This window comes from Pontitalea aquivivens (genome assembly GCF_046507575.1).
GTDB lineage: Bacteria > Pseudomonadota > Alphaproteobacteria > Rhodobacterales > Rhodobacteraceae > Pontitalea > Pontitalea aquivivens.
The window spans coordinates 1-57,671 of record NZ_JBKFEY010000008.1 but is presented as its reverse complement, the minus strand read 5'-3'; the positions used below and the strand labels follow the sequence as shown (position 1 = coordinate 57,671).

At 66.4% G+C, this 57,671-nt stretch carries 46 protein-coding genes, 1 pseudogene and 1 other annotated feature (1 of these 48 running past the window's edge); of the genes and pseudogenes, 29 read left to right on the top strand and 18 right to left on the bottom strand.

What is annotated here, in order from left to right; translation table 11 throughout:
* The 6 genes from ACK8OU_RS10990 to ACK8OU_RS10965 form a co-directional block, all read right to left on the bottom strand.
* Positions 1-445, bottom strand: partial view of a baeRF12 domain-containing protein gene (locus ACK8OU_RS10990; protein ID WP_410303469.1) — the 5' portion only. Its footprint begins 5 nt before the window's first position; the window shows 445 of its 450 coding nt (coding positions 1-445); it begins with the start codon at positions 443-445; its stop codon lies beyond the left edge, outside the window.
* A gap of 134 nt (positions 446-579) precedes the next feature.
* Positions 580-1,179, bottom strand: coding sequence for a superoxide dismutase (locus tag ACK8OU_RS10985; RefSeq protein ID WP_410303468.1), 600 nt, complete (start codon positions 1,177-1,179; stop codon positions 580-582).
* A gap of 80 nt (positions 1,180-1,259) precedes the next feature.
* Positions 1,260-1,817, bottom strand: coding sequence for a sarcosine oxidase subunit gamma (locus tag ACK8OU_RS10980; RefSeq protein ID WP_410303467.1), 558 nt, complete (start codon positions 1,815-1,817; stop codon positions 1,260-1,262).
* Complete coding sequence (locus tag ACK8OU_RS10975) at positions 1,810-4,767, bottom strand: sarcosine oxidase subunit alpha family protein (protein ID WP_410303466.1); 2,958 nt, start codon at positions 4,765-4,767, stop codon at positions 1,810-1,812. Before ACK8OU_RS10975 ends, ACK8OU_RS10980 begins: the two co-directional genes overlap by 8 nt.
* Positions 4,764-5,087, bottom strand: a complete 324-nt coding sequence (locus ACK8OU_RS10970) for a sarcosine oxidase subunit delta (RefSeq protein ID WP_410303465.1) — start codon at positions 5,085-5,087, stop codon at positions 4,764-4,766. The genes ACK8OU_RS10975 and ACK8OU_RS10970 overlap by 4 nt, the downstream gene beginning before the upstream one ends.
* A gap of 92 nt (positions 5,088-5,179) precedes the next feature.
* Positions 5,180-6,433: a sarcosine oxidase subunit beta family protein gene (locus ACK8OU_RS10965; RefSeq protein ID WP_410303464.1), complete on the bottom strand. Its 1,254-nt coding sequence runs from the start codon at positions 6,431-6,433 to the stop codon at positions 5,180-5,182.
* 253 nt (positions 6,434-6,686) lie between these two features.
* Here ACK8OU_RS10965 and ccmI point away from each other — a divergent pair, with 253 nt between their 5' ends.
* Genes ccmI through ACK8OU_RS10950 form a run of 3 tightly spaced genes read left to right on the top strand, consistent with a single transcriptional unit; the run spans position 6,687 to position 8,907 of the window.
* Complete coding sequence (gene ccmI, locus ACK8OU_RS10960; RefSeq protein WP_410303463.1) at positions 6,687-8,198, top strand: c-type cytochrome biogenesis protein CcmI; 1,512 nt, start codon at positions 6,687-6,689, stop codon at positions 8,196-8,198.
* Positions 8,195-8,668: a Holliday junction resolvase RuvX gene (gene ruvX, locus ACK8OU_RS10955; protein ID WP_410303462.1), complete on the top strand. Its 474-nt coding sequence runs from the start codon at positions 8,195-8,197 to the stop codon at positions 8,666-8,668. The genes ccmI and ruvX overlap by 4 nt, the downstream gene beginning before the upstream one ends.
* Positions 8,665-8,907 (top strand): DUF1289 domain-containing protein, encoded by a 243-nt coding sequence (locus ACK8OU_RS10950; protein WP_410303461.1) that lies wholly within the window; start codon positions 8,665-8,667, stop codon positions 8,905-8,907. The genes ruvX and ACK8OU_RS10950 overlap by 4 nt, the downstream gene beginning before the upstream one ends.
* A gap of 163 nt (positions 8,908-9,070) precedes the next feature.
* On the opposite strand, the gene ACK8OU_RS10945 is transcribed toward ACK8OU_RS10950, so the two are convergent.
* Together ACK8OU_RS10945 and ACK8OU_RS10940 are read right to left on the bottom strand one after the other, a co-directional pair.
* Positions 9,071-10,189: an ABC transporter ATP-binding protein gene (locus tag ACK8OU_RS10945; protein ID WP_410303460.1), complete on the bottom strand. Its 1,119-nt coding sequence runs from the start codon at positions 10,187-10,189 to the stop codon at positions 9,071-9,073.
* Positions 10,190-10,276: 87 nt separating this feature from the next.
* Positions 10,277-11,056: an SDR family oxidoreductase gene (locus ACK8OU_RS10940; protein WP_410303459.1), complete on the bottom strand. Its 780-nt coding sequence runs from the start codon at positions 11,054-11,056 to the stop codon at positions 10,277-10,279.
* Positions 11,057-11,222: 166 nt separating this feature from the next.
* Between ACK8OU_RS10940 and ACK8OU_RS10935 the strand changes: the two genes are divergently transcribed.
* The 3 genes from ACK8OU_RS10935 to ACK8OU_RS10925 all read left to right on the top strand — a co-directional run bounded on the left by ACK8OU_RS10935 (position 11,223) and on the right by ACK8OU_RS10925 (position 14,757).
* A complete protein-coding gene (locus ACK8OU_RS10935; RefSeq protein ID WP_410303458.1) occupies positions 11,223-12,248 on the top strand; it encodes a Hint domain-containing protein in 1,026 nt (341 codons plus the stop codon).
* A gap of 182 nt (positions 12,249-12,430) precedes the next feature.
* Entirely contained in the window at positions 12,431-14,026 is a 1,596-nt protein-coding gene (locus ACK8OU_RS10930) for a peptide chain release factor 3 (RefSeq protein WP_410303457.1), read from the top strand.
* 104 nt (positions 14,027-14,130) lie between these two features.
* Entirely contained in the window at positions 14,131-14,757 is a 627-nt protein-coding gene (locus tag ACK8OU_RS10925) for a DUF6778 family protein (RefSeq protein WP_410303456.1), read from the top strand.
* Positions 14,758-15,048: 291 nt separating this feature from the next.
* On the opposite strand, the gene ACK8OU_RS10920 is transcribed toward ACK8OU_RS10925, so the two are convergent.
* Positions 15,049-16,236, bottom strand: a complete 1,188-nt coding sequence (locus tag ACK8OU_RS10920) for a deoxyguanosinetriphosphate triphosphohydrolase (RefSeq protein ID WP_410303455.1) — start codon at positions 16,234-16,236, stop codon at positions 15,049-15,051.
* 74 nt (positions 16,237-16,310) lie between these two features.
* Between ACK8OU_RS10920 and ACK8OU_RS10915 the strand changes: the two genes are divergently transcribed.
* Together ACK8OU_RS10915 and xth are read left to right on the top strand one after the other, a co-directional pair.
* On the top strand, positions 16,311-16,643 hold the full coding sequence (locus ACK8OU_RS10915) for a HesB/IscA family protein (protein WP_410303454.1): 333 nt from the start codon (positions 16,311-16,313) through the stop codon (positions 16,641-16,643).
* Between the two features lie 136 nt (positions 16,644-16,779).
* Positions 16,780-17,559, top strand: a complete 780-nt coding sequence (gene xth / locus ACK8OU_RS10910) for an exodeoxyribonuclease III (protein WP_410303453.1) — start codon at positions 16,780-16,782, stop codon at positions 17,557-17,559.
* Between the two features lie 27 nt (positions 17,560-17,586).
* Here xth and ACK8OU_RS10905 read toward each other — a convergent pair whose 3' ends face one another.
* Positions 17,587-18,072 carry a hypothetical protein gene (locus ACK8OU_RS10905; RefSeq protein WP_410303452.1) on the bottom strand — a complete coding sequence of 162 codons (486 nt, stop codon included), beginning with the start codon at positions 18,070-18,072 and terminating at the stop codon, positions 17,587-17,589.
* Positions 18,073-18,229: 157 nt separating this feature from the next.
* Here ACK8OU_RS10905 and moaA point away from each other — a divergent pair, with 157 nt between their 5' ends.
* Complete coding sequence (gene moaA / locus ACK8OU_RS10900) at positions 18,230-19,246, top strand: GTP 3',8-cyclase MoaA (protein ID WP_410303451.1); 1,017 nt, start codon at positions 18,230-18,232, stop codon at positions 19,244-19,246.
* 79 nt (positions 19,247-19,325) lie between these two features.
* Positions 19,326-19,733, top strand: a complete 408-nt coding sequence (locus ACK8OU_RS10895) for a universal stress protein (protein WP_410303450.1) — start codon at positions 19,326-19,328, stop codon at positions 19,731-19,733.
* 89 nt (positions 19,734-19,822) lie between these two features.
* Here the strand turns inward: ACK8OU_RS10895 and ACK8OU_RS10890 are convergent, their stop codons facing one another.
* Positions 19,823-20,989, bottom strand: a complete 1,167-nt coding sequence (locus ACK8OU_RS10890) for a M20 aminoacylase family protein (RefSeq protein ID WP_410303449.1) — start codon at positions 20,987-20,989, stop codon at positions 19,823-19,825.
* 392 nt (positions 20,990-21,381) lie between these two features.
* Between ACK8OU_RS10890 and ACK8OU_RS10885 the strand changes: the two genes are divergently transcribed.
* The 8 genes from ACK8OU_RS10885 (at position 21,382) to ACK8OU_RS10850 (ending at position 31,578) form a co-directional block, all read left to right on the top strand.
* The gene (locus ACK8OU_RS10885) at positions 21,382-22,386 is read left to right on the top strand and encodes an ABC transporter ATP-binding protein (protein WP_410303448.1); all 1,005 of its coding nucleotides are present in this window, start codon (positions 21,382-21,384) and stop codon (positions 22,384-22,386) included.
* The gene (locus tag ACK8OU_RS10880) at positions 22,379-23,482 is read left to right on the top strand and encodes an ABC transporter ATP-binding protein (RefSeq protein WP_410303447.1); all 1,104 of its coding nucleotides are present in this window, start codon (positions 22,379-22,381) and stop codon (positions 23,480-23,482) included. Before ACK8OU_RS10885 ends, ACK8OU_RS10880 begins: the two co-directional genes overlap by 8 nt.
* Position 23,483: 1 nt before the next feature.
* Positions 23,484-25,187, top strand: coding sequence for a peptide ABC transporter substrate-binding protein (locus ACK8OU_RS10875; RefSeq protein WP_410303446.1), 1,704 nt, complete (start codon positions 23,484-23,486; stop codon positions 25,185-25,187).
* 73 nt (positions 25,188-25,260) lie between these two features.
* Entirely contained in the window at positions 25,261-26,268 is a 1,008-nt protein-coding gene (locus ACK8OU_RS10870; RefSeq protein ID WP_410303445.1) for an ABC transporter permease, read from the top strand.
* Entirely contained in the window at positions 26,261-27,175 is a 915-nt protein-coding gene (locus ACK8OU_RS10865; RefSeq protein WP_410303444.1) for an ABC transporter permease, read from the top strand. Before ACK8OU_RS10870 ends, ACK8OU_RS10865 begins: the two co-directional genes overlap by 8 nt.
* Positions 27,176-27,223: 48 nt before the next feature.
* Positions 27,224-27,958 (top strand): ABC transporter ATP-binding protein, encoded by a 735-nt coding sequence (locus ACK8OU_RS10860; RefSeq protein ID WP_410303443.1) that lies wholly within the window; start codon positions 27,224-27,226, stop codon positions 27,956-27,958.
* Positions 27,958-30,321: an ABC transporter permease gene (locus ACK8OU_RS10855; RefSeq protein ID WP_410303442.1), complete on the top strand. Its 2,364-nt coding sequence runs from the start codon at positions 27,958-27,960 to the stop codon at positions 30,319-30,321. Before ACK8OU_RS10860 ends, ACK8OU_RS10855 begins: the two co-directional genes overlap by 1 nt.
* 18 nt (positions 30,322-30,339) lie before the next feature.
* The gene (locus ACK8OU_RS10850; RefSeq protein ID WP_410303441.1) at positions 30,340-31,578 is read left to right on the top strand and encodes an efflux RND transporter periplasmic adaptor subunit; all 1,239 of its coding nucleotides are present in this window, start codon (positions 30,340-30,342) and stop codon (positions 31,576-31,578) included.
* A 142-nt stretch (positions 31,579-31,720) separates the two neighbouring features.
* Here the strand turns inward: ACK8OU_RS10850 and ACK8OU_RS10845 are convergent, their stop codons facing one another.
* On the bottom strand, positions 31,721-33,979 hold the full coding sequence (locus ACK8OU_RS10845) for a choice-of-anchor F family protein (RefSeq protein WP_410303440.1): 2,259 nt from the start codon (positions 33,977-33,979) through the stop codon (positions 31,721-31,723).
* A gap of 366 nt (positions 33,980-34,345) precedes the next feature.
* Between ACK8OU_RS10845 and ACK8OU_RS10840 the strand changes: the two genes are divergently transcribed.
* Genes ACK8OU_RS10840 through ACK8OU_RS10830 form a run of 3 tightly spaced genes read left to right on the top strand, consistent with a single transcriptional unit; the run spans position 34,346 to position 37,160 of the window.
* On the top strand, positions 34,346-34,813 hold the full coding sequence (locus ACK8OU_RS10840) for a putative pterin-binding protein (RefSeq protein WP_410303439.1): 468 nt from the start codon (positions 34,346-34,348) through the stop codon (positions 34,811-34,813).
* A complete protein-coding gene (locus ACK8OU_RS10835; RefSeq protein ID WP_410303438.1) occupies positions 34,810-36,150 on the top strand; it encodes a sensor histidine kinase in 1,341 nt (446 codons plus the stop codon). Before ACK8OU_RS10840 ends, ACK8OU_RS10835 begins: the two co-directional genes overlap by 4 nt.
* Entirely contained in the window at positions 36,147-37,160 is a 1,014-nt protein-coding gene (locus ACK8OU_RS10830) for a response regulator (RefSeq protein ID WP_410303437.1), read from the top strand. The genes ACK8OU_RS10835 and ACK8OU_RS10830 overlap by 4 nt, the downstream gene beginning before the upstream one ends.
* A gap of 284 nt (positions 37,161-37,444) precedes the next feature.
* Here ACK8OU_RS10830 and ACK8OU_RS10825 read toward each other — a convergent pair whose 3' ends face one another.
* Complete coding sequence (locus ACK8OU_RS10825; protein WP_410303436.1) at positions 37,445-37,891, bottom strand: Fur family transcriptional regulator; 447 nt, start codon at positions 37,889-37,891, stop codon at positions 37,445-37,447.
* A gap of 127 nt (positions 37,892-38,018) precedes the next feature.
* On the opposite strand from ACK8OU_RS10825, the gene ACK8OU_RS10820 reads away from it, so the two are divergent.
* The 4 genes from ACK8OU_RS10820 to ACK8OU_RS10805 are packed head-to-tail and all read left to right on the top strand — an operon-like array spanning position 38,019 to position 41,510.
* Complete coding sequence (locus ACK8OU_RS10820) at positions 38,019-38,915, top strand: metal ABC transporter substrate-binding protein (RefSeq protein ID WP_410303435.1); 897 nt, start codon at positions 38,019-38,021, stop codon at positions 38,913-38,915.
* Positions 38,912-39,784 (top strand): manganese/iron ABC transporter ATP-binding protein, encoded by an 873-nt coding sequence (locus tag ACK8OU_RS10815; protein ID WP_410303434.1) that lies wholly within the window; start codon positions 38,912-38,914, stop codon positions 39,782-39,784. The genes ACK8OU_RS10820 and ACK8OU_RS10815 overlap by 4 nt, the downstream gene beginning before the upstream one ends.
* A complete protein-coding gene (locus tag ACK8OU_RS10810; protein WP_410303433.1) occupies positions 39,781-40,674 on the top strand; it encodes a metal ABC transporter permease in 894 nt (297 codons plus the stop codon). The genes ACK8OU_RS10815 and ACK8OU_RS10810 overlap by 4 nt, the downstream gene beginning before the upstream one ends.
* Positions 40,671-41,510, top strand: a complete 840-nt coding sequence (locus ACK8OU_RS10805) for a metal ABC transporter permease (RefSeq protein ID WP_410303431.1) — start codon at positions 40,671-40,673, stop codon at positions 41,508-41,510. Before ACK8OU_RS10810 ends, ACK8OU_RS10805 begins: the two co-directional genes overlap by 4 nt.
* Here ACK8OU_RS10805 and ACK8OU_RS10800 read toward each other — a convergent pair.
* The 4 genes from ACK8OU_RS10800 to ACK8OU_RS10785 all read right to left on the bottom strand — a co-directional run bounded on the left by ACK8OU_RS10800 (position 41,507) and on the right by ACK8OU_RS10785 (position 45,952).
* The gene (locus ACK8OU_RS10800) at positions 41,507-42,730 is read right to left on the bottom strand and encodes a LysR family transcriptional regulator (protein WP_410303429.1); all 1,224 of its coding nucleotides are present in this window, start codon (positions 42,728-42,730) and stop codon (positions 41,507-41,509) included. The genes ACK8OU_RS10805 and ACK8OU_RS10800 overlap by 4 nt on opposite strands.
* A gap of 116 nt (positions 42,731-42,846) precedes the next feature.
* A complete protein-coding gene (locus tag ACK8OU_RS10795; RefSeq protein ID WP_410303428.1) occupies positions 42,847-43,899 on the bottom strand; it encodes an Ldh family oxidoreductase in 1,053 nt (350 codons plus the stop codon).
* A gap of 162 nt (positions 43,900-44,061) precedes the next feature.
* Positions 44,062-44,643 carry a DoxX family protein gene (locus ACK8OU_RS10790; protein ID WP_410303426.1) on the bottom strand — a complete coding sequence of 194 codons (582 nt, stop codon included), beginning with the start codon at positions 44,641-44,643 and terminating at the stop codon, positions 44,062-44,064.
* A gap of 334 nt (positions 44,644-44,977) precedes the next feature.
* Positions 44,978-45,952 carry a glutathione S-transferase family protein gene (locus ACK8OU_RS10785; RefSeq protein ID WP_410303424.1) on the bottom strand — a complete coding sequence of 325 codons (975 nt, stop codon included), beginning with the start codon at positions 45,950-45,952 and terminating at the stop codon, positions 44,978-44,980.
* Between the two features lie 266 nt (positions 45,953-46,218).
* Between ACK8OU_RS10785 and ACK8OU_RS10780 the strand changes: the two genes are divergently transcribed.
* The 4 genes from ACK8OU_RS10780 to ACK8OU_RS10765 all read left to right on the top strand — a co-directional run bounded on the left by ACK8OU_RS10780 (position 46,219) and on the right by ACK8OU_RS10765 (position 50,412).
* Positions 46,219-47,127 (top strand): pirin family protein, encoded by a 909-nt coding sequence (locus tag ACK8OU_RS10780; RefSeq protein WP_410303423.1) that lies wholly within the window; start codon positions 46,219-46,221, stop codon positions 47,125-47,127.
* Positions 47,128-47,226: 99 nt separating this feature from the next.
* Positions 47,227-47,284 (top strand) — a sequence feature (sul1 is cis-regulatory element that is thought to sense ions involved in sulfur or methionine metabolism; They are found in Alphaproteobacteria).
* A 67-nt stretch (positions 47,285-47,351) separates the two neighbouring features.
* The gene (locus tag ACK8OU_RS10775; RefSeq protein ID WP_410303422.1) at positions 47,352-48,842 is read left to right on the top strand and encodes a SulP family inorganic anion transporter; all 1,491 of its coding nucleotides are present in this window, start codon (positions 47,352-47,354) and stop codon (positions 48,840-48,842) included.
* Between the two features lie 13 nt (positions 48,843-48,855).
* The gene (locus ACK8OU_RS10770) at positions 48,856-49,719 is read left to right on the top strand and encodes a universal stress protein (protein WP_410303420.1); all 864 of its coding nucleotides are present in this window, start codon (positions 48,856-48,858) and stop codon (positions 49,717-49,719) included.
* A gap of 147 nt (positions 49,720-49,866) precedes the next feature.
* Positions 49,867-50,412, top strand: a complete 546-nt coding sequence (locus ACK8OU_RS10765) for a flavin reductase family protein (RefSeq protein WP_410303419.1) — start codon at positions 49,867-49,869, stop codon at positions 50,410-50,412.
* A 317-nt stretch (positions 50,413-50,729) separates the two neighbouring features.
* On the opposite strand, the pseudogene ACK8OU_RS10760 reads toward ACK8OU_RS10765, so the two are convergent.
* A pseudogene (locus tag ACK8OU_RS10760) lies at positions 50,730-57,671 on the bottom strand (hypothetical protein); the annotation flags it as partial.

The window sequence follows — 57,671 nt, the reverse complement described above, 5'->3', positions numbered from 1 at the left end:
TCCCGTCAAGTTCCGCCGCGACGATCTCGGCGATCTTCGGGACGGGATGGTTGGTCAGGGTCTTGTGGACCTCGGCCAGGACATGGCGCGCCAGTCCCTCATCCATCTCATCGCGCAGCGCGCCCAGAACCTGCGGCGGGGCGACCAGCACGACCTTGTCGAACTTGCCCCGGCGCAGCCGGTCACGCAGCATGTCGACCAGATCGCCCGCAAAACGTTCGGCCGTCAGCCGCGCGTAATCAGGCATTTCCATCGCCGATCGCCGCGCCTCGCCCTGTGCCGCCTCATGCACGCGCCCGGGCCGGTCCGAGGCGATGATCACCGGGTCCGCCTCATCACGGGCGATCATGGCCAGCCTGGGCGCGCCCGGTACGCCGGTATTTTCCAGCACCAGCGCCTTTTCCCCGTCCGCCACAACGACCCAGGCCCCCTTGGGAAGCAACATCTCGGATTCTCCTTTCGGTTTGAACGAATCTGTTTCAGTCTGACACAAGAAAGCCTGCGTGCCATGACAGAATGTGGCACAAAAAAACCCGCCGGTTCGCACCGGCGGGTTCAATCAGGCGATTGGCGCAGGGATCACAGGCGCGAGGCCACGTTTTCCCAGTTCACCAGCTTTTCCAGGAAGTTGGTCAGATAGGCCGGGCGCTTGTTGCGGAAATCGATGTAGTAGGAATGTTCCCATACGTCACACCCCAGCAGCGCGGTCTGACCAAAGCACAGCGGGTTCACGCCGTTTTCGGTCTTGGTGACCTTCAGGCTGCCGTCCGTGTCCTTGACCAGCCAGCACCAGCCCGAGCCGAACTGGCCCGCGCCCGCGGCGGCGAAGTCTTCCTTGAATTTCTCGACCGTGCCGAACGACTCGACCAGGGCCTTTTCAAGCGCGCCCGGCATCTTGTCGCCCTTGGGGCCCATCATTTCCCAGAACTGCACATGGTTCCAGTGCTGGCTGGCATTGTTGAAGATACCGTTCTGCGCCACCGCGCCGGCCTGATAGGTGCCGCGGATGATGTCCTCCAGCGACTTGTTTTCCCATTCGGTGCCCGCGATCAGCTTGTTGCCGTTGTCGACATAGGCCTTGTGGTGCAGGTCGTGGTGATATTCCAGCGTCTCGCGCGACATTCCAAGACCGGCCAGCGCGTCATGGGCATAGGGAAGATCGGGAAGTTCGAAAGCCATTTCACTGTTCCTTCTGCAAGGGTTCCTGTTCCAATGCCTATAGAAGGGCGGGGGGGCCCAAGGTCAAGGGCAAGCGGCGATCAGCCGGGAAAGAGTTCCGATCCCGGCCGTGCGGAATGTTCAAGGATGCCCATGACATAGCCGGCGACCGACCGGAAGCAGATCACCGAGACCTCATCCCCCCCCGACCGCCACAGCGCCGCGGCCACCTGGGCCGCGCGGGTGCGGCGCACCTCATCCGGGGCAAGGGTGGCGAAATCGACCGGGCAGAGCTTCATCAGCACCTGATCGGCCCTGGCGCCGGAAACCCGGAACATCGCCCGGGCATCCGACACGTCGCTGATCAGCGCATGATCCTTGGCCAGCGCCTTTTCCAGCGCCGCCACCGTATCGGCCGCCTGCGCATAGGGCACCAGCACCAGCAGTTCATCAGGCGACATCCACAGCGCGGCATGATCGCCCCCGGTCACGATGCGCCGCTGCGCCGGAACGGAAAGGCCCAGGCCTTTCATCCCCTTGGCAAGCGCCTTTGATGCAAGGTCGCAGCGGATGGTGATCATCCCCTGCAAGCCCGCCTCGGCCACGCGGGCAAAACCCCCAAAGCTGCGGCCATTCAGGGCGCTGACGGCGTCAGACATTCGGCTTCTCCCCTTCCTTGTCGTAAAAGACCGGATCGACGATCCGCGCCTGCACCACCTTGTCAGCCCCCACCGGGAAATCCAGCACCTCGCCCATCCGGGCCGGGCCGCGATGGACCAGCCCCATGGCAATGCCCTTGTTCAGCGTGGGCGAGAAATAGGTCGACGTGACCCGCCCCTGCACATTGCGCTGGCCATTGGGATTGTGCCCCGGCGCCACCGCATGGACGCCATCGGGCAGGACCGATCCGTCCAGCGTTTCCAGCCCCACCAGCTGCCAGCGGTCGGGGCTGGCCATGTGGCTGCGTTCCTGCGCGCGCTTGCCGATATAATCGGCCTTCTTTTTGGAAATTGCCCAGCCAAGGCCCAGGTCCTGCGGGATCACCGTGCCGTCGGTTTCATCCCCGATCATGATAAAGCCCTTTTCGGCGCGCATCACATGCAGCGCCTCGGTCCCGTAGGGCATGACGCCCAGATCGGCCCCGAGCTCCAGCAGCCGGGTCCAGAAGGCCATGCCTTCGGACGCCGGCACCGCGATTTCATAGGACAATTCCCCCGAAAAGCTGATGCGGAACACCCGCGCCCGGACCCCGCCCAGCGTGCCCTCGGCCCAGGTCATGAAGGGCAGCGCCTCTTTCGACACATCCATCCCGCCCAGGCGTTCCAGAAGCTTGCGGGCGTTCGGGCCGACGACAGCGACCTGTGCGAACTGTTCGGTCAGGTTGGCGGTATAGACCTTCCAGTCCCACCATTCGCACTGCAGCCAGTCCTCCATATGGGCATGGATGCGGTCCGCCCCGCCCGAGGTGGTGTGGCACAGCCAGCTGTCCTCGGACAGGCGCACCACGACCCCGTCATCCATCAGGAAGCCGTTTTCGTTGCACATCAGCCCATAGCGGCATTTGCCGACCGGCAGGGTGGACATCAGGTTGGTATACATCATGTCGAGGAAGCGGCCCGCGTCCGGCCCCCTGACCACGATCTTGCCCAGCGTCGAGGCATCCAGCAATCCGACCGCGTTGCGGGTGTTGCGGATTTCGCGGCGAACCGCGTCCTGCATGCCCTCGCCCGTGCGCAGGTAGCAATAGGGCCGGCGCCACAGGCCCACGGGTTCCCAATGCGCGCCGTGGGTGGCGTGCCAGTCATGCATCGGGGTGCGGCGCAGCGGCTGAAAGATTTCGCCCCGCGCCTCGCCGGCGATGGCGCCGAAGCTGATCGGTTCATAGGGCGGGCGGAAGGTGGTGGTGCCGGTCGCCGGGATCGGCTGGCCCAATGCATCAGAAAGCACCGCCAGGCCGTTGATGTTGCTTAGCTTGCCCTGATCTGTGGCCATGCCCAGCGTGGTGTAGCGTTTGGTATGTTCGACCGAGGTATACCCCTCGCGCGCGGCCAGCTGCACGTCGGATACCTTCACATCGTTCTGGTAATCCAGGAAAGCCTTGAAGCGCAGCGCATCGGGCGCGCCCTGCGGCATCACCCAGACCGGGGCGATCGGACCCTCGGCGGGGGCCTGCGCCGCAGGGCCATCGGCATCGGCCAGCACCTCCGCCAGGGTCAGCGCGCCATTGGCCGCACCCGCGGCCCGCACCATCGGCTGGCCCTGATCGCCGGTCGGCGGGCGGGCGGGATCGGGGCGGAAACAGGCCCGCGCCTCATCCCAGATCAGCTTGCCGCCGCAATGCGACCACAGATGCACCACCGGCGACCAGCCGCCCGACATGGCCACGCAGTCACAGGCGATATCCTCCAGCGCCGCGCCCTCGCCCGCCTGCGCGCAGATCTGCACGCCGGTCACCCGTTTGGTGCCCTTCACCCTGGCGATGCCGCGGCCTTCCAGCACGCGGATGCCACGGGCGCGGGCCTCTTGCACCAGATCACCGGTCGCCAGGGCGCGCGCATCGACGATCGCCGCCACGATCAGGCCCGCGTCGAGCAGCGCAAGGGCGGTGCGATAGGCGTCGTCATTGTTGGTCACGATCACCGTGCGGTCGCCGGGGCTGACGGCCCAGTTGACCAGGTAATCGCGCACCGCCGAGGCCAGCATCACGCCCGGAACATCATTGCCCGCGAAGGCCAGCGGGCGTTCGATCGCGCCGCTGGCCGAGATGATTTCCCCCGCCCGGATGCGCCACAGCCGGTGGCGCGGGCGGCCATCGCCCGGGGCGTGATCGGCCACGCGCTCATAGCCCAGCACATAGCCATGGTCATGCACGCCCGCCACCATACAGCGATTGTGCAAGGTAACATTTTTCATTGATTCAAGGGCTTGCAAGGCGACCTTGACCCAATCCGCAACGGGCTGGCCATCCACCGTGCCGCCATCGACCGGGGCGCGCCCCCCCCAGTGCGGGGTCTGTTCCAGCACCATCACCCGCTTGCCCGCGCGTGCCGCCTGCAACGCCGCCGCAAGACCAGCCACGCCCCCGCCCGCGACCAGAACGTCGCAGAAGGCATAGGCCTGTTCATAGCGGTCCACGTCACGATCGACGGGGGCCTTGCCAAGCCCGGCCGAGCGGCGGATCACCGGCTCGAACAGATGTTTCCAGGCGACGCGGGGAAACATGAAGGTCTTGTAGTAGAAACCCGCCGGCAGGAAGCGATAGGCCCAGTTGTTCACCACGCCCACGTCGAAATCGAGGCTGGGCCAGTGGTTCTGGCTGGCGGCATCGGCGCCCTCGAACAGTTCGGTCGTGGTGGCGCGCTGGTCGGGTTCGAACCGCGCCCCGGCGCCAAGGCCCAGCAGGGCGTTCGGTTCCTCGACCCCGCTGGCGACGATGCCGCGCGGGCGGTGGTACTTGAAGGACCGGCCCACCAGCATCTGATCGGCGCCCAGCAGCGCCGAGGCCAGCGTGTCGCCGGCAAAGCCGCGCAGGCGCTTGCCGTTGAAGGTGAAGGCCAGCGGTTTGGTGCGGTCGATCAGACGGCCGCCACGGGACAGTCGGGTGCTCACTTGTAGCCCTCCCAATCGGGGCGCCTGGACTTGATGGCGGCGAGGATATCGGCGGGCGGCGCCGGGGTCTGGGCGGGATAGGTGCCAAAGACCTCAAGCGTGGCGGTGCAGCGCGCGGCCAGAAACCACTTGCCGCAGCCATAGGCATGGCGCCAGCGTTCGAAATGCACGCCCCTGGGATTTTTCCGGGCGAAGAGGTAGGATTCGAAATCCTCGTCCGAGGATCCGGGGCCGAAACGCCTGAGATGCGCCTCGCCGCCGGGGGCGAGTTCGGTTTCCTCGGCCTTCACGCCGCAACAGGGGCAGGTCAGGGTCAGCATGGCAATCCGCCTTTCGGATGACGAGGCCGGGGGCGCCGCCCCCGGACCCCCGGAGTATTTCGACCAAGAAGAAGCGGCATCGGTGTTCTTCCTTAGTGGGCGACGCCGGCGGCGACGGATTCGTCGATGAACCGGCCTTCGCGGAAACGGTTGAGGCCGAAATCGGCGGCCAGCGGCCCGGGCTGGCCGCGCGCGACCAGATCGGCCATCGCCCAGCCAGAGCCCGGGATCGCCTTGAACCCGCCGGTGCCCCAGCCGCAGTTGACGAAGATGTTCCCGACCGGGGTGGAGGACAGGATCGGCGAGCGGTCGCCGGTCATGTCGACGATGCCGCCCCATTGCCGCAGCATCTTGAGCCGCGAGATCATCGGGAAGGTCTCGATCAGGGCGCGGACGGTTTCCTCGATATGCTGCCAAGAGCCGCGCTGGGTGTAGTTGTTGAACCCGTCGGTGCCGCCGCCGATCACCATTTCGCCCTTGTCGGATTGCGACATGTAGCCATGCACGGTGTTGGCCATGACCACGACATCCATGCAGGGCTTGATCGGTTCGGAAACAAGCGCCTGCAGGGCCATCGATTCAATCGGCAGGCGGAAGCCCGCCATTTCGGCCAGCACCGAGGAATGGCCGGCGACGACGATGGCCAGCTTGTCGCAATCGATCGCGCCCCTGGTGGTGTCGATGCCCTGCACCTGGCCGCCCGCGGTGCGGATGCCGGTCACCTCGCATTGCTGGATGATGTCCATGCCCATGGCCGAACAGGCCCGCGCATAGCCCCAGGCGACGGCGTCATGGCGCGCGGTGCCGCCACGCGCCTGATAGAGCGCGCCCAGCACCGGGTAGCGGGGACCGTCGATGTTGATGATCGGCACCAGGTCCCTGACGCGTTCGGGGCCGATCCATTCGGTTTCGACGCCTTGCAGGGTGTTGGCATGGACGGTGCGCTTGTAGCCGCGCACCTCATGTTCGGTCTGCGCCAGCATCAGAAGGCCGCGGGGGCTGAACATCACGTTGTAGTTCAGATCCTGGCTGAGGTCTTCGTAAAGCGAACGGGCCTTTTCATACAGCGCCGCCGAAGGATCCTGCAGGTAGTTCGAGCGGATGATGGTGGTGTTGCGCCCGGTGTTCCCACCGCCCAGCCAGCCCTTTTCGACGACCGCGATGTTGCGGATGCCGTGGTTCCTGCCCAGGTAATAGGCCGTGGCCAGCCCATGGCCGCCCGCCCCCACCACGATCACGTCATAGCGTTTCTTCGGCTCGGGCGAGGTCCAGGCGCGTTCCCATCCGGAATGGAAACGCATCGCCTCGCGCGCGACGGCGAACAGGGAATAGCGTCTCTGGGCCATGCGGCGCTCCTGCTGGGGCCCGGGCGGGCCCGGGCGGGTGGTCTTGCCGGGCGCGCGAATCCCCGCGCCCGCCCGGCGCTTGCATCATTGATGGACCCGGGCGGGGGCCAATTTCCAGCCCCCGGACGGCATTTGCCCCCCAGATTTCGTCAAAAAATCCGTCCACGCCCTGCGACATGGCGCTCCATCCCGCGGCATTGGGCTTTTTCCCGCGGCGCAAGCGGCCTAAATGGGTGCAGCACAAGGAGACGCCATGCTGTTCTGGATCATCACCGCCGCGCTTGCCGCATTGATCGCGCTGTTGCTGGGGCTTGCGCTCTGGCGGGGGCGCAGCGGGGCCGAACCCTCGGCCGCCTATGACCTGCGGGTCTATCGCGACCAGTTGCGCGATGTGGAACGCGATCTGGCGCGCGGCGTGCTGGCGCGCGATGAGGCAGAGCGGCTGCGGCTGGAAATCTCGCGCCGGGTGCTGGAGGCGGACCGCGCCGTCCAGGCCGGGCAGGTGGCGGCGCGTGCGTCCCGGGGGCTGACGCTGACGGCGGCGCTGGCGGCGGCGGTGGTGCTGGGCGGGTCGTTCTGGCTCTATCAGCGGCTGGGCGCGCCGGGCTATCCCGACCTGCCGCTGGCGCTGCGCATCGACATGGCGCAAGAGCTTTACGACAACCGCCCCACGCAGGACGCGGCCGAGCAGACCGCCACGGCCGCGCGCGGCCCCCTGCCCGAACCCGACCCGCAGTTCAACACCCTGATGGAACGGCTGCGCGCGGTCGTCGCGCAGCGCCCCAATGATCTGGAAGGTCTGGCGCTGCTGGCCCGCAATGAGGCGAACATGGGCAATTACCGCGCCGCATGGGAAGCGCAGCGGCGGCTGGTCGCGCTGAAGGGGGATGCGGCGAGCGCCGAGGATCATGCCCGGCTGGCCGAGCTGATGGTGGTCGCCGCCGGTGGCGTCGTCACCGCCGAGGCCGAGGGCGCGCTGGGCCGCGCGCTGGCGCTTGACCCGGGCGACGGGCTTGCGCGCTATTACGTCGGGCTGATGATGGCGCAGAACGGGCGCGGCGACCGCGCCTTCCGGATCTGGGATGGGCTGCTGCGCGAAAGCACGGCGGATGCGCCATGGGTGCCGCAGATCCTGGCCAATATCCCCGCGCTGGCCTGGCTTGCGGGTGAGGCCGACTATACCCCGCCCGCCCCGCGCGCCGGCGCGGCGCTGGATCTGGCCGGCGCCCTGCAATTGCCGCCCGATGCGCGCGAAGCCGCGCTGCGCCCGGGCCTTGAGGCGCTGAACGCGCGGCTGGCGCAACAGGGCGGGACGGCGCAGGACTGGGCGCAGCTTCTGGCGGCCCTGCGCCTGCTGGACGACGGGGCGCGCGCCGATGCCGTTCTGGGCGAGGCCGAAACCCTGTTCGCCCAGCGCCCCGAGGATCTGGCGCTGATCCGCGCCGCCAATGCCGGCACCCCGCCCGGCCCCGCGCTGCCCGCCCTGCCCGGGCCCGGCGCGGCCGAGATGCAGGCGGCCAGCGCGATGACCGAGGCCGAGCGGCAAGAGATGATCCAGGGCATGGTCGCGGGGCTGGAAGACCGCCTGCTGGCCGAAGGTGGCAACGCGGGGGAATGGGCGCGGCTGATCTCATCGCTGGGAATTCTGGGCGAAACGGCCCGCGCGCGCGCCGCATTGGCCGCGGCCAGTGCCGCGTTGGCCGCCGATCCGGCCGCGTTGGAACAGATCCGCGCCGCCGCCCGGGCCGCGGGGCTGGACGAGTGATCTGCACCTCGATTGAGGATTTCGCCGCCGCCCTGCCCCGCACCGGGGCCGTCGCGGGGCTTGATCTGGGCACCAGGACGATCGGCGTGGCGGTGTCGGATGGGCTGCGCAGCGTTGCCTCGCCCCTGACCACGATCCGGCGCGAGAAATTCACGCTCGATGCGCAGGCGCTGCTGAAGATCGTGGCCGAACGCGACATCCGGGGCCTGATCCTTGGCCTGCCGATGAACATGGACGGCAGCGAAGGCCCGCGCTGCCAGTCGACCCGCGCCTTCGCGCGCAATCTGGAAAAGCTCACCCCGCTGCCGATCGGATTCTGGGATGAACGGCTGTCGACCGTTGCCGCCGAACGCGCGATGCTCGAGGCGGATATGTCCCGAAAACGTCGCGCCGAGGTGATCGACCATGTCGCCGCCGGGTTTATCCTGCAAGGCGCCCTGGACCGTCTGGCTTATATGGGACAGCGATGACCGACACGACCGACAGCCTCTGGACCCGGCCCGAAATCGAAAGCCCCTGCGTCAGGCTATGCGCGGTGCATCCGGTCGAGCGAATCTGCGTGGGATGCTTCCGCACGATCGAGGAAATCGGCCGCTGGGGCAGCATGTCGCCACAGACCCGGCGCCGGATCATGGACGAATTGCCCGGTCGCGCCCCCCGCCTGCAGCGGCGACGGGGTGGCCATGCCGGCCGGGTCGGGACCGGGTAACGCGGAACGGGGGCTCTGCCCCCGCGCGCGTGCCGCGCGTCCCCCGGGATATTTTCGCAAAGCCGAAAATGCAAGCTGCGGCCCGGGCGCGATCTGTCCTTCGGCTTTGTCCAAATATCCCGGGGGTGAATTGGCGCACAGCGCCAAGAGGGGGCAGCGCCCCCTATGTGCGCGGGAACACGAAACAGCGGTCGCGACGGATCATCAGCCACATCGGCGTGCCGGCTTTCGGCAGAAAGACATTCGGCACGGTCGTCTTCAGCACCGATCCGTCGAAATCCATCACGAATTCCACAAGGCTTTCGCGCCCCATGAAACGTGCGCGTTGCACCACCCCGCGGGCAGGCGTTCCATCCTGTGGTGTCGGGTTCGGACCGCGCCCGGCGCGGTCGAAATCGATTTTCAGGTGCTGCGGGCGGATCACGATGTCGACCGGTGTGCCATCGGGGTGGCCCGGGGTCAGGAATTCACCAAACGGGGTCCGGGTCAGCGCGCCCCGGACTGTGGCCGGGATCACGTTGATATCCGAAAAGAAGGCCGCCGCCGCGCGGTCGATGGGGGCGTTGTAGAGGTTGTAGGGTGCGCCGCGCTGCACGATACGCCCGCCGCGCATCAGCAGGATCTGGTCGGCCATGCGCATCGCCTCATGCGGTTCATGCGTCACCAGCAGGACCGCGGTGCCTTCCTCTTTCAACAGCGCCAGCGTTTCATCGCGGATGCCGTCGCGCAGCCGCTCATCCAGCCCCGAGAAGGGTTCGTCCATCAACAGGATGCGCGGCCGCGGCGCCAGGGCGCGCGCCAGCGCCACGCGCTGCTGTTCGCCCCCCGACAGCGCATGGGGAAAGCTGTCGATGTGGCGCGACAGATGCACCCGGGCCAGCAACTCCTCGACCCGGGTGCGTTTCCCGGCCCGGGGGCCGGTCAGCCCGAAAGCCACGTTGTCGGCCACCGACAGATGCGGGAACAGCGCGAAATCCTGAAACATCAGCCCGATCGCGCGCCGTTCCGGCGGGACGCGGAAGACCGTATCGCAGACCAGATTGCCATCGACGAAGATGCGCCCTTCGTCCTGCATGTCGACGCCCGCGATCAGGCGCAGCGTGGTCGATTTGCCGCAGCCAGACGGGCCCAGCAGGCAGGTCACCTGCCCCGCCGGGATCGAGAACGAGACGTCATCGACAACGGTCTGCCCGCCGAAGCGGCGCACCAGCCCCTGCACTTCAAGGCGCGGCGCCTCGGGCATGGGGCGGGGGCCTGCGGCGGGACGGGGGGGCTGGGTCATCGATATTCCGATTGGAACGGTCAGGTTACGTTCGGGATAGCAGGCCCGGCCGGGCTGTGCAAGCACCGGCCCCCGCGGCGGCCGATCCTAAATCGTGAGATTGGTGGCCCCGCCATCGGCCAGGATGTTCTGCCCCACGATAAAGCCCGCATGCGCCGAACACAGGAAGGCACAGGTGGCGCCGAATTCGGCCGCCGTGCCATAGCGGCGCGCGGGGATCGTCGCGGCGCGGCGCGCGGCGGCTTCTTCCAGCGTGAGGCCCTGGTCCCTGGCCACCCCGCCATCCAGCGCGATCGCGCGGTCGGTGGCGTGGATGCCGGGCAGCAGGTTGTTGATCGTCACGCCATGCCGGGCGACCTGGCGCGCGGTGCCCGCGACAAATCCCGTCAGCCCCGCCCGGGCCGAATTGGACAGCCCCAGCTGCGGGATCGGCGCGCGCACCGATTGCGAGGTGATGTTGACCACCCGCCCCCAGCCCTGCGCGATCATGCCCGGCAGGCAGGCCTGCATCAGCGCGATCGGGGTCAGCATGTTGGCATCCAGCGCCGCGATGAAATCGTCGCGCGACCAATCCGACCACAGGCCGGGCGGGGGCCCGCCTGCGTTGGTGACAAGGATATCCACCCCGCCCGCCGCGGCCAGCACCTCGGCGCGGCCCGATTCGGTGGTGATGTCGGCCGCGATCGCGGTGACCGGCACGCCATGGGCCTGGCGGATCGCTTCGGCCGTTGCTTCCAGCGCGGGCGTGCCCCGGGCGTTCAGAACCAGTTCCACCCCGGCCGCCGCCAGCGCCTCGGCGCAGCCGCGCCCCAGCCCCTTCGACCCCGCGCAGACCAGCGCACGCTTGCCCCTGATGCCAAGATCCATCCTGATGCTCCCCTGCAAATGTTCCGCCCCTGCCTAGCACCGGCGCGCGGCGGACAAAAGATCGTGATGGCGCGTATCGGGCGTGCGGTGCTTGACGCACGGGGCGGTAATCGGATTTACCGGGCAGAAGAATGTTCCCCAAGCCCCTTGCAGAAGGCCGCAGCCGATGTCGCCCGCCCCGCCCGCGCGCCCAGACAGCCCGCCGCCCGCGCGCCGGGTGCATGTCTTCGAGGCGGCGGATTTCCGCGTGACCTCGGGGGCCAATCACGGCGATCCGGTCGGCCCGCCCCCCGAATGCGAGGCGGGCGATGTCTATCAGCTGGACCGCGAGGCGCGCCCGCGCCGGATGTTGCTGGCCGCCGATGGCGCACCGGGGGGCGTGCAGGTGGTGGCGCCGGGGTCAGAGCTGGGCCGTGCAGGCGACCGGATCGAGCTGGTCGCGCGCCATGTGATGATGGCCCCCGATGGCGACGGGGTGGATATCCTGCTGTTGCGCAACACCGGCAGCGGGCGGCTGTGCATCCTGCCGATGTCGCCCATCGCGCCGCGCATGGATTACACGCTGATCGAAACCGACAACGCGCCGCGCGATGTGCGGCTGGCCGATCTGGTCTGTGTGGCCTTCACCACGGGCACGATGATCACGCTGGCGGGCGGCGCACGGCGCCCGATCGAAAGCCTGCGGCCGGGCGATGCGATCCTGACGCGCGATCACGGCGCGCAGCCGCTGCGGCTTGTGGCGCGGGCGACATTGCGGGCGCTGGGGTCCTTTGCCCCGGTGGTGATTTCGGCCGGCACGCTGGGCAATGAGGGCGATCTGATCGTCAGCCCGCATCACCGCATCTTTCTGTACCGGCGCGGCAAACAGCGCATCGGCCGCACCGCCGAGGTTCTGGTGCAGGCCAAGCATCTGGTCGATGACGGCAAGGTCTGGCGGCGCGAAGGCGGCTATGTCGATTATCACGCGCTGGTCTTTGACCGGCATGAGATCATCTATGCCGAAGGCATCCCCTGCGAAAGCCTGATGGTGACCGAGGCGACGCTGGGCCTGTTGCCCGGCGATCTGACAGCGGAAATCCGCAGCCGCCTGCCGGGGCTGAACCACAAGCCGCATTTCAGCACCGAGGCCGGGCGCGAGACGCTGGCGCGCGTGGGGCTGGACACGCTGTTTCGCCGCCGCGCGGGGGACTGAGGGGCGCGCGCGGGCGGTGACCCGGGCGGGGGGCTGTCTGCCCCCCGGGCCGCAGCCCGCCCCCGTGCCGGGGGCCGGCCACGTCCCCCCCCGAGGATATTTTCGCAAAGCCGAAGCAGGCAGGCGCGGCTTTGGCGATCTGGGCGATTGCGCGGGCGGCGGGGGCGCGCTAAAGGGCGCGCATGAGCAACAGACCCGATCTTCCCGCCGAAATCGCCCGCCGCCGGACCTTTGCGATCATCGCGCACCCGGATGCCGGGAAAACCACGCTGACCGAAAAGTTCCTGCTGTTCGGCGGCGCGATCCAGATGGCGGGCCAGGTGCGCGCCAAGGGCGAGGCGCGGCGCACGCGGTCGGACTTCATGAAGATGGAGCAGGACCGCGGGATTTCGGTTTCCGCCTCGGCGATGTCGTTCGACTATCGCGCGTTCCGCTTCAATCTGGTGGATACGCCCGGCCACTCGGATTTTTCCGAAGATACCTACCGCACGCTGACGGCCGTTGATGCGGCGATCATGGTGATCGACGGTGCCAAGGGGGTGGAAAGCCAGACCCGCAAGCTGTTCGAGGTATGCCGGCTGCGCGACCTGCCGATCCTGACCTTTTGCAACAAGATGGACCGCGAGGCGCGCGACACCTTCGAGATCATCGACGAGATCCAGGAAAACCTGGCCATCGACGTGGCCCCCGCCAGCTGGCCGATCGGGATGGGCCGCGATTTCCTGGGCTGCTATGACATCCTGCACGACCGGCTGGAGCTGATCGACCGGGCCGACCGCAACCGGGTGGCGGAGTCGATCAAGATCGACGGCCTGGACGACCCGAAGCTGGCCGAACATGTCCCTGCCGGGCAGCTGGAAAAGCTGCGCGAGGAACTGGAGATGGCGCGCGAATTGCTGCCCGCCTTCGACCGCCAGGCCTTTCTTGAGGGGCACATGACGCCGATCTGGTTCGGATCCGCGATCAATTCCTTTGGCGTCAGGGAGCTGATGGACGGCATCGGCGAATACGGGCCGCAACCGCAGGTGCAGAAGGCGGCCGAGCGCGACGTGGCGCCCGAGGAAAAGCCCGTCACCGGCTTTGTCTTCAAGGTGCAGGCCAACATGGACCCCAAGCACCGCGACCGGGTGGCCTTTGTGCGCATGGTTTCGGGGCATTTCACGCGCGGGATGAAGCTGTTGCATGTGCGCAGCAAAAAGCCGATGGCGGTGACGAACCCGGTGCTGTTCCTGGCCGCCGACCGCGAGCTGGCCGAAGAGGCCTGGGCGGGCGACATCATCGGCATTCCGAACCACGGGCAACTGCGCATTGGCGATGCGCTGACCGAGGGTGAGGCGCTGCGCTTTACCGGCATCCCCAGTTTTGCGCCCGAACTGCTGCAATCGGTCCGGTCCACCGACCCGATGAAGGGCAAGCATCTGGAAAAGGCGCTGATGCAATTCGCCGAGGAAGGTGCCGCCAAGGTGTTCAAGCCGATGATCGGATCGGGCTTTGTCGTAGGTGTGGTGGGCGCGCTGCAGTTCGAGGTGCTGGCCAGCCGGATCGGTATCGAATATGGCATTCCGGTGCGGTTCGAGCCGTCGCAGTTCACCTCGGCGCGCTGGGTGCAGGGCGATTGCGCGGCAGTCGAACGGATGGTGCAGGCCAACAAGCAGCACATTTCGACCGACCATGACGGCGATATCGTGTTCCTGACGCGGTTGCAGTGGGACATCGACCGCGTGATCCGCGATTATCCCGGCATCGCGCTGAACGCGACCAAGGAAATGATGCAATAACCGGGGCTGACGGGGGAATTGCCCCGAAGTCAACCTGAAAGAAGTGGATTTTCACAAGCTTCTTCGCTAAAGGACCGCCAGTTCCTGTAATTTGAGAGGTTTGTATGAGTGGCAATTTCAGTCGGCGTGCCGTGATTGGTCTGGGACTGGGCGCGCTTGCGGTGTTGGCGGGGTGCGGCAGCGCCTGGATGACCAGCTATGAACCGGTCGGGGCTTCGGCAAAGGACTGGCGGCTGGCCGGGGTGGATGTGACCGTTCCCGAAACGCTGTCGGTTTCCGAAGACAACACGGTCTATGTGCCCAAGGCAGACATCGTCTGGCAGGGTGAACCCTTTGGCGACCGGCGCGCGCAGGTCGCGCGGCTGCTGCGTGAGGGGATCACGCACGGCGCAGCCGGGCTGAACGGCAAGCAGCGCGTCCGCTTCCGCGTGACGCTGCAGACGTTCCATGCGCTGAACGAAAAATCGCGCCGCTCGGCGCCCGCCGGCACGGGTGTCTATGATATCCGCTACACGATCGAGGTGGTCGATGCGCGCAACGGTGCGGTGATCGTGCCCGCGCAGGCGGTTGCGGCCGATTTCCCGGGACAGACCGGCACCGCCGCCACCCAGATGGAAGCACGCGGCATCACCCAGCGCGTTCAGGTAGTTGGCCATCTGGCGGCCACCACCGCGGGCTGGTTGGGCCTTGGGCCAGACAACCGCACCAGCTTTGCACGCATCGGCGGCTGAGACATGCGGTCGGGCGGCGGGATGACCGCCCGCCCGGGGCGCGCGCGATGGGCGACCGGGTGCCTGCCCGCGCCGCCGTGCAGCGCGATGCGGAAATACCGGAATAGGGGCCGGTGCAGCGCAAGGCCCGTCCCGGCGCGTGACCGGGGCAAGGACGGGGCAAGGACGGGGCCGGGCCCAGGATCGGGCGGCGCGGTGTCCCCTGGCGGATCTGGCGCCTTCGCCGGTTGGGGGCCCGGCGTTGTTCACGATCCCGGGCAATCCGTTACGGAACAAACCGGCCCGGGGCGGTCAGGCCTCGGGGCTGATCAGGCGGTGATATTCCTGGATCGCGAACCGGTCGGTCATGCCGGCGACATAGTCCAGCACGACCCGGGCCAGTTCGGTCCGGCCGATCCCTTGCGCGCGGGCGACCTCGGGCTGCCAATCCTCGGGCAGCAGGTCGGGTTCGTCCAGAAACAGCGGGAACAGCGCGTTGACCATCGCCGTGACACGGCGCCGTTCAACCACGACCGAGGGCGCGCGATACATCCGCGTGAACAAAAAGCCCTTGATCGCCTTGAGGTTCTGATAGAGCGGCTTGGAAAAGCGGATGATCGGCCCCTCCATCGCGCGGATGTCATCCACGCTTTGCGGTTGCAGGCTTTCCAGCCGGTTCTGCGCCACGGCGATCACATCCTCGACCATCACGCCAAAGATGCGGCGCAACGCCTCATGCCGGCGGCGCATCGGATCAAGGCCCGGGTGCAGGCGATCCACCTCGGCGAAACAGGGGCCGATGGTGGGCAATTCCATCAGGTCGGTCTCGGTGAACAGGCCGGCGCGCAACCCGTCGTGCAGATCGTGGTGGTTATAGGCGACATCATCGGCCACGGCGGCCACCTGCGCCTCGGCGCTGGCGTTGGTGGTCAGTTCCAGATCCCATTGCGCGTCGAATTCGGCCAGCGCATAAGGCAGGCTGGCACGGTCCGGTACGGTATGTGACCCGCCGCCCCCCCCGATGACCGGCCCATTATGCTTGGCGATGCCTTCAAGCGTTTCCCAGGTCAGGTTCAGCCCGTCAAAGCCTGCGTAGTGCTTTTCCAGCCGGGTGACGATGCGGATCGCCTGGGCATTGTGATCGAACCCGCCAAAGGGCGCCATCAGCGCGGCCAGCGCATCTTCGCCGGTATGGCCGAAGGGCGGATGGCCAAGGTCATGGGCCAGCGCCACCGCCTCGGCCAGGTCGGTGTTCAGGCCCAGGGCACCGGCGATGGTGCGCGCGACCTGCGCCACCTCGATCGTGTGGGTCAGACGGGTGCGGTAGTAATCGCCTTCGTGTTCGACAAAGACCTGCGTCTTGTGTTTCAGCCGCCGGAAGGCGCTGGAATGGATGATCCGGTCCCGGTCACGCTGAAACGGCGAACGGAAGGTGGACATGCTTTCGGCATGCAGTCGCCCCCGGCTGGCTGCGGGATGGCAGGCATAAGGTTGCAGCACGATCCGGCCCCTCGTCTTGTCGCGTCTTTTGCGTCATCCTATATCGCAGCAAGAGGTAAAGAACAGGTGCGAAGATGCTGAACATTCCCCCGAAAGTGACGCCCCGTGCCTTTGCCCGGCTGGCCGAGATCAATGCCGGCGCGGCCACCCCCCGCGCGTTGCGGGTCGCGGTCGAGGGCGGCGGGTGTTCGGGGTTCCAATACGACCTGCAGCTGGAGGATACCCCGGCCCAGGGCGATCTGGTGCTGGAAGGCGGCGGTGAACGGGTGCTGATCGACCCGATATCGTTGCCGTTTCTGGAAAATGCGGTGATCGATTTCACCGATGAGCTGATCGGCGCGCGCTTTGTGGTGCAAAATCCCAATGCCACGTCATCCTGCGGCTGCGGGATTTCTTTTTCGATGTGACGGGCGGGTCCGCCGGCCGCTGCGGCGCCTGCGGGCCGGGCGCTTGCCGCGATTGATGCGCAGAGATCGCGGGCGGGCGCGCTTGGCAAGGCCTGCGCTGCGTCCTAGAAAGGCCCCACGCCGCAGGGAGAGCTGCATGAAAATCGCCACCTTCAACATCAACGGGATCAAGGCGCGCCTTGAGGCCCTGCCCGCCTGGCTGGCCGAGGCCCGCCCCGATGTCGCCCTGCTGCAGGAAATCAAGTCGGTGGATGAGGCTTTCCCGCGGGAAATCTTTGAGGACATGGGCTATCGCGTGGAAACCCATGGCCAGAAAAGTTTCAACGGGGTGGCGATCCTGTCGCGCCTGCCGCTGGAGGATGTGACCCGCGGCCTGCCCGGTGATGACGCCGACGACCAGGCCCGCTGGATCGAGGCCACGGTGATCGGGGACCGCGCGATCCGCGTGGCGGGGCTGTATCTGCCCAATGGCAACCCCGCGCCGGGGCCGAAATATGACTATAAACTGGCCTGGATGGACCGTATGCGCGCCCATGCCGCCGCCCTTCTGGCCACCGAAGATCCGGTGGTTCTGGCGGGCGATTACAACGTCATCCCCCAGGATGAGGATGCCGCCCGCCCCGACGCCTGGCGCGAAGATGCGCTGGCGCTGCCGCAAAGCCGGGCCGCGTTCCGGCGCATTGTGAACCTTGGCTTCACCGATGCCTTCCGTGCCCGGGTGCAGGGGCCGGGGCATTACAGTTTCTGGGATTATCAGGCCGGTGCCTGGCAGCGCAACAACGGCATCCGCATCGACCATCTGCTGCTGTCGCCCCAGGCGGCCGATCTGTTGCGCGACGCGGGCATCGACCGCGAGGTGCGGGCCGGTGACAAGCCATCCGACCACGTCCCGGTCTGGATAGATCTTGACGCCTGATCCGCGGCCCCGGCCCCGCCGCGCCGCCTAACGCGCGTAAACCACCAGTTCGGGCAACGCCGTCAGCGGCAGGCCCAGAAGCCGCAGCGCGGGAAGGGAAATCCGGCTGCCCGCGCCTGCAGCCGCCCCCGGCATCGGCAACAGCGTGACCTGCGCCGAGGCGCCGGTTGCGGCATGCTCGATCCGGCCCGGTGTTTCGGCGCGCGCAAGCGGCGTGCGCAGCCAGAATCCGGGATCGGCGGGGTTGCCCAGGCTTGCCACCGTCGCACCCAGCCGCGTCTCGGCCCCCGGGGCGGGCTTTGCGGCGGCGGCGCGCTGCGCGGCGGTGGTGGTGTCGAAATCCTCGACCGTGCGCGCGGCGGGTTTCGGGATCGGCACGGGCAGCGGTGCCGCAGGCGGCGCCACGGCGGGCGTCACCGCATCGGCCGGGCGCAGGCCCGCAAGCGGCCCCTGCGCACAGGCCGACAGCACGATCAGCGCGCCAAGCGCGGCGGCAACGGTGGCTTTGGTCATGGCAGGCATCCCTTTCCTTGCGCGGCATTCCCGAAAGGCTAACCGCTTTGCCCGGCGCGGACAATCGCGCGGGACAGTCGCGCCAGGCATGGCACGACAGGCATGGCACGACAGTTTCGCCCTTGCTGTGCGGTCCCCACAGACCTAACTTGTCGGCATGATGCAGCCCCCCGCCCCCCCGCTTGTCGATCCCTTCGCCCGTCCGATCACCTATCTGCGGGTGTCGGTCACCGACAGGTGCGATTTCCGCTGCACCTATTGCATGGCCGAACACATGCAGTTCCTGCCGAAAAAGGACCTGCTGACACTGGAAGAACTTGACCGGCTGTGCAGCGCCTTCATCGGGCTGGGGGTAAAGAAACTGCGCATCACCGGGGGGGAACCGCTGGTGCGCAAGGACATCATAACCTTTTTCCGCAAGGTCGCGCGCCATCTGGACACGGGCGCGCTGACGGAACTGACGCTGACCACGAATGGCAGCCAGCTGACCCGCTTTGCCGCCGATCTGGCGGCGGTGGGGGTGCGGCGGATCAACGTCTCGCTCGACACGCTGGATGAGGCGAAATTTGCCCGGATCACCCGCTGGGGCCGGCTCCCGCAGGTGCTTGACGGCATCCGCGCCGCCAGTGCCGCGGGGATGCGCGTCAAGATCAACGCGGTCGCGCTGAAAGGCTTCAATGAAGATGAGCTGTTCGGCCTGGTCGACTGGTGCGGGGCCGAAGGCCATGACCTGACCTTCATCGAGGTCATGCCGATGGGCGAAATGGGCGAGGAAATGCGGCTGGATCAGTACTGGCCGCTGAAGGATCTGCGCGCGCGGCTGGCCGAACGCTTTACGCTGACCGACCTGACGGATCGCACCGGCGGGCCCGCGCGCTATGTCCGGCTGGACGAAACGGGGCAGAAGATCGGCTTCATCACGCCGCTCACGCATAATTTCTGCGAAAGCTGCAACCGGGTGCGCGTCACCTGCACGGGCGAGCTGTTCATGTGCCTGGGCCAGGAAGACATGGCCGATCTGCGCGCGCCGCTGCGCGCCAGCGCCGATGACGCCGCCCTGATCGCCGCGATCCGTGCCGCCATCGCGCGCAAGCCCAAGGGGCATGACTTCGACTATTCGCGCCAGCATGTCGCGGGCCAGGTATCGCGCCACATGAGCCATACCGGCGGCTGACCTTACCTGATCCTGATCAAGGATTTGTACTAGGCGGATGTGCCAGCATGCGGCAGACTGCCCCCGAAGGAGGACCGACATGTACAAAAATATCCTTGTTCCGATCGCGTTTGACGACGACCACAGCCCCGAGGCCGCCCTGGCTGCGGCCCGTGCGCTGGCCGCGCCCGATGCCCGCGTGACACTGTTGCATGTGATGATGGAAGTGCCCGGCTATGCCATCAGCTACATGCCCGAAGGCTATTCCAGCGACCTGCGCAAAAGCATTCAGGCCGAGCTGGACAAGCTGGCCGGCGGTTTCGCCAATGGCATGGGCACGATCACCCAAGGCCATGCCGCGGCCGAAATCCTGGATTGGGTGTCGGCCAATGGCAACGACTGCATCGTCATCGCCTCGCACCGGCCCGGGCTGCAGGATTACCTGCTGGGGTCAACCGCGGCGCGGGTCGTGCGCCATGCGCCCTGTTCGGTGATGGTGCTGCGCTGACGCGATACGCCTGAGCCGGGATGCGCGCCGGTTCCCCGGCGCGCGCCCCTGCCCCCTGCCCCGCGTGACGCTTGGCCCGCCCGGCCCTTTCAGGCCGCGGGCATCCGCGCCTCGACCATGCCGGCATACCAGGACGATCCGAACGGGATCGCGTTGTCGTCGAAATCATAGGCCGGGTGATGCACGCTGGCCGTATCGCCATTGCCCAGGAAGATATAGGCCCCGGGGCGTTCGTTCAGCATGAAGCTGAAATCCTCGGCCCCCATCAGCGGCGCGGTGTTTTCCTCGACCTGGCCCGAAACGGCGCGCGCCACATCGGCGGCAAAGCGGGTGTTTTCGGGGCTGTTCATCGTCACCGGATAGCCGCGCGCATAGGCCACATCCGCCGTGGCACCAAAGGTCAGCGCCGTGCCCTCGGCAATGGCCTTCACCCGGGCCTCGACGTAATCCTGCACGGCGGGGTCCATGGTGCGCACCGTGCCGCGCAGCAGCACGGTCTGGGGGATGACGTTATGCGCCTGCGTTTCGGTGCGGAAGGTGCAGACCGAAACGACCACCTGCTTCAGCGGATCGACATTGCGGCTGGCGATGGATTGCAGCGCGATCACGATGTGGCTGGCCACCAGCGTGGTATCGATGCATTCATGCGGCTTGGCGGCATGGCCGCCCTTGCCGGTCACGGTGATCTCGAACTGATCGGCCGCGGCCATCATCGCACCTTCGCGGATGTGGAAATGGCCCACCGGGATGCCGGGCATGTTGTGCATGCCATACACCTCTTGCACGCCGAAGCGTTCCATCAGCCCCTCGGCCACCATCTCGCGCCCGCCGCCGCCGCCCTCTTCGGCGGGCTGGAAGATCACCACGGCGGTACCGTCGAAATTGCGTGTCTCGGCCAGGTATTTCGCCGCGCCCAGCAACATCGCGGTGTGCCCGTCATGACCGCAGGCATGCATCTTTCCGGGCGTTTTCGAGGCATGCGGCAGGCCCGTCGCCTCATGGATGGGCAGGGCGTCCATATCGGCGCGCAGGCCAATCACCCGGCCCCCGGTGTCGCTGCGCCCCCGGATCACGCCAACCACGCCGGTGCGCCCGATCCCCTCGACCACCTCGTCACAACCAAAGCTGCGCAAAAGCCCGGCCACCTTGCCGGCGGTGCGATGGACATCGAACAAAAGTTCGGGGTGTTCGTGAAAATCCCGCCGCCAGGCGGTGATTTCGGGCAGCAGTTCGGCAAAGCGGTTCTTGACGGGCATCGTCACTTTCTCCTGTCGGGTGGTTCTGGCGGGCGTCGTACGCGCCCCTGCGGTCAGCCTGTTACAAAGCCCGCCCCATCGCAAGGCCCCACGCGGCGGGCGTCCCGGCGGCAGGGGACGATTCCCCGCGCCGGCGCGCCCGGGCCCGCCGCGCCATTCACCAACCCGCCCGACCACCCCGGCAAAAGCGCAGAATTCTTGAATTTGCCGCCGTCATATCGACCGAAATCTTCGTCATTCCGCCCGCCCCCACGTCATCGAGAGCGTTAACATAAACATTCTTGCGCAATTGAAAAAATCTCTGACACTTGATCCATCAAGGTCGCCCGGATACCGGCATGCAAACGGCCACAATAAAAAGACTATATAAAACAAACGACTGGGAGAGTTTTATGCCGGATGGGGCCGCGCCCGTCCTGTCTGTCCGGGGGTTGAAGACCGTCTTCACAACCCGCGGCGGAGAGGTTCATGCCGTCAATTCCGTCAGCTTCGACCTGCGCCCCGGCGAATTGCTGGGCGTGGTCGGGGAATCGGGGTCGGGCAAGTCGGTCACGATGATGTCGCTGATCGGCCTTTTGCCATCCCCACCCGCCGATGTGCGCGCGGGCCAGGTGCTGTTCGACGGAACCGACCTGTTGGCCTGCGGCGCCGGTCATCTGCGCGGTGTGCGCGGCGCGGGCATCGGTTTCATCTTTCAGGACCCGATGACCTCGCTCAACCCGGTGTTCACCGTGGGCTATCAGCTGCGCGAACCGCTGATGACGCATATGGGCCTGACCCGCGCGCAGGCGCAGGTCCGGGCGGCGGAATTGCTGGATCTGGTCGGCATCCCCGATGCGGCGCGGCGGCTGAAGGATTACCCGCATCAGTTTTCCGGCGGCATGCGCCAGCGCGTGATGATCGCGATCGCGCTGGCCTGCGATCCCAAGGTGCTGATCGCCGACGAACCCACCACCGCGCTGGATGTGACGATCCAGGCGCAGATCCTGGAACTGGTGCGCGATCTGCGCCACAAGCTGGGCATGGCGATCGTCTGGATCACCCATGATCTGGGCGTGATCGCGGGCATCGCGGACCGGGTGATGGTGATGTATGGCGGCCAGATCGTCGAACAGGCCCCGGTGCAGGACCTGTTCGCCCGGCCCCGCCACCCCTATACGCGCGCGCTGTTGAAGACCGTTCCGTCGGTGCGCGGGGCGCGGGCGGAAAAGCTCAGCGTGATCGAGGGCCAGCCCCCGATCCTGCGCGCCGCCCCCGCGGCCTGCGCCTTTGCCAACCGCTGCCCCCATGCCTTTGCCCGCTGCGGCGTGGAAAATCCGCCGCTGTTCCCCGCGGGCCCCGGCCATGACGCCGCCTGCTTCTGGGATTTCGACAAGGATGCCCCCAAAGATGGCTGATGCCGCGCTGCCCCAGGCCGTGACGCCCGAAGCCACGGCACCCGAAGCCGCACGCAAGCCGCTGATCGAGGTCAGGGGCCTGCGGATGTATTTCCCGATCACCGCAGGCGTGCTGCGCCGGCGCGTGGGTGATGTGAAGGCGGTCGATGACGTGTCCTTCGACATCCTGCAGGGCGAAACACTGGGCCTTGTGGGGGAATCGGGCTGCGGGAAGTCCACCTGCGGGCGGGCGATCCTGCGGCTTTACGAACCCACCGCCGGGTCGGTCCGGCTGGATGGCGAAGATGTGCTGGCCGCGCGCCCCGACCGGCTGCGCAAGCTGCGCCCGGCCATGCAGATGGTGTTCCAGGATCCCCAGGCCAGCCTGAACCCGCGCATGACCGTGGCCGCGATCATCGGCGAACCGCTGGAGGAACACACCCGCCTGACGCGGGCGGACAAGCTGGCCCGGATCTATGAACTGATGGACCAGGTGGGCCTGAACCGCGATTTCGCCAACCGCTATCCGCATGAATTTTCCGGCGGCCAGCGCCAGCGTATCGGCATTGCCCGCGCGCTGGCGCTGAACCCGCGGTTCATCGTCTGCGACGAACCGATCGCGGCGCTGGACGTGTCGATCCAGGCGCAGGTGGTCAACCTGCTTGAGGAATTGCAGGACCGGCTGGGCCTGACCTATCTGTTCATCAGCCACGATCTGTCGATGGTGCGCCATATCGCGGACCGGGTGGCGGTAATGTATCTGGGCCGGATCATCGAACTGGCCCCGCGTGAGGCGCTTTATGGCGCGCCGCTGCATCCCTATACCCAGGCGCTTCTGTCCGCCGTGCCGGAACCCGACCCCGCGCTGGAGGCACATCGCCGCCGGATCATCCTGACGGGCGATGTGCCCTCGCCCGCCAATCCGCCGCCGGGGTGCAATTTCTGCACCCGCTGCCCCAAGGTGATGCCGGTCTGCCGTACCGTCGAACCCGATCTGCGCGAACTGGAACCGGGCCGCTTCGTGGCCTGCCATCTTTACAACCAGACCGCCGGGGTAACGGCGGCCGCCGGGGGCAGCCCCGGCACTGACCCTGCGTCGATCCAACAAGGAGAATGACATGAAACTGAAAACCGCCCTGATGGGCGCGGCCGCAAGCCTGGCCTTTGCCCCCGCGGCCCTTGCCGAACGCGGCAGCGACGGCGAGGTGCGCATCCTCTATTCCCAGGCCGTATCCACGATGAACGCCTATCTGTCCTCGGGCACGAAGGATGTCGAGGTCGGCAGCCTGGTGCTGGAACCGCTGGCCGGCTTCAATGAAAAGGGCGAGGTGATCCCGCGCCTGGTGACCGAAATCCCGTCCCTGGAAAACGGCGGCATTGCCGGGGACATGAAGTCGATCACCTGGAAGCTGATCCCCGGCCTGCTGTGGTCAGACGGCAGCCCCTTTACCGCCCATGACGCGGTGTTCACCGCCGAATACTGCATGCATCCCGAAGGCGGCTGCGCGCAGCTGGCGCGCTATGAGGGTATCGAGAAGGTCGAGGCGGTGGACGATCTGACCGTCAGGATCACCTACAAGGACGCCAAGCCCAACCCCTTCACCGCCTTCGTGGGCGCCACCTCGCCCATCCTGCAAAAGGCGCAATTCCAGAACTGTCTTGGCCCGGCGGCGTCCAGCTGCACGGATCAGAACTTCAAGCCGATCGGCACCGGCCCCTTCCGGGTGACCGAATTCCGTACCAATGACACGGTCATGCTGGAGGCCAACCCGAATTATCGCGACCCGGCCAAGCCGGCCTTTGCCACGGCGCTGGTCAAGGGCGGGGGCGATGCCACGGCGGCGGCCCGCGCGGTGATGGAAACCGGCGAATTCGACTATGCCTGGAACACCCAGATCGCGCCGGAAATCCAGGCGCAGATGGAACAGGGCGGCACCGGCAAATTCGTCAACGCCTTCGGCACGCTGGTCGAGCGGATCGAGATGAACATGACCGATCCCTCGCCCGAACTGCCCGAGGGCGAGCGGTCCACCGCGAAACACCCCCATCCGATCCTGTCCGACATCCGCGTGCGCAAGGCGTTGTCGATGGCGATCGACCGCCAGATCCTGGTGGAAATCGGCTATGGCAACGCCGGACGCGCCACCTGCAACCTGGTGCCCGCGCCGGAAATGTTCGCCTCTGACAATAACGACTGCCTGACCCAGGATGTGGACGGCGCCAAGGCGCTGCTGGACGAAGCGGGCTGGACCGACAGCGACGGCGACGGCGTGCGCGACAAGGACGGGCGCAAGCTGGCCCTGCTGTATCAGACCTCGGTCAATGCGATCCGGCAGGATTTCCAGTCGATCATCAAGCAGTGGTGGAACGACATCGGCGTCGAGGTTGAACTGAAGACGGTCGACCCTTCGGTGTTCTTCGGCGGCGATGCGGGCAGCCCCGACACGTTCCAGAAATTCTATGCCGATGTCGAAATGTATGCCAACAACTTCGACGGCACCGATCCCGAACCCTATCTGGCGCAATATACCTGCGAAAAGGCGCCGCGCCCGGAAACCCAGTGGCAGGGCGAAAACGTCAACCGCTTCTGCGACCCGGCCTATGACGCACTGGTGGCCGAACTGGTCAGGACCCGCGAAATGGACAAGCGCGCCGAGATCGCCAGGAAGCTGAACGAGATGCTGACCAAGGACAGCTATGTCGTGGTGCCGCTGGTCGATCGCGGGCGCCTGTCGGCGCATGCCAACACGCTGGGCGGGGTGGTGCTGAACACCTGGGATTCCGAACTGTGGAACGCCTCGGACTGGCATCGCATCAAGTGACCCTGTGACCGGGGGCGCAGGCGGGCAACCCGCCCGCGCCCCCACCCTTGCCAGACCCTGACCCGAGGCGCCGATGTTCACCTTTACCCTTCGCCGATTGCTGATCGCGGTGCCGACGCTGCTGGTCATCAGCCTGGTGATCTTTCTGCTGCTGGAGGCCGCCCCGGGCGACCCCCTGGGCGATGTGCCGCTGACCGTGCCGCCCGACGTCAAGGAAAAGATGCGCGCGGCCCTTGGCCTGGACAGTCCGTGGTATGTGCGCTACGCGCTCTGGCTGAAACAATTCTTCTGGGTCGAGCCGCTGCACCTGATCGACCACCTCTTCGGCACCTCGCTGGGCGAGGGGATGCAGCGGGTAATTTCCTTCCAGTCGCGCCAGCCGGTGATGCAGATCATCGCCGAACGGCTGCCGCAGACGTTGATGGTGGTGGGGCTGGCCTATCTGATCGGGGTGATGATCGCGCTGCCGATCGGCATCCTGTCGGCCTATCGGCAATATTCCTGGTTCGACAATCTGGGCACCTTCATCGCGATGGTGGGGTTTTCGGTACCCACCTTCTTTACCGGCGTGGTGCTGATCATCGTTTTCGCGGTCAAGCTGCAATGGTTCCCGTCCGTCTATGACACGACGCTGAAGGTGACCGACTGGGCCAGCTTCAAGGCGCAACTGCGCCAGATGGTGATGCCGGTCACGGTGCTGGCACTGTACAACGCCGCCCAGATCAGCCGTTTCATGCGCGCCTCGATGCTGGACAACCTGGGCCAGGATTATGTGCGCACCGCCCGCGCCAAGGGCCTTGGCGAACGCGTGGTGGTGCTGGTTCATGTGCTGCGCAATTCGATGATCCCGGTGGTCACGGTGATCGCGCTTGGCGTGCCCACGATCTTTGGCGGCGCGATCATCACCGAACAGGTGTTCAAGGTGAACGGCCTGGGCCAGCAGCTGATTTCATCGATCCATGCCAATGACCTGCCCATGGTGATGACGCTGACCTTCATCTTCGCGATCCTGATCGTGCTGTTCAATCTGATCGCCGATCTTCTCTATGGCATTCTGGACCCGAGGATCCGCTATGACTGAGGCCCCCGTCACGCTGACCCTGCCCCGCCCGCCGCGTTCGCAGTGGCGCGATGTCTGGGACCAGTTCAAGACCCACAAGGGCGCCATCGTCGGGCTGACCGTCTTTGCCCTGATCCTGGGCGCGGTGCTGATCGGCCCGCTGATCTGGCAGATCGACCCCACCACGGTGGACCTGCGCGCGCGCAACAAGGGCTTTTCCCCCGCCCATCCCTTTGGCACCGATCAGCTGGGCCGCGATCTGCTGGCGCGGGTGATGGCGGGGGGCAAAGTGTCGATCGCGGTGGGGATGACGGCGATGTCGCTGTCGATCCTGCTGGGCACGACGATCGGGGTTATGGCGGGCTATTTCCGCCGGCTGGAAGGGCCGCTGATGCGGCTGACCGACCTGTTCCTGGCGCTGCCGCTGCTGCCGCTGCTGTTGCTGATGGTGACGCTGTTTCGCGAACCGCTGTCGCGCAGCTTCGGCCCCGAGGGCGGGATCTTCCTGCTGATCGTCTGCGCGATCGGCGCCACCAGCTGGATGCAGACCGCGCGTATCGTGCGCGGCGAGGTGCTGGCGATCAAGGAACGCGAATTCGTGCTGGCGGCGCGATCCATCGGCACGCCCGCCCGGCGCATGGTCACGCGCCATGTGCTGCCCAATGTGCTGTCGCCGATCATGGTGTCGGCGACGCTGGGCATTGCCTCGGCGATCATCACCGAATCCGCGCTGTCCTTTCTGGGGCTGGGCTTTCCGCCGGATTTCCCCACCTGGGGGCGGCTTTTGTATGATGCGATCGACCAGATGCAGCTGTACCCCTGGCGCGTCATCATCCCCGGCATCGCGATTTCCTTGACGGTGCTGTCGGTCAACTACATCGGCGACGGACTGCGCGATGCGCTGGACCCACGCATCCGCGGCCGCTGAGCGCGCTTGGTCATGGCGTGGCGCGCCCCCGCTTGCTAGGCTGGGCGCATGACCCAGACCGCCCCCCCCGCCCGCCCGCCCGTCCCGGTGTTGTCCGCCGAAGGCCTGACCAAGGTCTACCGCACCGGCGCGGTTACGGTGCAGGCGCTGCGCGGGGTCGATCTGACGCTGTTTCAGGGCGAGATGGTCGTGCTGCTGGGTGCCTCGGGGTCGGGCAAGTCGACGCTGCTGAACATTCTGGGGGCGCTGGATACGCCGACCGCGGGGCGCCTGACCTTTCGGGACCATGACCTGACCCATGCCAGCGACCGCGCGCTGACGCAGTTCCGGCGCGACCATGTGGGTTTCGTCTTTCAGTTCTACAACCTGATGCCCGCGCTGACCGCGCGCGAAAATGTGGCCCTGGTGACCGAGATCGCCGAAAACCCGATGCGCCCCGAAGAGGCGCTGGAACGCGTGGGCCTGGGCCACCGGCTGGATCATTTCCCGGCGGAACTGTCGGGGGGCGAACAGCAGCGCGTGGCCATCGCGCGCGCCATCGGCAAGCGTCCCGAACTGCTGCTGTGCGACGAACCCACCGGCGCGCTGGACAGCGCAACCGGCGTCACCGTGCTTGAGGCCCTGGCCGAGGTGAACCGCGATCTGGGCACCACCACGGCGATCATCACCCATAACGCGGGCATCCGGAAGATCGCGCATCGGGTGATCTATCTGGCCGACGGGCGGATCGCACGCGAAGAGGTCAACGATACCCGCATCGCGCCCGCACAGGTCAGCTGGTGATGCGCGCGCTGGATCGCAAGACTTTGCGCGATCTGGCCCGGCTTTGGGCGCAGGTGCTGGCGATCGCGCTGGTGCTGGGCTGCGGGGTGATGGTGCTGGTGCTGGCCAATGGCACGCGCGCCTCGCTGATGGACACGCGTGAGGCCTATTACGAACGCCATCGTTTCGGCGATGTCTTTGCTGCCGCCACCCGCGCCCCGCGCAGCCTGCTGTCCGATATCGCGGCCCTGCCCGGCATCGCCGCGCTGGAGGCGCGGATCACCGCCGCCGCGCTGGTCGATCTGGAAGGTTTTGCCGAACCCGTTTCGGCGCGGGTGCTGTCACTGCCGGCCTCGGGCGGGTCGGCGCTGAACCTGCCGCTGTTGCGCGCAGGCCGCCTGCCCGACCCGCTGCACCCTGATGAGGTGGCGCTGTATGAACCCTTCGCCCAGGCCCATGGCCTGCGCCCCGGCGACCGCTTTGCCGCGGTGATCAAGGGCCAGCGCCGCGAACTGGTGGTGACCGGGCATCTGCTGTCGCCCGAGTTCATCTATACGATGGGCGCGGGGTCGATCATGCCCGACGATCGCCGCTTCGGTATCCTGTGGATGGCCGAGGCGCCGCTGGCCGCCGCGACCGATCTGGACGGGGCCTTCAACGACCTGACGCTGCGCCTTTCGCGCGGCGCGAACGAGGCGGCGGTGATCGCCGCCCTTGACCGGCTGCTGGCGCCCTATGGCGGCACCGGCGGCTATGGACGCGCGCGCCACGCCTCGCACGCCTTTCTGGACAGCGAGATGACCCAGCTGGCCGCGTTGGCCTATATCCTGCCGCCGATCTTCCTGATCGTGTCGGCCTTTCTGGTGAACATGGTGCTGGGCCGCCTGATCGCGCTGGAACGCCGCCAGATCGGGCTGTTGAAGGCGGTGGGCTATTCCACCGGGGCGATCGGCTGGCACTATCTGAAGCTGTGCCTGGGCATCGGGGTGCTGGGGGTGCTGTTGGGCTGGGCCGCGGGCTGGTGGCTGGGCCAGCGCATGACCGAGCTTTACACCGAATTCTTCCGCCTGCCCTGGCTGATCTATCAGCCGCGCCCGGGGCCCTTTGCCATTTCCGCGGCGCTGGCGCTGGCCACGGTCACGGCGGGCGGGCTGCGCGCGGTGCGCGCCTCGGTGCGGCTGGCGCCGGCGGTGGCGATGGCGCCGCCCGCCCCGCCGCTGTTCCGGCGCGGCTGGCTGGACAGGCTGGGCCGGGCGCTGCGCCTGCGCCAGACGACGATGATGATCCTGCGCTCGGTCGCGCGCTGGCCGGGGCGGGCCAGTGTCACGCTGTTCGGGGTTTCGGCCTCGGTCGCGGTGCTGGTGGCGTCGTTCTGCACCTTCGATGCGATGGACCTGATGATGGATGAGATGTTCAGCCAGTCCAACCGCCAGCAGGTGACACTGATCCTGTCGTCCGCCCGAAATGAGGCGGCGGTGCAGGACGTTCTGGCCCTGCCCGGCGTGATCCGGGCCGAGGGCGCCTTTGCCCTGCCGGTGCGGCTGATCCACGGGGCGCGGTCAGAGCTGTCGACGCTGAACGCCCGGCCCGCGCAGACCGATCTGTCGCGGCTTCTGGACAGCGACGGCCGCCCCGTCGCCCTGCCCGCCCAGGGCCTGGTCCTGCCCGAGGGCCTGGCGCGCAAGCTGGACCTGCGCCCGGGCGACATGCTGCAGGTCGAGGCGCTGGCCCCCCCGCGCGAAACCTGGGCGATCCCGCTGGCCGGTACCATCCGCCAGACCGTCGGGCAAGAGGCGCATATGGACCGCACCGCGCTGTTTTCGCTGATGCGCAGCGCGCCGCAGGTCAACATGCTGCATCTGATGGTCGATACCGACCGCATGGGTGCCCTGCACGGGGCCGTCAAGGCCACGCCGGCCGTCGCGGGCCTGGTCACCTGGACCGAGGTACGCCACCAGTTCGAGCAGACGATCAACGAAAACCTGTGGATTTCGGCCACGATCTATTCGGTTCTGGGGATGCTGATCACCATCGGCGTGATCTATAATGCCGCGCGCATCCAGCTGTCGCAGCGTGCCCATGATCTGGCCAGCCTGCGCGTCCTGGGCTTTCGCCGGGCCGAGGTGGGCTATGTTCTGGTCGGCGAGTTGATGGGGCTGACCCTGGCGGCGATCCCGCCGGGTTGGCTTGCGGGCTATGGATTTGCCGCGATGATCGTGGCAGGCGTATCCACCGATGTGGTCAGCGTGCCGCTGGTGATCGACACATCGACCTATGCCGCGGCCAGCCTGATCGTGCTGGTCACGGCGCTTGCGGCGGCGCTGGTGGTGCGCCGCAGGCTGGACCGGATCGACATCGTGCAGGCGCTGAAGGCGCAGGAATAGGATCAGGAGACAGGGATCATGCCAGACCGCCCCCCCCGCAAGTTCACAGCCCCGCGCCTGATCGCGCCGCTGTTGGGTGTCGTAACCCTGGCGGGGCTGGCGGTCTGGGCGCTGTGGCCCAAACCCGAGCCGGTGGATCTGGCCGCGGTAACGCTGGCCCCGATGGAGGTGACGGTCGAAGCCGAGGGCGTGACGCGGGTGCGCGACCCCTATCTGGTCACCGCGCCGCTGACGGGGGCTGCGCTGCGCATGCCGGTGCAGGTGGGCGATCCGGTGACGCGCGGGCAAACGGTGGTGGCGGTGATCCGCCCGGCCGAACCCGCCTTTCTGGACGCGCGCGCGCGCGCCGCCGCCGAAGCCGCCGTGACCGAGGCCCAGGCCGCGCTGCGCCTGGCCGAGGTGAACCTGTCGCACGCCCAGGCCGATCTGGACTATGCCGAGGCCGAACTGCGCCGCAACCTGGCGCTGTCGGAACGCGGCATCATCGCTTCGCGCACGCTGGAAGCGGCAGCGCAGGCGCGCGACACCGCCGCCGCCGCGCTGCAGGCCGCGCGGTCGGAACTGGACCTGAACCGCGCGACCCTTGCCCGCATGCAGGCGCAGCTGGTAGCGCCCGCGCCCGCCGGCCCCGATGCGGGCCCGGGCGATTGCTGCGTGCAGATCAGCGCGCCGCATTCGGGCCGGGTGCTGACCGTCGCCGACCCTTCGGCGCGGCTGGTGCAGGCGGGCGAGCCGCTGCTGACGATCGGCGACCTGCAGGATCTGGAAATCGAAGTCGATCTGCTGTCGGCCGATGCGGTCAAGGTCGCCCCCGGCGCCCTGGCCCATATCGAACGCTGGGGCGGGCCGGACCCGCTGCAGGCGCAGGTGCGCCGGATCGAACCCGCCGCCTTCACCCGCGTTTCGGCGCTGGGAATCGAGGAACAGCGCGTGCGGCTGAAGCTGGACATCCTGTCACCGCCCGAGGCGCGGGCGGGGCTGGGCGATGGCTATCGGGTCTTTGTGCGGGTGGTGATCTGGTCCAGCCCGCAGGCGCTGCAGGTGCCGCAGGGCGCGCTGTTCCGCCATGAGGGCGGCTGGGCGGTGTTTCGCGAAACAAACGGGCGCGCGGCGCTGGTGCCGGTCACGATCGGCCAGATTCAGGCCGATCGCGCCGAGGTTCTGTCGGGCCTGTCCGAAGGCGACCGCGTCGTCGCCTACCCCGGCAACCGCATCACCGACGGCGCCCGGATCGCGCCCCGCCCCAACGCACCCTGACGCCGCCCCCTGACATCGCGCACGCCCCGCGCCATCCCCGGTCCTGGGGCAGCATGGCCCGCAGCAACGAAAGGGCCGCACCAGTCTGCACCGATGCGGCCCCGTCTGCGCAGGTTTCGGGCCGGACATCCCGGCCCGGCGATCAGAACGCCATCTTCACGAAGACACCCAGACCGTGGTTTTCATAGTCATCGCCGAACGAGCCGCGATATTCGCCGCCCAGCACGGCCCCCTTGCCGCCAAAGCCCGGGATCGTCGTGGTCATCCCCAGGTTCACATCGACCCAGTCCTGATCGATGCCATCCACCGGCGTGCTGCCCGTGGGAAGGCCGACAAAGCCCGCCGCGATCATCGCATCATCGCCCGAGGCCCTGGTCATCGCCAGGCTGCCATAGGCGCGCGTGGTGCCCGCGGCATCCACCGCATAATCGCCCCGCACACCGGCGCTGACCAGCGTCACCGCGCCATCCTGTTCGCCCACGGCCAGGTTCCAGATCCCGGCGCCGGTTTCGGCAAACCCGTCCACCGAGATGTCATAACGCTCGATCGAGGCCATCGGCCCCCAGGTCAGCGCGCCCTGGCGGAACATGTAGTCGGCTTGCAGCGCCATGAAGGTCTGCGACCCATCGGTCGAGCCTTTGGCAACCGCACCGGCCACGTTGCGGATCGTGTCGAAGGACAGATCCTGATAGCCGACGACCGCCTGCAGGCTGCCGCCCACGCCGAAGGTGGTGCGCCCATAGGCCGCCACCGACCAGCCCGAGGCATCGATTTCGCCCCGCCCGGCAAAGGCCCCGGCCGTGCCGTCAAGCCCCCCGACCATCACGCCGGCCGACATCGTCGGGCTGATCGCGGTTTCCACGCCGGCGCTGAAACCGCGCGTGTCGACATCGTAACCGATGCTGTTGGCGGTGGTTTCATAGCTGCCCGAGCTGCCATGGACCGAGGCAAAGCCGCGCAGGTCATCGCCCATCGACCAGCTGCCGTCCCCCTTGCTGGACAGGGTCACGCCATCCGTGCCGATTTCCACCGAGGGACGACCCAGCGCAAAGACCTGATCGCGGCCCAGGTTCATCCCCAGCCCCGGGAAGGCGCCAAGGAAGCTGAAGCCGATCTGTTCCAGCGCATCGGCCTGTTCGGCCGGATCAAGCGCCAGAATACGGGCGATTTCCGCGGCATAATCCCCGGCATTGCCCAGGTTCCAATAGGGAACCTCTGCCGCCGCATCCAGATAGCCCGCGGTGCGGAACTGGTATTCGGTCGTCGCCGCCTCGACAATCGGGGCGAAACCCGGGGCCAGGCGCAGCGTGAATTCCCCCGCCTCGACATTGCCGACCGTGATGGTGAAGTTCAGGTTCGCGTTGCGCAGATCTTCGATGATAGCGACGCTGAACAGGCCGTTCGCCTGGGCCGCATCGACGATCGTTTGCGGCACAAGACCGCCCGGCACATAATTCAGCGCATCCACCTCGACGCCCAGCGCCGCTGCCAGTTCTGCCTTTCGATCCTCGATCTTGACGTCCGTTTCAAGGATACCGTAGGTCCAGCCGCCGCCGGCAATGTTGTTCCAGGCGATCAGCGCCGATTCATCGGCCGGGTCGGCGTTGTCATCCCAGAACAACCCATCCGGCACCATCGTGTCATCCAGCATCGCATCGCCGAAATAGGTCGCATAGTGGCCATCGGCATTGCCCAGAGCGCCGAAATCCAGCGTATTCGCCGAAGGGCTAAGGGCCAGTTCCGCCGGGTCAGGCGAGAAAAACCCGATCTCGCCCTCATTGCCGCCCGAACCGTAAAGACCGTCCGGCAGGTTGGCGCCAAGGCCGATTGCGGTCGCGGCAAGGTTGAACAGAACGGCGGCCTCGGGCGTTTCCGGGTTCATCAGGCTGCCATCGGCATCCAGCAACTGGATCGACAGACCGGTGATCCGCGCCCCGGTCAGGTTCGAGGTCTTGCCAAAGGCAAAGTAATCAACCGCGGCAAATTCGTCGCTGGGCGTGGTGCGCATACGGATGTCCAGCGCCTCGGGGCCCGTCAGGCGGGTCTTGATCCGCTTGCCCGTGCCGCGTTCCGAATCGCAGTAAACATCAGGGTTGTTGGCGATCAGGCAGTTCGTGACCTGGCTGCGCTTCGTCAGCGTTTCGAAATCGGTCACGATCGATTCATAGGGCTCCACGAATTCGGCAGTCTCGCCGTCACCGATCCGTGTCTTGGTGAAGGTGATGGCGCGAATGCCGGGTTCCAGAACGCCTTCCGCCGGGTCGGCGAAAATATAGCCATCGCCCGATGTGCCGATCAGCACATCATCATCCAGCGTACCGGCAAAGGTCGGCGCGCCCAGCGCCGCGATCAGGGCAATGGGCGCGACCGTCCCAAGTTTCAGTGCAACAAGTTTACGCAAAATGATTCCTCCAATCAGTTACAGCCCGGTGACCGGGCCTTTGGCGTATCGAACCTGCCAGGGGTGAACCCGAACCCAAGGGCTGTGCATCCGCCGGACCAGGAGTCCCGGTTGCGCGCGCGCCTTTAGCACCTGATAATTTTCATTTCGATAAAGACTAATGCAAAAGTATTTCTTATTTCTATCCCAAAGTATGTATAGTCTGCCCCTGTGACCGGAAACCAGCGCCTCTCCGCCGTGCATGGCCCCGCCCTGCGTCTGAAGCCCGCCCCTGCGTGCGGCAGGCGCAGTTTTCGCTTGCCCGCCTTGCTGATCGGCCTGACCATGAAGCAAAATCGGGGGCCTTGCGGACAAAGGGGGCGCACGATGACGATTCGGGCAGGCGTGCTGGCGATGCTGGCGCTGATGGGCGACGCGCCCGTGGCGACGGCGCAAACGATCCTTGACATCATCGGCACCGATGGTCGCGCCGTGGCCTATGATGCCGACCGCCTTGCCGCCCTGCCCCGGCACCGGATCGTTACCCATACCAGCGTCACCGACGGGCCGCACACCTTTGCCGGCCCGCTGATGCGCGATCTGCTGGCCGATGCCGGGATCACCGCCGACAACCTGCTGGCGATTGCGCTGAACGACTATGAAATCGCAATCCCGACCACCGATTTCACCCGCTTTGACGTGATCGCGGCGATGACGATGAACGACCAGCCGCTGACCGCCCGCGACAAGGGGCCGATCTGGATCGTCTATCCGCGCGACGACCATGCCGAATTGCACGACATCCTGTATGATCACCGCTGGGTCTGGCAGCTGACCCGCCTTGAGGCGCAATGATCACCCGCAGGCTGCGGCAGATCGGCCTGCCCGTGGCCATCGTGGTGGCCTGCCTGGGCGCGCTGGCCTTCGGGCTTATGCGCCTGGCCGAGATCGAACGGACGATGCGCATCAAGCAATCGGCCAACATGCTGTGGGTGATCAGCCAGGCCGAGGCCGAGACGCTGCGGCTGGATGCGGCGCTGGCGCGCAACCCCGCGGATGCCCCCGTGATCGGCACGCGGTTCGATCTGCTGGCCAGCCGCCTGACCCTGATCGCCGAGGGGCCACAGCTGCGCGCGCTGGACCGCATCGGCCTGTCCGGCCCGCTGATGGACCAGCGCGCGCGGGTGCTGGCGCTGGACCCGCGCGCAGCACCCATGACCCCCGAACGCGCCCTGCGGCTGGCCGGCGCGCTGGAACAGCTGCGGCAGGTGCTGCGCCGCGCGGGCAACCGCACCATGGTCGCCGACTGGGGAGAGCTGTCCCGGCGGCTGGAACTGTATCGCGGGGCGGTCGCGCAGGTCATCGTCTCACTGGTGCTGGGGATCGGCTTTGCCGCCTATCTGGGCTGGCGGCTGGTGGCCGATCAGCGCGCGCTTCTGCGCGCCGAGGAACTGCGGCTGCGCGCGATCCGGCTGGAACGCGATCTTGATCAGGAACGCACCCAGGCCGCCTACTGGCGCGATTTCGCCGCCGTGGTGTCGCACCAGTTCCGCACCCCCCTGGCCGTGATCGACAGCGCAGCGCAGCGGATGTTGCGCGGCCAGCCCACGCCCGGTGACACAGGCCACCGGGCACGGCTGGCCACCATCCGCCGGACCGTCGCCGATCTGTCGCGCCTGGTCGAGGCGGCGCTGATCGCGGGCCAGATCGACAACGACCTGAAGCAGCCCCGCTGCGCGCGCCATGACGTGGTGGCGCCACTGCGCGCGCTGATCGCGGACCTGCAGGCGCGCCACCCCGGCCGCAGCCTGCGGCTGGACGCGGCGGCGGAACCGATGCTGGCCTGGTGCGACCCGGGGCTGATGCAGCATACGGTGATGAATCTGCTGGAAAACGCGCTGCGCCATTGCGCGGGGCCGGTCGTGGTGCGGCTGTTTCAGCGCGACGACCGGATCGCCTGCGCGATCGTCGATACCGGCCCCGGCATCGCACCTGCCGATCTGGGGCGGATCTTCGACCGCTTTCGCCGCGGCCCGGCAAGCGGCGTCGAAGGCAGCGGGCTGGGCCTGTGGACCGCGCGGCGCCTGGCCGAATTGCAAGGCGGCACGGTCGAGGTGGAAAGCTGGCCGGGGCGCGGCTCGGTCTTTACGCTGTGGCTGGCGGCCATGGCCCCGGCGCAGGTGGCCGCATGACACCGCCCTGCATCCTGATCTGCGAGGATGAAACCGACCTGCGGCAGGATATTGCCGCGGAACTGTCCGAGGCGGGATACCGCGTTCTGGCCGCCGCCGACGGGCTGGCGGCGCTGGCGATGCTGGAAACCGACCGCCCCGATCTGATCCTGTGCGACATCTGCATGCCGCGTCTGGATGGGCGCGGTCTTCTGGCCCGCCTGCGCGCCCGGCGGCCCGATCTGGCGGATGTGCCCTTCCTGTTCCTGACCGCGCTGGCCGACCGGGCCGAGGTCGTCGCGGGCAAGCTGGCGGGGGCCGATGACTATCTGGTCAAGCCCATCGATTACGATCTGATGCTGGCCACGGTGGCGGCCCATCTGCGCCAGGTCGCGCGGCTGCGTGCCTCGATTGGCGCGCGGCTGGCGCAAACCCGCGCCGCGCTGGCCGCACCGGCCGGTGATCAGGGCGCGGCGCTGGACCGGCTGGCCCCGGCGATCGTGCTGCTGTGCCCGCGGGGTGAGGTGGTGCAGGCAAATGCCGCCGCGCGCGCGCTGTGCGGCCCGGCCGGTCCGCTGGTGCTGGGAACGCGGCTGGTCTGCACCGCCTCCGGGCCGGCAGCCGCGCTGCGTACCGCGATCGCGCAGGTGATTTCGGGTCACGCCGACTCGGCCGGTCCGGTCAGCATCCCGCGTGCGGACGGGGGGCGCGATCTGATCGTTCTGTTCGGCGCGCTGGACGCCGGCCACCCGCAGGGCGCGGCAGCCCTGGTCGTGATCGTCGACCCCGACCGGCGCCATGTGCCTGACCCGATGCTGCTGGCACGGGTCTTCGGCCTGACCCCGACCGAGGCGCGCATCGCCCATCTGCTGGCCACTGGCCAGCGCCCCGAGGATATTTCCCGCGGCCTTGGCGTTTCCGGCACAACCGTGGCCTTCCACCTGAAAAACCTGTTCTCCAAGACCGACACGAACCGCCAGAGCGATCTGGTCGCGCTGATTTTATCGTTTCCGGCGTTGGTTCCCCTCTGAACGCAGGGGGCGCGACACGCGCGAACATGTCAAAAAGATAGGACAGATCGGCGCATTTCAGACGGGTCCGCACAGGGGCTATTTGCCCTGCACAGCCATTGGCTGATGTCGCGGATGGTCCCGTTCATACTGATCCGGCCGGGTGTCTGCCTGGGGGTGGTGCCTGGCCGCGTGCCTGTTCATCGGCACGGGTGCGGGAATCGGCAAGCGTAATGTTTTTGTAACGCCGGTTCCCGCGCCGGCACGGCGCAGGCGCACCAGCCGGGCGGCGCGCAACGCCCCGATCAGCCCCGATCGGTCGTCGGACGCATCTTCTTGCGGACGTAAAGCTCCAGCCGGTGATGGACGATGTCATAGCCCAGCGCCTCGGCAATCTCGGCCTGCAGACGTTCGATCCGGTCATTGGCGAATTCCATCACCTCACCGGTATCCACGTCGATCATGTGGTCGTGATGCCCGGTTTCGGTATGTTCGAACCGGGCCGGGGTGCCCGCGAACTGATGGCGCTGGATCACGCCCTGCGCCTCCAGCGCGGTCAGGGTACGATAGACGGTGGACAGCGAAATCCCCTGAACCTGCGCCTCGGCGCGGCGGTGCAGTTCCACCGCTTCGGGATGGTCCTCGGCCCGGGCCAGCACGCCCAGCAGCGCCGCGCGCTGGCGCGTGATACGCACCCCCGCCCGACGCAGCGCATCGGTCAGCCGTTCGGTTCTGCGGTCGATCTTCGTCATTCCGTCACCTTTGCGCGAAAGTGGTGCGGCAGGCAAGGTCCAGTTGCAAATCGTTTGCATTTGTCTTGACAGATGCAAACCATTCCTAAATGCATGAAGGACAACCACCGCGATGAAGGAGCCCGCAATGCCCCGCCGAAGACCGCTTTTCGCCCTGATCATGGGCATGGGGCTAAGCATGATCGCCGGGCCCGGGGCGGCGCAGGACCGGCTGAAGGTGGTGACCACCTTCACGGTGATCGCGGATATGGCGCAGAACGTGGCGGGCGATGCGGCCGATGTCGTCTCGATCACCCGCCCGGGCGCCGAGGTGCATGGCTATGCCCCGACCCCGCGCGATCTGGTCCGGGCGCAGGATGCCGATCTGATCCTGTGGAACGGCCTGGGGCTGGAACGCTGGTTCGAGCCGTTCTTTGCCAATCTGCGCGATGTTCCCGCCGCCGTCGTATCGCAAGGCGTGGCGCCGATCGCGATTTCGGGCGGGGATCATGACGGCAATCCCAACCCGCATGGCTGGATGGCGCTGGATGCGGCCCTGATCTATGTCGACAACATCCGCGATGCGCTGACGCGCGCCGATCCGGGCAATGCCGGCGCCTATGCCGCCAATGCCACGGCCTACAAGGCGCGGATCGCCCAGGTGATCGGCCCCTTGCGCGATGCGGCCCGCGCGCTGCCAGAAGACCGCCGCTGGCTGGTGACCTCGGAAGGGGCGTTTTCCTATCTGGCCCGCGATTTCGCCCTGCGTGAGGTGTTTCTCTGGCCGATCAACGCCGATGCGCAGGGCACGCCGCAACAGGTGCGCACGGTGATCGACACGGTGCGCGCGCATGCCATCCCGGCGGTGTTTTCCGAAAGCACCGTATCGGACAAGCCCGCCCGCCAGGTGGCGCACGAAACCGGCGCGGCCTATGGCGGGGTTCTGTATGTCGACAGCCTCAGCACGCCGGACGGTCCGGTGCCCACCTATCTGGACCTGCTGCGCGTGACCGCGCAGACCATTGTGACCGGGTTGCAGCCATGACCGACGGGGCCGGCATTCCCGTTGAGGGCATCCGCGCCGAGGGGCTGAGCGTCACCTATCGCAACGGCCATACCGCGCTGCGCGACGCCAGCTTTGCCATCCCGCGCGGCACGATCACCGCGCTGGTGGGGGTGAACGGGGCGGGTAAATCGACGTTGTTCAAGGCGCTGATGGGCCTTGTGCCGGTCGCGCGCGGCCAGATCGAAATCCTGGGCCAGCCCGTCGCCCGGATGATCCGGCAACAGGCCGTGGCCTATGTGCCCCAGTCCGAAGAGGTCGACTGGACCTTTCCCGTGCTGGTCGAGGATGTGGTGATGATGGGGCGTTATGGCCACATGGGCTTTCTGCGCCGCCCGCGCGCGGCTGATCATGCCGCCGTCACCGCGGCGCTGGCCCGCGTCGACATGGCGCCGTTCCGCCACCGCCAGATCGGTGAACTGTCGGGCGGACAGAAGAAACGCGTGTTCCTGGCGCGCGCGCTGGCGCAGGATGCGCAGGTGATCTTGCTGGACGAACCCTTCACCGGCGTCGACGTCAGGACCGAGGATCAGATCATCGCCCTGCTGCGTGCCCTGCGCGCCGAGGGCCGGGTGATGCTGGTGGCCACGCACAACCTGGGATCGGTGCCGGAATTCTGCGACCGGGTGGTGCTGGTCAGGGGCACGGTGATCGCGCATGGCCCGACCGGACAGGTCTTTACCCGGGAAAACCTGCACGCGGCCTTTGGCGGCGTGCTGCGGCATTTCCTGATTGAAGGGCCGCACCCGCATGCCGACAGCGACCGGCGCAAGCTGGACATCCGCAGCGACGATGAACGCCCGCCGGTGATCCATGACGGTCGCGCCCATACCGCAAAGGGGCCGCGATGATCCTGCTGGAACCCTTCGGCTATGGTTACATGACCAATGCGATCTGGGTCTCGGCGCTGGTGGGCGGGGTCTGCGCCTTTCTGTCGGCCTACCTGATGCTGAAGGGATGGTCGCTGATCGGGGATGCGCTGGCGCATTCGGTGGTGCCGGGGGTCGCGGGCGCCTATATGCTGGGCCTGCCCTTCGCGTTGGGGGCCTTTTTGTCGGGCGGACTTGCGGCGCTGGCGATGGTGGCCCTGCGCCAGCGATCCGGGCTGAAGGAAGATGTCGTGATCGGGCTGATCTTCACCGGCTTCTTCGGGCTGGGACTGTTCATGGTCTCGGTCAACCCGATGGCGGTGTCGATCCAGACCATCACCATGGGCAATATCCTGGCGATCACGCCGGGCGACACGGTGCAGCTGGTGCTGATCGCGGCGGTGTCGCTGGCGGTGCTGGTGGCGAAATGGCGCGACTTTCTGGCGGTGTTCTTCGACGAAGGCCACGCCCGTTCAATCGGGTTGAACGTGACCGCGCTGCGGCTGGTGTTCTTCACGCTGCTGTCGGCCTGCACGGTGGCGGCGATGCAGACCGTGGGCGCGTTTCTGGTGATCGCGCTGGTGGTGACGCCCGGCGCCACGGCCTGTCTGCTGACCGACCGCTTTGCGCGGCTTTTGCTGCTGTCGGTCGGGATCGGGGCCGGCACCGCGGCGCTGGGGGCCTATGCCAGCTATTTCCTGGATGGCGCGACCGGCGGGATCATCGTCTGCCTGCAGACGGGACTGTTTCTGGCGGCGCTGATCCTGGCCCCCCGCCACGGGGTGCTGGCCGCCCGCAGGCGCGCGCGCCGCGCACCCCACCCCACCCCGAACCACACCCTGCCCCCCATGGCCCGAAAGGATGGCGCATGATCGCGGATCTTCTGCTGCCGCTGCACTTTCCCTTCATGCGCAACGCGCTGCTGATCGTGGTGCTGATCGCCCCCGCCGCGGCGATGCTCAGCGCGTTCGTCGTGCTCAGGGGCTGGTCGCTGATCGGCGATGCCACAAGCCATGCGGTGCTGCCCGGGGTCGTTCTGGCCCATATGGCCGGAATACCGCTGATCATCGGGGCATTTCTGGCCGGGCTGATCTGCGCGCTGGGCACCGGCCTGATCAAGGACCATTCGCGCATCAAACAGGACACCGTTATGGGGGTGGTCTTTTCCGGGATGTTCGGTCTGGGCATCGTGCTTTACACCCAGGCCCCCACCGGGCTGGACATGGACCATATCCTGTTTGGCAACATGCTGGGCCTAAGCCCCGGGACGCTGTGGACCGCGGGGCTGATCTCGGGGGGGGTGACGCTGATCCTGGCGGCGAAATGGCGCGACTTTCTGGCGCAAAGCCTTGATCCGGTGCATGCCCGGATGATCGGGCTGCGGGTGAACCGGCTGCATTACGGAATGCTGGCGATCCTGTCGGCAACCATCGTGGCGATGCTGTCGGCGGTGGGCATCATCCTGTCGATCGCCTATCTGATCGCGCCGGGCGCCATTGCCTTTCTGCTGACGCGGCGGTTTTCGGCGATGATCGGGGTGGCGATCGGGGTGGCGTTGCTGGCCGGGGTCACCGGCACCTATGCCGCCTTCTGGCTGGACAGCGCGCCCGCGCCCACCATCGTCATGATCCTGACGGCGCTGTTTCTGGCCGCGCTGACCGCGCACAACCGGCGCGAACGCCGCGCCACCACTGCCGCGGGCAGCTAGGGGGCTGCGCGCCGCGGTTCAGGACAGCGTGTGCCAATCCCGCGCGCGGCATCGCGGATCAGATCCAGCAGCGCCCCCTGCGCCTTGGTCGGAACCCAATCCGCCCGACAGGTCAGCCCGATGCTGCGCCCGGCCCTGTCCAGCGCCGCATCCACTGCCGTATCCAGCCGCACAAGAAGCCCGCGCGCGATTTCGGCCCTGGCCTGCTGGGCCGAGATGCAGCCCAAAAGGTCGCTGCGGTTCAGCACCTCGCGCATCAGCAGGATCGAGCCGCAGTCCAGAATACTGTCCGGCGGCCCGCCGCCCTGCGCCGCGAACAGCGCGTCAAAGCGCGCGCGCGACGGTGTGCCCTGGCGCGGCACGACCCATTGCTGCGCCGCCAGCACCGACAGCGGGATCCGGCCCTGCCCCGCCAGCGGATGGCCGGGCCGGGCCAGGATCGCCAGCCGGTCGTGAAACAGCGCCTCTTGCGTCACATCACCAATCGGCAGCGGGTCGCGCAGGGCGCCGATCATCAGGTCGATATCCCCCCGCCGCAGCCCGGCCAGCATGTCATCATAGGTCCCGTCCAGAACGCTGACCCGATGCGTCGGAAAGGCCGCGCGGAACCGCACCAGCGCCTCGGGCAGAACGGCGGACCGCGACAGCGGCAGCGCGCCGATGACGATCCGCCCGCCATCGCCCCCGTCAAGATCGGCCAGATCGGCCTCGGCCTGCTCGATTTCCGAAAACGCCAGCCGCGCGGCCTGCGCCAGCCGGCGGCAGACCGGCGTGGCCACCATCCCGAATGAGGTGCGTTCGAACAGCGCGCGGGCGGCCTCGCGCTCGATCCGGGTGATCGCCCGGTGCACGGTCGGCTGGGCCAGGCCCTGCATGCGCGCCGCAAGGGTAAAGTTCTGTGCCTCGCTCATGGCGATCAGCGCCTGCAGCTGGGCGGCGGTCGCCGTCACCTTCAGCCGCGGCGCGACCTCGGCCAGCGCGCCATCCAGCCGCCCCATCGCGCGCCGGATGCGCCGGTCCAGGCACCGGCCCCGTTCGGTCAGAAAAAACCCCTGCCGGCTGCGGTCGAACAGCGCGCCGCCCGTTTCCTGTTCCAGCTTGCCCAGCGCCTGCGTCACCGCCGGCTGCGAGATCAGGCAGCGGCTGGCCGCAAGCGTCGGCGAGCCCAGGTCCGCCACCGCAAGAAAGACCCGAAAGTGCCTGAGATTTCTGGATATCATGACATCATCCCACCCCGCCAGACAGGGCCGCGCCAAGGCCGGGCCGGCGCTTGCCCCACCCCGTTCCTATAGCGGTTTCTTATCCGTTGGAACCGCCTTCCCCGTCCGCGGCGGGCCTAGAACGGCGGGGCGACGCCCAGGCGCGCGGCGCCTTCGGACAGGTCGCGCAACACATCGGCGGGCAGGTGCAGGCCTTCTTGCCGGGCGCGCAGATCGTGGCGGGCCTCGACCTCGCCGGGATAGAAGATCTCGTCGATGCCCGGCGCGCGGGGCGTGTCCTTCATGGTGGCGATCAGGCGTTCCATATCCGACTCGAATTCCGCCAGCGGGCGGCACTGGGCGATATCGACCGCCATCACGAAATGCCCCGCCCCGCTGCGCCCCTCGGGGACGTAGGGGCCGACGACCGCGGGCGCGAAGCTGCTGCCCGACAGGATACCCGACAGCACATCCATCGCGAAGGTGATCGCATAGCCCTTGTGCCCCGCCATCGGCAGGATCGTTCCCGCGATGCCGGCTGCAGGATCGGTGGTCATCTGCCCGGTCGCATCCATCGCCCAGCCCTTGGGAATGGCCTGCCCCCGTGCCCGCGCGACGTAAAGCTTGCCCCGCGCCACGGCGGTATTGGCCATGTCCACCATCATCGGCGGATGCCGGCCCGCCGGGGCCGCCCAGGAAAAGGGGTTGTTGCCGATGCGCTTTTCCCGCCCGCCCCAGGGCGCCATCGCGGGGCTGGCATTGGTCGAGATGAAGCCGATGCAACCCGCCTGCGCCGCCATGCGCGTGAAATACATCGCCGTGCCAAAATGGCCCGAATTGCGCACCGCCACCGCGCCGATGCCATGCGCCCTGGCCGCGCGGATCGCCTGTGCCATCGCCGCCTGCGCCACGACCTGGCCCACCCCGTCACCGCCATCGATCACGCCAAGCGCGCCGGGGCTGTCCTCGGGTCGGGGCAGCGCATCGGCCCGGATCGCACCGCTTTCCAGCCTCTTGCCATACCAGAACAGCCGCATGATCCCGTGCGACGGATGCCCCCACAGATCGGCCTGCACCAGCGTATCGGCCAGCAATTCCGCCGAAGCCTGCGGCAGGCCAAGGCGCGCGTAACAGCGGGTCGCAAAGTCGCGCAAGGCGTCGGGCGCGACACGGGTCATGGCGCGGGTCATGGCGCGGCCCCGATCAGTGTTACATCCGCACACCGGGACCGGGCGGCCCCCTGCGGTTCAACGGCGTTCGGCACTTGCACCCCCCATGTCGGTCCTTTGCCGCCAGCTTGTCCGCAAGGCCGGGCCACGTCAATCGCGGTTGTCCCGGCGGGTCGGGCGCGCTCAGAATTCCTTGCGCATCATGCGATCGACCGCGATCCGACCGCCCCCCAGCGCCGCGATCACGGCGGCCGATACCGTGGCGAACAACGAGGCGAATTCCGCCTTCAGCTGCACCCCGGTCGGGCCCGCCAGAAAGGCCGCGCCACCATCGGACAACAACCGCGCCTGACCGGCCGGGGTCAGCAGATCCGGGTTCGCCGCAAGATAGGCGACCCCCGCCGGGGTCAGGAACGCATCGCCATAGGGATGGGTGACATGAAACCAATAGGTCACCAACAACATCACCGCATTGGCCAACGCCGCGGGCCGCGTCAGAAAACCCAGGACGATCAACACCCCCCCAAGGAAATTCGTGACCGCGACCAGGGGCGAAAAAAGCCAGCCCGGCCAGAAACCGATGCTTTCGACAAAGCCTGCCATGGCCATCGGGTGCTGGATCTTGTGCCAGCCCTCGACCGCCAGCCAGCCGCCAATCACAATGCGGAAGGCAAGCCAGCCGAAGGGCTGGGCAAATTCCGAATAGAACCCGGCAAGCGACGGCAGATACATCCGCTCCCGCGGGGTGCTGAAATCCTGTGCCATGATGTGGAACCCTCCCTGTCCATGGACCTTGCGGAAGCATTCTGGAACGCTGGTGCCCGGGGTCCGGGCCAATCGCACATCCATACACCCCGAATTCCCGTGGCCCCGAATTCCCTTGGCCCGGAATTCCCTTGGCAATGCCATCAGGCAACCAACCGGGCAGATACGGATACAGGCCACACGGGGTTTCAGGTAACCAAAGTCTGCGCCCGGCAGCGGCGAAAAGCAAGCGCCGGGGCACCCGGCCCGGATCGGCTGCCGCGCTGACGACACATCCGCACATCTGCGTGTGCGCACGCTTCGCGTGTTGCATCCGCGCCGGCGGGGCGCGCGATCAGGCCCGTCCGTGCGGCTGCATATAGTCCAGCACCGGGTTGATCGGGATGATGCGGTTGGGGTTTATCGTATCGTGGCTGTAATGGTAATGGCGCACGATATGGTCCAGGTTGACCGTCCCGGCCACGCCGGGCAGCTGATACAATTCGCGCGTATAGGCCCAGAGGTTCGGATAGTCGATCAGCCGCTTGCGGTTGCACTTGAAATGCAGGTGATAGACCGGATCGAACCGGATCAGGGTGGTGAACAGCCGCCAGTCGGCCTCGGTCAGGCGCACACCCATCAGGTAGCGGTTGGCGGCCAGATGGCCTTCCAGCCAGTCGAGCCCGGCAAAAACCTCATGCACGGCCTCGTCATAGGCGGCCTGCGTGGTGGCAAAGCCCGCCCGGTAGACGCCATTGTTGATCGCCGGATAGATGCGCGCGTTCATCGCCTCGATCCCGTCGCGCAGATCGGCGGGCCAGTAATCGGCGCGGTTGCCCGTCAGGCCGTCGAAAGCCGCGTTGAACATACGGATGATTTCCGAGGATTCGTTGCTGACGATCGTTTCGCGCTGCCGGTCCCACAGGACCGGAACCGTCACCCGCCCCGTGGCATCGGGCTGCGCGCGGGTATAGATGTCGCGCAAGTAAGCCTGCCCGTAAAGCCGGTCCCCGGTCGTGCCGGGAAAGCCGGTGTCAAAGGTCCAGCCGTCGGACAGCATGTCGGGATGCACAACCGAAACGTCGATATGCGGAACAAGCCCCTTGATCGCGCGAAAGATCAGCGTGCGATGCGCCCAGGGGCAAGCGTAAGAGACATAGAGGTGATAGCGCCCGCTTTCGGCCGCAAAGCCGCCCATCCCCGAAGGCCCCGCGCTGCCGTCCGCGGTGATCCAGTTGCGAAAGCGCGCGGTGTCGCGTTCAAACCGGCCCTCGGTCGCGCCGGTATCATACCAGGCGCTGTCCCATGTGCCGTTCACCAGCTTGCCCATTACCTCATCCCTTCATGGCCCCGTGCTTTTCATGACCGTGCAAGCATAAGGGCTTGTCGCCCCCTGGCAACGCGGATCTGCGCACAGGGCCCGTGCATCAGGCCGCAAGCGGCGGCGGGCGGGCCCGCCCGCGCCGGAATGATCCGGATCGCTTTGTCAGCCCCGCCGCATCCTGTGCGCAGATGCACAGCACCTGGCGAAAACGCATGGCTTTGATTGTTGCCCCGGATGCCCCACATTCATCCCAAAGCCGTATGGAGCATCACATGACCTTCAGACCAGTCGCCGCCACCAGCCGCGCCCAACCCGCGATCGAGGGCGCGGGCGTTCACCTGCACCGGGTCTTCGGCTTCGGCGATCCGTCGCTGACCGATCCGTTCCTGATGATGGACGATTTCCGCAACGACGATCCGCGGCTGTATTCGCGGGGCTTTCCCTGGCATCCCCATCGCGGGATCGAGACGATCACCTATGTGCTGGAAGGTCAGGTGGAACATGCCGACTCGCTGGGCAACCGCGGCCTTCTGGGCCCGGGCAGCGTGCAATGGATGACCGCCGGTTCCGGCATCGTGCATCAGGAAATGCCCTCGGGCGACGGCCAGGGCCGGATGCATGGCTTTCAGCTGTGGGCCAACCTGCCCGGCGCGCTGAAGATGACAAACCCGCGTTATCAGGATGTCTCGTCCAGCGACATCCCTGTTGAGATTGACGATGACGGCACGGTGGTCAGGGTCATCATCGGATCATTCTGGGGCAAGACCGGCCCGGTTGACGGGATCGCGGCCAATCCGATGCTGCTGGATGTCTCGGTTCCGGCGGGACGGCGCAAGGTGTTGCCGGTGGACACGCGCGCCAATGCGCTGGCCTATGTCTTTGCCGGATCGGGCACCTTCCGCGATGCCAGCACGCCGGTGGGGATCAAGGTGGAAAAGGAATTCCGCGGGCAAGAGCTGAACATCCGCGACATGACCGGCAACCGCACGCTGATCCGGTTCGGTGCGGGCGACGAAATCACCGTTCAGGCCGGGGATGAGGGGCTGCGCTTTTTGCTGATGACGGGCCGCCCGATCCAGGAACCCGTGGCCTGGCATGGCCCGATCGTGATGAACACCCAGGACGAACTGCGCCAGGCCATGCGTGAACTGCAGAACGGAACCTTCATCAAGCACGGCTGAGCGGACCCGCCCCCGCGCCCGTCCGGCGCGGCATCGACACCGGACAGGCCCGGGGGGCTTGGCATCAGGCGCGGATGACACTATTGCGGCCGCAGCGAACACGGAGCCGGGTGCGATCCCCGGCTGGCTCTTCCGGCCGCCGATCCGCCGGACAACCAGACCAAACCCTGTTTGGATGACGGCCCCGCCAAAGATTTCCGTTCGGGCCGTTCGGGAAGAATTGCATGTTTTCAATCGATGCCTATCGCGCCCAGTGGTTCGGCAATATCCGCGCCGACCTGCTGTCGGGTCTTGTCGTGGCCCTTGCCCTGATCCCCGAGGCGATCGCCTTTTCCATCATCGCGGGCGTTGACCCCAAGGTCGGGCTTTACGCCAGCTTTTCCATCGCCGTGCTGACCGCCTTCGCCGGCGGGCGGCCGGGGATGATCTCGGCCGCGACGGCCGCAACGGCGGTGCTGATGGTGACGCTGGTGCGCGACCACGGGCTGCAATACCTGCTGGCGGCCACCGTGCTGGCGGGGCTGATCCAGATCGGCGCGGGGCTTTTGCGGCTGGGCTTCGTGATGCGCTATGTCTCGAAATCGGTGATGACGGGGTTTGTCAACGCGCTGGCCATCCTGATCTTCATGGCGCAGCTGCCGGAACTGGACCCGCGCAAGGTGACCTGGCTGACCTATGCGCTGGTCGCGGCGGGACTGGCGATCATCTATCTGTTTCCGCGGGTGACCAGGGCGATCCCCTCGCCGCTGGTGACCATCCTTGTGCTGACCGCGCTGAGCATGACCTTTGGCTGGGATGTGCGCACCGTAGGCGACATGGGCGCGCTGCCCGATACGCTGCCGGTCTTCCTGATCCCCGACATCCCGCTGACGCTGGAAACGCTGGCGATCATCCTGCCCTATTCGGTGGCGGTGGCGGTGGTGGGCCTGCTGGAAAGCCTGATGACGCAGCAACTGGTGGATGAGCTGACCGACACGAAAACCGACCGCAACCAGGAATGCATCGGCCAGGGCATTGCCAATACCGCGACCGGGTTCATCGGCGGCATGGCGGGATGCGCGATGATCGGGCAGTCGATGATCAACGTGAAATCCGGCGGGCGGGGGCGGCTGTCGGCCTTTACCGCGGGGGTGGTGCTGCTGATACTTGTCGTCTTTCTGGGCGATTGGGTCGCGCGCATCCCGATGCCCGCGCTGGTGGCGATCATGATCATGGTCAGCATCGGCACGTTTTCCTGGTCCTCGATCCGCAACCTGGCGACGCATCCGCGATCGTCGTCGATCGTGATGCTGGCCACCGTGGTGACCGTGGTCTGGACCCACAACCTGGCAATCGGCGTGCTGGTGGGGGTGCTGCTGTCGGGCATCTTCTTTGCCGCCAAGATCGCGCAGCTGTTCAGGGTGACCTCGACCGCCTCGGCCGACGGGCGCGAACGGACCTATGTGGTCGAAGGCCAGCTGTTCTATGGCTCGGTCGAGGATTTCATGGCCGCCTTCGATTTCCGCGAGGCGCTGGACCGCGTGGTGATCGACGTCAGCCGCGCGCATATCTGGGATATTTCCAGCGTGCAGGCGCTGGACATGGCGGTGCTGAAATTCCGCCGGGACGGGGCCGGGGTGGACATCGTCGGCATGAACGCCGCATCCGAAACCATCGTCGACAGGCTGGCCGTGCATGACAAGCCCGGCGTGATCGACAAGCTGATGGCGCATTAAGGGGGACGGGACCATGACCAACCAACCGCAAAAGATCATCGCGCTTGTCGACGGGTCGATCTATTCCGCCAGCGTTTGCGAACACGCGGCCTGGATCGCGGGCCGCACCGGGGCGCCGGTGGAACTGATCCACGTCCTTGGCCGCAGCGGGCGGGCCGAAACCCAGGATCGGTCCGGCGCCATCGCCCTGGGCGCGCGCACGGCGCTGCTGCAGGAACTGGCCGAACTTGACGCCCAGCGCGCCAGGCTGATCAGCCAGCGGGGCCGGGCCATTCTGGACGATGCCCGTGCCCTTGTGGAACAGGCCGGCGTGACCGGGGTCACCACCCGCCTGCGCCACGGCGACATCGTCGAAACCGTGGCCGAGGTAGAGCGCGATGCCCGCGTCATCGTGATCGGCAAGCGCGGCGAGGCGGCGGATTTCGCCCGCGGCCATCTGGGGTCGAACCTTGAACGGCTGGTGCGCGCCTGCCACAAGCCCGTGGTCGTTGCCGCACGCGCGTTCCGCCCCGTTTCCCGGGTGCTTGTCGCTTTTGACGGCGGCGCCCCGGCGCGCAAGGCGGTCGATCACATCGCGCAGAGCGCGCTGTTTCAGGGACTTTCGGTGCAGGTGGCAAGCGTGGGCCCGGAAACGGCCGAGATCACGCAGGCGCTGGCCGAGGCCCGGGCGACACTGATCGCGGCGGGGATCGCGGCGGATACCGCGGTCCTGCCGGGTCAGCCGGACACCGCCCTTGCGCGCCTGGTCGAGGACGCACCCTTCGACATGCTGGTGATGGGCGCCTATGGCCATTCGCGCATCCGCAGCCTGATCATCGGATCGACGACAACGGAAATGATCCGGTCCTGCAAGGTGCCGGTCGTGCTGATCCGCTAGGCGATCGGGCCCCTGACCTCCGCCTTCGGCCAGGGCCGGGGGGATGCGTGCATCGCGCGGCACTTCGGGTTAGCATGGTGGCCAATACACCCCGCCCCCAATGCGCCCCGCCCCCCTGCCCGCCCCCCTGATCGCCGGAGGATGCCAATGGACCCGCTGCCACTTGCCCGCGCCTTTACCCTGATCGAACCCGGCCCGGTGGTTCTGGTCACGACGCATGACGGGACACGGCCCAACATCATGACCATCACCTGGACCATGGCGCGCGGCTTTGACGCCGAATTCGCGCTGACCACGGGGCCGTGGAACCATTCGTGGGCCGCACTGTGCGACCGGCGCGATTGCGTGCTGGCGATCCCGACCGCAGACATGATCGACACGGTCGTGGGCATCGGGACCTGTTCGGGCGCCGATACCGACAAATTCGCGCGCTTCGGCCTGACCCCCCTGCCCGCCCGCCATGTCGGGGCGCCGCTGATCGGGGAATGCCTGGCCAATATCGAATGCCGGGTCGACGAAATCATCGAACGACTGAACCTGGTGCTGCTTCAGGGGGTCGCGGCCCATATCGACAGCGCCCGGGCGGACAGGCGGCTGCTACATGCCGTGGGCGACGGCACCTTCACCGCCGATGGCGCGCGGTTCGACCGCCGCGCGGCGATGCGCGCCAAGCTGCCAGATGCCTTGACCTGACCGCGCAGGACGATTGACCGTTGCCGGGCATGATCTCTCCCCTGATGGTCACATCGACAAGACAGTGGCTCGTGCCCTTGTTTTGCGGATCAACCACGACATCGGGGCCGAAGCGGGTTGTGCAGACCTTCAGCCCCCCAGATCTCGCCGCCAGAAAAAGCCGAAGGTCAACATACGGCGGATCAGCGCCCCCTGACGCCAGGATACGGGCTGTTAACCGCTGCGACGCACCAAGTGACGCAATCCTTGAATGAGACGCGCCACCCCATTTCCGGGGCGGCGCGCTGTAGCCGATCGGCGGTGGCCGCCGCCAGGCGTCAGAAGTCGAACCGCGCCGACAGGCTGGCCCTCATATCGGTGCCGCCGTCCCATGCGCTTTCGGCGCCTACGCTGACCGACAGCATCCCGGTTTCCGAGATGTGCTGGTTGACACCAACGCTGGCCGCGAAGCTGGTCTTGTCGAGCCCCACCGAGTTGACACCAATGGCGCCCTGGCCATTGTCATAGGACGCCGCCACCGCAACGTTGCGATCGTTCAACGGGACAGACACATCCAGCGTGCCAAAGAATGAGGTCCCCTCGCGCACCTCAGTGCTGAGTTTGATTCCCAGATCGAAGCGCGCATAGTCGGCATTAACGCTCTCTACCGCCATGGCGTCGAGCATATTCCCGTTCGCCGCCATTTCGGAGAACGCATCCGAGTCCGAAGAGCCGAAAGTGAGGTTGGCACGCAGCCCCAGATCAACGTTACGGACCGCACGATTATATTCCAGTCCGATGTTGAACTGCGTGGCCGAGCTGTCGACTTCAGAGAAGTCAACCATACCGCCGTTTGAAACGCGAGTGCCGTCGAAGGTCAGTTGGGCATGCTGGAACCCGGCAAACCAGACCGTGTTTTCACTGCCCGGCAAGGCCCCCACCACTGTGGCGCCCCAGCTCATGCCGTCGCCATCTGCACGAAGGTAATCCCCTTCAAGCCTGGTTGTGGCGGTGCCAAGACTGAGCACCACGCTGAGATCGCTGCCCGACATGCGCAAGCCAACCTGCGACCCGGTGGCAGAAACACCAAACGGCATGTTGGCACCGGCGTTGTCATTCGCGGCAAAATGGCTGTTCGACACGTCGATAAACGCACCATGCGTACCCGCCCCGCCGACAAAGCCGCTGACCCAATCAGGCATGGCGTTCAGCGCGGCGGATTGAGCCCCACCAGAGAAACCTGCATAGACCTCGGGCGAGGCTTTTTCGAACACCGAACCCACGTCACCGTTCTGCGCCCAGGTCTGGGTCAGGTATTCGGCGAAACGGCCGCCGTAGAACTGCGCGACACCGCCTGCATCGTTCACCATCAGACCCGAATACATCGCACGCTGGTTGTCGTTGCCGGCCAGACCTTCAAGCTGGCCCAGCGTTTGCGCGCCAAGGCTGACAACGTTGCCCGTGGCAAGGTTAAGGACCCCGCCGTTCTGGGCCGTGGTGGTCACGCTGCCAAAATAGCCCTGGATCGCAAAGGTGTCGAAGTCCATCACATGCGTGGTCTGGCCCAGCGAGGCCCCCGCGCTATCCGCGATATCGAGTGTCGCACCCGAGTTGATGGTCAGCATGCCGCCTTCAGAGATGTTGATCCGGTCATAGTCGGTACCGGCAACCGCAGAATCCCCGGTATTCACAATCTCAAGAAGCGTGTTCGATCCGCTGTCGAGCGTCAGATCCGAGAAGGTCAGCATACCCGGCGAGTTACCGGGCGACAGGCGGCCGCCCGCGATGATGGTTGTCGAGGCGTCGATCCGACCGTTACCGCGGAGGGTACCCGATACGCTGGCCGTGTTGGCCGAAACATGCGAGGTCCCCTGACCAGCCAGATAAAGATCGCCGATAACCTCAAGGGTTTGCACATCAAGCGAGCCGCTTGCGCCAACCGTCGTCGTTGCACCGTCGCGAACGACGAATGATGAATCTTCCGATGAGCTGGTAAGCGTTCCGCTGACGTTGAAATCGCCCTCCAGAACGTTGACCGTACCTTTGCCGCTGATCGTGCCCGAGAACGCGCCGCCATAACGGATGTCGAGGTCATTGCCACCAAGGTTCACATAGCCCGCCCCCAACAGCTGGTCGATCGACTGATCGCCCGCGACCAGTTCCAGCGCCGCATTGGCGCGCACATCGACCACCGCGGACTGGTGGATGATATTGGCCCCGTCAAGTGCAAGCGCGCCTTCCGCGATGACAATGTCAAGCACGGTCACATCGCCTTGCAGCGTCAGGGTTCCGGCGCCGGCCTTGATGAAGGTGCCGCTCTCTTCCTCATCACCCGAAACATCCGAGATTTTCCCGGCATAGGTGGTGTCGCCATTCTGGATGACAGTCAGTTGATCAGCAGTACCGATCTCGAAGTCGCCGTTTTCGTCGCCCGTCAGACCAGCTGCGTTCTCATCCGTGCCACCAGCGGAAAGCACACGCTCACCGTTCACGACGACACGACCCGAGTTGTCAAAGTCTTCGGTCAGGGTTGTGATATCCGCGTTCATATACACGGTGTTCGGGCTGCCGTTGTAAAAGCCGCCCGTGGTGGTGAACGATGCATCGCCGGCGATGGTGAACGTGCCCATGTTGTGGACCGAATTCACTGTGTCGGTCACATTGGCCAGATAGGTTGCGCCAGTGTCCAGAACGATGTCGAGATCATCGCTCATCGTCGAATCTGCAACGATGCCGCCCTCCTTGACCGTCAGCGTGCCCCCGAACGCCTGCGCTTGCGACAGGGTCAGAACGGCATCGCCGCTCTTGTTCAGGTTACCCGCCCCGACGAAAGCACCGTCAAAGGTGCTGTCTAGCGCCAGGGTGATGTCAAGCGTCTGTGCGTCACCCTCATCACAGGTGGCTGCTGTGCCCTGCTGGCTTGCCGACAGACAGAACAGCCCCGAACCCGTCAGATCCAGCGCCTCGATCGAGACATCATCCGCCGTGCGCCAGAAACCGTCGTTTTCAATGCCGCCGTCGACAACGACACCGCCGGCCTGTTCGAAGATACCAACCGAGACAACCTCTTCACCATCGCGCTCGACACCGTTTACCAGGTCCTCACCGACAGCGAGCGACCCTTCGAGTGCGAAGCTGTCGGTATTGACGAAGGTCCCATCCACCTGCATCGAACCGCGCTGCACCCAGCCGCCCGCGTTGCCCACATCGCCCGCGACCGTGACCGTCTCGTCGCTGCCCGAATCGTGCGTGACGCTGCCCGTATTGACCATGTTCCCGCCAACGCCGATCGCACCCGCACCGACCCAGCGGCCCGCGTTCGCCACGCTGCCGTCCACCTGGACAGAACCCAGCTGCGCGAAAACCGCATCTGCGGTGTTGATAAGGTTGCCGCCCACCGACAGGGTGCCGTCCCAGGCCTCGAAATCTTCGTCGGTGTAGTCCAGCCCGTTCTGTTCGAGCAGGGGCGTCAGGCTGAAATCCTGATCGAACAGTGTCGAGGACCAGACGCGCGACCCCAGAAGCGTAATCGTGCCTCTGTTGACCACCGCACCCGAGGTCGTGGCCGAACCGGCGACATTCCAGGCGCCGCCGCCAAGCACCGTCGCGGTGCCCGCCGTCTCGGCACCAAAAGTGTCGAGCGTGCTGTTGTCATAGACGACCAGATCCGAACCCGACGCCATCAGCTTGCCCGCGCCGGACAGACCCGCATAGGTCGACAAGCGACCGCTGGCCAGATGCAGATGCGACAGGGCGTTGGTTCCCGTCATGAACAGGTTGCCATCATATGCCGTGCCCGCTTTGGCATCGCCGACCAAAAGGCCACCGTTGGTCCACTGGCCCGAAAGGGTCGCCGTCGAAGCGTCCATGGCGCCGGTGTTGTAAACTGCCACACGACCAATCGCGCCTTCGCCGCTGCCATCATAGCCGTTCAGGTTTACGTTGTTGGTAAACTTGACCGAACCGACCGACTGCTCCGAGCCGAAGGTCAGTGTGCCGTTGACGCCAGCACCCGTGGTCGAGCTGGAAACAAAGAAGCCATCATGGCCCCATTTGAGCGCCTGACCGCGACCGGTTTCCGCGTCAAGCTGACCAAGCGTGACGACCACACCATCCTCAAGCCCCGAGGCGAAGCCGCCCGATCCGGTCCATGCGGTTTCCGATGGGTCGGTGCCTGCGCGGCGCACATAGTCCTCTTGCAGCAGGAAGGTACCAACCGTGCCAAGCCCCAGCGTACCGTTGCCGCCGACGGTGGAAATACCCGCGCCGTTGAACCGCATCAGCGACGCGTCGTGGACGCCCTCGCCCATAAGCGCGGTCAGCGTTGCACCTTGCAGGATGGTGTTGCCGGAATAGGTGTTCTCGCCGTTGAAGACCACCAGGCCGCCATCGCCGGCAATCGTCAGATCAGCGCCGTCACCGGCGGCATTCATGAAGCCATCATTGGTCGCAAGACTGTCGTCCGCGATATCCCCCTCAAAGCGGATCTCGTTGCCAAGGCCCGGCTCCAGGCGCACATTCGCCCCCTTCATCATGAACAGGTCCGAACCTGCGGACGACCCTGCCTCACCAAATTGGCTGGTCGTGCTGCCGCCTGCGACGTAATTGAGTTCGAACAGCGAATTGCCCTGGATCAGCAGCGTGCCACCTTCGCGCACGAAGATCGCGCCGCCAAGACCATCACCGCCGCCCCCGAAAAGGCCGTCGCCATTGGCACCTTCGCCCGCACCAAAGCCTGCAAAGCCGCCGTCGCCCGGATTGCCGTCCGCGGCAAATCCGTTGGCACCGGCCGCGCCACCGGCGCCGCCCTGACCACCGCCAGCGCCAAAGCCGCCAGCGCCGCCCTGACCGCCTTCGCCGCCGTCGCCGCCGTCGCTGATCGAAATCGCACCATCGCCGCCGTCACCACCGGCACCGCCTTCGCCGCCACCGAAGAAGTCGGCGCCACCGCTCGCGTCACCGCCGTCGCCGCCCGCACCGCCAAGGCCGGCCAGACCCTGCCCAAGTTGCGCGGCCCAGTAACCCACGTTAACCGTGGCCAGCGCGAGATCCGCAATTGCGAACGTCATGTCGATACTCGCCTGGCTGACGCCCATCGACGCCTTGGCAATTTCGGCCGGGTCCGGAAGCCCCACGGCCGCACCGACAACCGGGTCCGGGTTAAGCGCCGCCGTCAGATCGAGAGAGGCCAGAGTGATGCCCTGGGTCGCAGTGACCGTTCCGGCGACCGCAGAGGCCAGGTCATACATCAGCCAGAAGTTGACAGGCTGACCATCGCTGCCGTTGCCGCCATCGCCACCGTTGAAACCGGCACCGTTAGTCGCATCGCCTGCGGGGGCGCCGTTCGTGCCGTCAACACCTTCGCCTTCGTTAAAGAAGGTGCTTAGCCAGTTTGCCGAGTAGCCATCACCACCACTCGCATCATCATCCTGTGCGCCTGGCAGCGTGATGTTGTTCATGCTGCCCCCGGTCGAGAGCGGCGAATAAAGCTTGAAGTATTCAATCGTGGCATCTGCGTCGATGGCATCCGACAAGCTGAGCGTTACAGTGCCATTGCCGACCGAAACGCCCGTAATCGTGGTGCCTTCGCCAAACGATGCCCCTTCGACAAGCCGTCCGTTCAGCAAGGCGCTGATCTTGTCCGCAGACATCGACGAGGTATCAAACCGCACCGTGATGGCATTGCCGCCGTCGGCCACAGTGGTGGTGGCCGTCTTGATCGCAAGCCCGATCGCGGGGTCATAAAAATCAGCCAGTTGGCCAGTGCTGCCGCTTGCCGGTACGATGGTAACGACGTCACCGTCAATCGCGGTAACGGTGCCGGTAAAGGCGGCACCATCTTCACCGGGTACGAAAACCGTCTGGTCGACCGAGAATAGCGAAGATGCCCCTTCGATACGAACCTGGTTGCCGGCAACCATCGGGCTTTCAACGGCGTCAAAGCCCGTCACGCGGTCACCCAACGGTGTGTCCAGAACGAACGAGCGACCGTCTTGCGACACACTGGCGATGATCGATGTCCGGTCAACACCGTCGGCATCGGTCCAGTTGACGCTCATACCTGTGCGATAGGTCCCCAGAGAACTGGTGACGTTGATCACCTGTTCGTTGTCAACGGTGGTAATATAATATTGCGATGCATCAAATGAAGGCGCCTTGATCACGTCAAAAGTGCTGAGAGCACCGGGGGAAGACAGCGTCTTATCAAGCGTGATCGACTTGATCTTGCCCTGCAGGTTACCGTTTGCCCCCGCAGTCTGGTCGTCGGCCGCGGTATAATAGTCGATGCCCGTCACCACCGCGCCTTGAAGCGCCGTGCGGTCGGACATGCCTGCGACGACGACGGACCCGATCGAGAGATCGGAAAGACCAGTCGGGACGTCGACCTCCATCCCTGTGTCAGGGTCGGAAAGATTGCTATCATGCATCGCATAGTTGAAGCTGATCGTCGTCCCCGAGATCGCAACATTGCCGCCAACGGTGTCAAACGCCTCTGTCAGGCGCAGAACATCGCCTGACGCAATCGACACAGGCGCATCGAGCTCAACAACACCCGAGCCGCTGAGCACACGATCAAGCCGTGCGGACTGCCCATAACCGCTGAAATAGACCTGCGAGTTTTTATACAGCATACCCGTCGCATCGGGGTTCACGTTCACGCGGTCAAACGCATAGGTTCCGGCATCCGCATCGTAGGACAGCGAGCTATATTCAAGCGTCGAGGAAATCAGCATGGACGGCAGTTCGACGCTTTGCCCCGTCACGTTCATCGTGCTGTCATAAAAGCGCAAAGCAGGTTCAGAACCGCCGGTGCCGCCCTGAACGCGGTTGCTCTTGAAATCCGTATTGATGACGGTCAGCGTAGCGCCCTTGTCGACAAAGAACGCACCGCCCAGACCCGCGCCACCGCCCGAGCCCGCACCGCCGGTGGTGTTGAAGTTGTGGACCAGCGACTGCGTATCGCCCTGGCCGATGGTGATCGTCGGGCTGCCGCCGAAGCGATCATCGCCCGAGATCAGATAGCCGGTGCCCAGGTCACCGTTGATGTCGCCGGCAAGACCACCCGACAATGCAATCTCGTCAGGCAAACCGGACGGATCTGCCGCAACGGCCGACACCGACCCCAGAGCGATCATGCCGCTCAGCGCGGGCACCGAAAGCGCGGCCATTCCGCCGCACGACAGGGCACTCAGTGAACATGAGGCCACATGGCGCCCAATCTTGACAACCTTATAGCCGACTTCAACCACTCGATATTGCATTTTCTGCTCCTTCAATTG

Bases quoted from the DNA above. Each gene is read 5' to 3' on its own strand.
- ACK8OU_RS10795 (WP_410303428.1), bottom strand. From the start codon at position 43,899: ATGACCCGCGCCATGACCCGTGTCGCGCCCGACGCCTTGCGCGACTTT.
- ACK8OU_RS10785 (WP_410303424.1), bottom strand. From the start codon at position 45,952: ATGGGCAAGCTGGTGAACGGCACATGGGACAGCGCCTGGTATGATACC.
- ACK8OU_RS10815 (WP_410303434.1), top strand. From the start codon at position 38,912: ATGACCGACGGGGCCGGCATTCCCGTTGAGGGCATCCGCGCCGAGGGG.
- ACK8OU_RS10985 (WP_410303468.1), bottom strand. From the start codon at position 1,179: ATGGCTTTCGAACTTCCCGATCTTCCCTATGCCCATGACGCGCTGGCC.
- ACK8OU_RS10805 (WP_410303431.1), top strand. From the start codon at position 40,671: ATGATCGCGGATCTTCTGCTGCCGCTGCACTTTCCCTTCATGCGCAAC.
- ACK8OU_RS10915 (WP_410303454.1), top strand. From the start codon at position 16,311: ATGCTGAACATTCCCCCGAAAGTGACGCCCCGTGCCTTTGCCCGGCTG.
- ACK8OU_RS10810 (WP_410303433.1), top strand. From the start codon at position 39,781: ATGATCCTGCTGGAACCCTTCGGCTATGGTTACATGACCAATGCGATC.
- xth (WP_410303453.1), top strand. From the start codon at position 16,780: ATGAAAATCGCCACCTTCAACATCAACGGGATCAAGGCGCGCCTTGAG.
- ACK8OU_RS10935 (WP_410303458.1), top strand. From the start codon at position 11,223: ATGTCGCCCGCCCCGCCCGCGCGCCCAGACAGCCCGCCGCCCGCGCGC.
- ACK8OU_RS10850 (WP_410303441.1), top strand. From the start codon at position 30,340: ATGCCAGACCGCCCCCCCCGCAAGTTCACAGCCCCGCGCCTGATCGCG.
- ACK8OU_RS10980 (WP_410303467.1), bottom strand. From the start codon at position 1,817: ATGTCTGACGCCGTCAGCGCCCTGAATGGCCGCAGCTTTGGGGGTTTT.
- ACK8OU_RS10865 (WP_410303444.1), top strand. From the start codon at position 26,261: ATGACTGAGGCCCCCGTCACGCTGACCCTGCCCCGCCCGCCGCGTTCG.
- ACK8OU_RS10840 (WP_410303439.1), top strand. From the start codon at position 34,346: ATGACGATTCGGGCAGGCGTGCTGGCGATGCTGGCGCTGATGGGCGAC.
- ACK8OU_RS10765 (WP_410303419.1), top strand. From the start codon at position 49,867: ATGGACCCGCTGCCACTTGCCCGCGCCTTTACCCTGATCGAACCCGGC.
- ACK8OU_RS10970 (WP_410303465.1), bottom strand. From the start codon at position 5,087: ATGCTGACCCTGACCTGCCCCTGTTGCGGCGTGAAGGCCGAGGAAACC.
- ACK8OU_RS10855 (WP_410303442.1), top strand. From the start codon at position 27,958: ATGCGCGCGCTGGATCGCAAGACTTTGCGCGATCTGGCCCGGCTTTGG.
- ACK8OU_RS10940 (WP_410303459.1), bottom strand. From the start codon at position 11,056: ATGGATCTTGGCATCAGGGGCAAGCGTGCGCTGGTCTGCGCGGGGTCG.
- ACK8OU_RS10820 (WP_410303435.1), top strand. From the start codon at position 38,019: ATGCCCCGCCGAAGACCGCTTTTCGCCCTGATCATGGGCATGGGGCTA.
- ACK8OU_RS10905 (WP_410303452.1), bottom strand. From the start codon at position 18,072: ATGACCAAAGCCACCGTTGCCGCCGCGCTTGGCGCGCTGATCGTGCTG.
- ACK8OU_RS10965 (WP_410303464.1), bottom strand. From the start codon at position 6,433: ATGGCCCAGAGACGCTATTCCCTGTTCGCCGTCGCGCGCGAGGCGATG.
- ACK8OU_RS10925 (WP_410303456.1), top strand. From the start codon at position 14,131: ATGAGTGGCAATTTCAGTCGGCGTGCCGTGATTGGTCTGGGACTGGGC.
- ACK8OU_RS10885 (WP_410303448.1), top strand. From the start codon at position 21,382: ATGCCGGATGGGGCCGCGCCCGTCCTGTCTGTCCGGGGGTTGAAGACC.
- ACK8OU_RS10880 (WP_410303447.1), top strand. From the start codon at position 22,379: ATGGCTGATGCCGCGCTGCCCCAGGCCGTGACGCCCGAAGCCACGGCA.
- ACK8OU_RS10870 (WP_410303445.1), top strand. From the start codon at position 25,261: ATGTTCACCTTTACCCTTCGCCGATTGCTGATCGCGGTGCCGACGCTG.
- ccmI (WP_410303463.1), top strand. From the start codon at position 6,687: ATGCTGTTCTGGATCATCACCGCCGCGCTTGCCGCATTGATCGCGCTG.
- ACK8OU_RS10780 (WP_410303423.1), top strand. From the start codon at position 46,219: ATGACCTTCAGACCAGTCGCCGCCACCAGCCGCGCCCAACCCGCGATC.
- ACK8OU_RS10800 (WP_410303429.1), bottom strand. From the start codon at position 42,730: ATGATATCCAGAAATCTCAGGCACTTTCGGGTCTTTCTTGCGGTGGCG.
- ACK8OU_RS10930 (WP_410303457.1), top strand. From the start codon at position 12,431: ATGAGCAACAGACCCGATCTTCCCGCCGAAATCGCCCGCCGCCGGACC.
- ACK8OU_RS10945 (WP_410303460.1), bottom strand. From the start codon at position 10,189: ATGACCCAGCCCCCCCGTCCCGCCGCAGGCCCCCGCCCCATGCCCGAG.
- ACK8OU_RS10890 (WP_410303449.1), bottom strand. From the start codon at position 20,989: ATGCCCGTCAAGAACCGCTTTGCCGAACTGCTGCCCGAAATCACCGCC.
- ACK8OU_RS10835 (WP_410303438.1), top strand. From the start codon at position 34,810: ATGATCACCCGCAGGCTGCGGCAGATCGGCCTGCCCGTGGCCATCGTG.
- ACK8OU_RS10860 (WP_410303443.1), top strand. From the start codon at position 27,224: ATGACCCAGACCGCCCCCCCCGCCCGCCCGCCCGTCCCGGTGTTGTCC.
- ACK8OU_RS10825 (WP_410303436.1), bottom strand. From the start codon at position 37,891: ATGACGAAGATCGACCGCAGAACCGAACGGCTGACCGATGCGCTGCGT.
- ACK8OU_RS10775 (WP_410303422.1), top strand. From the start codon at position 47,352: ATGTTTTCAATCGATGCCTATCGCGCCCAGTGGTTCGGCAATATCCGC.
- ACK8OU_RS10875 (WP_410303446.1), top strand. From the start codon at position 23,484: ATGAAACTGAAAACCGCCCTGATGGGCGCGGCCGCAAGCCTGGCCTTT.
- ACK8OU_RS10790 (WP_410303426.1), bottom strand. From the start codon at position 44,643: ATGGCACAGGATTTCAGCACCCCGCGGGAGCGGATGTATCTGCCGTCG.
- moaA (WP_410303451.1), top strand. From the start codon at position 18,230: ATGATGCAGCCCCCCGCCCCCCCGCTTGTCGATCCCTTCGCCCGTCCG.
- ACK8OU_RS10950 (WP_410303461.1), top strand. From the start codon at position 8,665: ATGACCGACACGACCGACAGCCTCTGGACCCGGCCCGAAATCGAAAGC.
- ACK8OU_RS10830 (WP_410303437.1), top strand. From the start codon at position 36,147: ATGACACCGCCCTGCATCCTGATCTGCGAGGATGAAACCGACCTGCGG.
- ACK8OU_RS10895 (WP_410303450.1), top strand. From the start codon at position 19,326: ATGTACAAAAATATCCTTGTTCCGATCGCGTTTGACGACGACCACAGC.
- ACK8OU_RS10770 (WP_410303420.1), top strand. From the start codon at position 48,856: ATGACCAACCAACCGCAAAAGATCATCGCGCTTGTCGACGGGTCGATC.